This window comes from Mesorhizobium sp. GW821-FHT04C10 (assembly GCF_059420305.1).
On record NZ_JBWKTL010000001.1, the window covers coordinates 1,131,146 to 1,184,093 of the forward strand.

Genomic DNA, 52,948 nt, shown 5'->3' on the forward strand with positions numbered 1-52,948 from the left:
CATGGCGGACAAGGCGGCGAACACGAAGGCGGTGTCGGAAAGCGATGCCATGCCGCTGTTCTATTCCAGGCCCGAGGCGCTCAACCCGGCACGGCACGGCTCGCTGGGCCTGACCGCGCGCAGCGACCTTTCCTTCGCGCGCGGGGTGCATGCCATTCCGGTGGTGGCGTCGGAGATGCCGGCGGCGATGCGCTCCTATCCGATCGTCTTCATCGGTCCGGCCAAGGCACCGGTGATCATCACCGGCGTGCGCCAGGGTGAGAACCTGTTCGTCGGCACCGACGGCCGGTGGACCGCGCCGCATTACATTCCCGCCTATGTCCGCCGCTATCCCTTCATCCTGGCCGAGGACCCGACCACGGCGGGCCGGCTGACGCTGTGCGTGGACAGGGCAAGCGAGCGGGTCGTCGACAAGGGCCTGTCGCCACTGCGTGACGACAAGATAGCCCCCTTCTTCAAGGGCGCCGAGCCGACGGAAGCGACGAGGCAGGCGCTGGCCTTCTGCAATCAGTTCCAGATCGATTTCAGGGCCACCCGCTCGATGGTCGAGAGGATCGACGCGCATGGCCTGTTCGCGCCGCGCCAGAGCACGGTGACGCTGGAAGCCGGCGAAACCCTCAACCTCACCGATTTCCAGGTGATCGACGAGGACGCCTTCAACAAATTGAGCGACCAGGCGTTTCTCGACCTGAGGAAATCCGGCGCGCTCACCCTGCTCTACTGCCACCTCGCCTCGACCAACAGCTGGACCTCGCTGGTGCACCAGGCGTCGCTGCGCAAGGCGGGGTAAGGGCGGCTGGGAGCGAAAAGAGCCGGCCTGACGACAGGCCGGCACAACGCCGCCTGAAAATTGGCTTGCGGGCGCGAATTTCAAGTCGGCGCCGGAATTCCGGATGTCTCGCGCATCCATCAGACCGGCGCGGTTTACCCTATGCAACAAGCCACGTCAGTGTCGCCCTACATCACGGATTCGAAATATTCGGGATGAACGGTGGTCCCAGGAGCGTTTAATCGTTAGTTCGCCGGGTGCTCCTGAGACCCCGAGCGCCCTTGAATCAACCGCTTTTGGGAGAACAACGATGAAACATCGCCTCATTCCCATGGTGCTGGGCTTGCTTGCAACCTCCGCCGGCCCGGCCTTGGCCGCCAATGTCCACTCGGTAACGGGGACGAAGGGGCAGCCCAATCAGACAATCGGCACCCCTCAGACAGGGACTGCCACGCCTGGCAATGCCAGCACCGCCCCGGGTTCAGCCTTCAACCCGAACGGAAACGCTGGAACGCATTACGCGGGGATCCAGCCGCAGAACTCCAAGAATCCGAAGAGCGTATCTCAGTACGATGTTGCGGGCTTCCAACAGTCCCAAAAGTAACGACCGGCCCTTGGCGCCGGGGTTCAGCCCGCCCCAAAAACGAAAAAGCCGCGGCGGACCGCGGCTTTTCGATGCTTGATTTCCCTAGAGGAAATTGGAGCGGGTGAAGCGATTCGAACGCTCGACCCCAACCTTGGCAAGGTTGTGCTCTACCCCTGAGCTACACCCGCTCACACGGCGTCTTGGCCGCAAGCCGGGCCTATATGGCTTAAGAGCGCGGCGATTGCAACAGGGAAATCGCAGCCTTTTTACAACCTCTCGAGTGATGCCGGCAAACCGCCGCGATGCGCGGATTTCATTGTGCCATCGCGCGATGGTCTTGTGCCTGACGGCTCATTGGCCGTAAACGGCGAGGCAGGAAACGGACAAAGAAGAAACCAATGCCGAAGACCGAAGCCGAGCTTTTTGCCTTTCTTGCCGAACTGGGCATCGCCGTTTCGACGAAACGCCATCCGCCGCTCTATACGGTGGCCGATTCGCAGGCGCTGCGCGGCGAAATCGACGGCGGCCACACCAAGAACCTGTTCCTGAAGGACAAGAAGGACAATTTCTTCCTGGTCACCGTCGGCGAGGACGCTGTCGTCGACCTGAAGCAGATCCACCAGCTGATCGGCGCCGCCAGCCGTGTTTCGTTCGGCAAACCGGAGATGCTGATGGAGCTTCTGGGCGTTTCGCCCGGCGCGGTCACCGTCTTTGGCGTCATCAACGACACGGCTAACAAGGTGAAGCTGGTGCTCGACAAGGATTTGATGGATCATGCCGTCATCAATGCGCATCCGCTGACCAATGAGGCGACGACATCGATCGCGGCGGCCGACCTCATCAGATTCGTCGAGGCAACAGGGCATGATGCTGCTATCTTGAAAGTCTCGGCATGATCGCCACATGGATGGCGAAACCGACTTCCAGTGAAGACATTGCGCCGACCCGCGGGCCGGCGGCGCGACCGAAAGGGTGACGAGATGAGCGACAACAATCCGTTTGGCGGGTCATTCGGCAGCAATGGCGGCCAGTATGCCACATCAGTGCAGTATGGCGGAACCGCACCCGCGCCGGCAAAGGTCGCGCTTGGCGACGCGCCGGGCGCGCCTCCTGCCACGGGCGACGTCATCAAGGACACGACGACCGCCGCCTTTGCCGCCGACGTCATCCAGGAATCGCGCCGCCAGCCGGTGCTGGTCGATTTCTGGGCGCCATGGTGCGGGCCTTGCAAGCAGCTGACGCCGCAGCTCGAAAAGGCGGTCAGGGCCGCCGGCGGCAAGGTCAAGCTCGTCAAGATGAACATCGACGATCACCCCTCGATCGCCGGCCAGCTCGGCATCCAGTCCATTCCGGCGGTCATCGCCTTCAAGGACGGCCAGCCGGTCGACGGCTTCATGGGCGCGATCCCGGAGAGCCAGATCGCCGAATTCATCACCAAGGTCGGCGGCAAGGGCAATGGCGCCCCGGCCGTGGCCGAGGCGCTGGCGGCGGCGACGGAAGCCCGCGACGCCGGCGACATGCAGACCGCCGCCGACATTTTTGACGCCATCCTGGCGCAGGCGCCGGAGACGGTCGAGGCGATCGCCGGGCTGGGTGACCTGCTGTTCGAGGCCGGTGACACGGAAGGCGCCGAGGCGTTGCTGGCGACGGCGCCGGAGGCCAAGAAGGATGCGCCGGCGCTTGCCGCCCTGCGTGCCAAGATGGCGCTTGCCGCGCAAGCGGCGACGCTGGGCAATCCGGCGGAGTTCGAGCGGCGCCTGGCGGAAAATCCCGGGGATCATCAGGCCCGTTTCGATCTGGCCATGATCCAGAACGCCAAGGGCGAGCGCACGGCGGCGGCCGACAATCTGCTGGCCATCATCAAGGCCGACCGCGCCTGGAACGAGGATGGCGCCAGGACGCAATTGCTGCAATTCTTCGAGGCCTGGGGCATGACCGACGAGGCGACGCTGGCGGCGCGGCGCAAATTGTCGGCGCTGCTGTTTTCCTGAGCCGGCGGCTGTTTCGTCGCATGGGCTTGGCGTCGGCGGTGGCCGCGCCAGATTAGGAAGCTGGCGCCAGTTCGCCGATGATCCCGGCGGCGGGAAAAAGAAGAAGTCGATGGGAGGACTATGGTGCAAGCGGGAAACGCGCATTACCGGCTCGCCAAGGATCTGCCGTCGACGATCCCGATCTTTCCGCTCGAGGGCGCGCTTCTGCTGCCGGGCGGGCGCATGCCGCTCAACATCTTCGAGCCGCGCTACCTGCAAATGGTGGACGAGGCGGTCGCCGGCTCACGGCTCATCGGTGTCATCCAGCCCAGTCTTGACGGCGCCTTGCGCGACGATGGCGAGCCTCAACTCTGCAATGTCGGCTGCGCTGGCCGCATCATCGCCTTTTCCGAGACCGGCGACGGCCGCTACCTGATTTCGCTGCAGGGCGTGTGCCGGTTCCGCATCGGCCATGAACTGACGGTCAAGACGCCGTTTCGCCAGGCGAAACCGGCGCCTTTCCTCGCCGATCTCGATGACGATCCGGCGGCGAACGAGATCGACCGGCCGGCGCTGCTGAGGGCGTTTCGCGCCTATCTGCAGGCCAATGATCTCGAAGCCGACTGGGAAAGCGTCAGCCGCGCCGAAAATGCCATGCTGGTCAACGCGCTGTCGATGATGGCGCCCTATGGTCCGGCCGAGAAACAGGCGCTGCTCGAGGCCGCCGACCTGAAGACAAGGGCCGAAACGCTGATCGCCATCACCGAAATGGCGCTGGCGCGCGAGAATGAGGATTTTGGCTCGAGTCTGCAGTAAGATGTGCCGATATTCAGGTGATGCCGGCCATTTTTCGACCCGGCCTGGCCTGAATCTCAACGCATCTTCCGATGGTTGGTCAGGAGGCGACACGGTGGCGGCGGATGGGCGTGACGGAAAGAATTTCACTGTCGACCCCAAGTTGTTGGAGCTCCTGGCCTGCCCGCTGACCAAGGGGCCGCTGGCCTGGGATCCGGAGCGGGGCGAACTGATCTCGCGGGTCGCCAAGCTCGCCTATCCGGTGCGCGACGGCATCCCGATCATGCTGCCCTCCGAGGCGCGGACCATCTCGGCGGAGGATGTGCTGGCGCCGCCGCGGCTGGGTGGGCCTTCGTAGTCGCTTCGTCATCCCAGGGCGAAGCAGCCGCGCAGCGGCGTCGCGGAGACCCTGGCATCCATGCCGCGACGTATGTGACGTGCGGAAGCGGTCCAGAACCAGGTGCCTTTCTTCCCACGATATAGAGACGCAATTCTGGACCGTGACACTCTTCGTTCGAAGTCGCGGCATGGATTCTCGGGTCTGCGCGACGGAGCTTTCGCTCCTGCTCCGCCCGTGGATGACGAAGGTAAGGGCCGCACCTACTGAAAATTGCGGCCCTTGGGCATGACGCGTTCCGCCTCTTCCGACAGCATTGCAATATCCTGTCCGGCCGGCGCATTGCGTGGCGCGGGTTTGCTATCGCGCTCCGGAGCCTCTGCCTTCGCGGCCGCAGGGGAGGCGCCCGGCGCTCCGGCCCCGCTGACCTTTTCCAGGAGCACGGTCAGCCAGGGCGTCAGATCCTCGATCTTTTCCGCCACGATATGGATCACACCCGATTCCGACTGCAATTTCCCGCTGACCTTCACGAACCGCGCACCCATGACGATGGGGCGGAAGCGGGTAAAGGTCCGCTCCCAGAAGATGACATTGGCGACAGCCTTGTCGTCCTCCAGTGTCAGGAAGATCGCGTTGCCCTTGCCGGGGCGCTGGCGCACCAGCACCAGCCCGGCGACGGAAACCCGCCTGCCGTCGCGCTGGGAAGGCAGGTTGGCATTGGGCGTGACGCCGGCGCGGTCGAGCCGTTCGCGCAGGAAGGCGACGGGATGTGCCTTCAGCGACAGGCCGAGCGAGCGGTAGTCGTGGATGACGTGTTCGCCGAGCGGCATTTTCGGCAGCTTCGTCTCGGGCTCGAGTTCGCGCAGGCGCAGCGCCGGCTGGTCGAACAGCGGCAGCTTTTCGGCCGCACTCCTGGCGCCCAGCGCGCGCACTTCCCACAGTGCGGCACGGCGGTCGAGGCCGATCGAACGGAAGGCATCGGCCTGCGCCAGCCTCTCGATCTCGTCGACATCGAGGCCGGAGCGCAGCCAGACATCCCGGACGGTCTCGTAGCCTGAGCCGCGTCGCGTGACGAATTGCTCCATGCGTTCCTTGGAAAGCCCCTTGATCTGCCGGAAACCGAGCCGCAGCGCATGATTTGTCTCGATGACACCACGCATCTCGGCATGGCGAGGCAGGATGCGGGCCGGATCGAAAGCTGCCTTTTCCAGGGTGCAGTCCCAGACTGAATAATTGACGTCGACCTCGCGGATGTCGACACCATGGTCGCGCGCGTCGCGCACCAGTTGCGCCGGCTGGTAGAATCCCATCGGCTGCGAATTCAGGATCGCGGCGCAGAACACGTCGGGATAGAAGGTCTTGAACCAGCACGAGGCATAGACGAGCAGAGCGAAGGAGGCGGCGTGGCTTTCAGGAAAGCCGTATTCGCCAAAGCCTTCGATCTGCTTGAAGCAGCGCTCGGCGAAGTCCTTGGTGTAGCCCTTGCCGACCATGCCATTGATCATTCGGTCGCGGTAATTGCCGATGGTGCCGGTGCGCTTGAAAGTGGCCATGGCGCGGCGCAGTTCGTCGGCCTCGCCCGGCTTGAAGCCGCCGGCGACGATGGCGATCTTCATCGCCTGTTCCTGAAACAGCGGCACGCCAAGCGTCCTGCCTAGGATGTCTTTCAATTCCGCCTTCTGATATTCGGCCTTCTCCTTACCTTGCCGGCGGCGCAGATAGGGATGCACCATGTCGCCCTGGATAGGGCCGGGCCGAACGATCGCCACCTCGATGACAAGGTCATAAAAATCGCGCGGCCGGAGCCGTGGCAGCATCGACATCTGCGCGCGCGACTCGATCTGGAAGACGCCGAGCGTATCGGCGCGGCAGATCATGTCGTAGACACGCCTGTCTTCGGGCGGCAAGGTGGCCAGCACATAGGGTTGGCCGTAGGGATCCCGGGCTTTTGGATAGTGCTCCGTAAGCAGAGTGAAGGCGCGCTGCAGGCAGGTCAGCATGCCGAGCGCCAGAACGTCCACCTTGAGGATCTTCACCGAGTCGAGATCGTCCTTGTCCCATTCGACCATCTTGCGCTGGTCCATCGCCGTCTTGACGATGGGCACGATCTCGTCCAGGCGGTCCCGGGTGATGACGAAGCCCCCGACATGCTGGGAGAGGTGACGGGGAAAGCCCATGATCTCGTTGGCGCGTTCCATCACATGCCGTGATGTGGGGTCGCTCCGGTCAAGGCCGCCGGCGCGGGCTTCCTTCTCGCCGAGCTCCGAGGTCGACCAGCCCCAGATCGAGCCTGATAACGACGCCCTGACATCCTCCGACAGCCCCATCGCCTTGGAGACCTCACGCAGCGCCGAGCGGCCGCGATAGCTGATGACGGCGGCGGCGAGCGCGGTACGCTTGGAGCTGTATTTGGTATAGATGTACTGCATCACCTCTTCGCGTCGTTCATGCTCGAAGTCGACGTCGATGTCGGGCGGTTCATTCCTTTCTTCGGAAATGAAGCGCTCGAACAGCGTATCGATCTTGTCCGGCCCGACCTCGGTGATGCCGATACAGAAGCAGATGATGGAATTGGCGGCAGATCCACGGCCTTGGCAGAGGATATGCTGGCTGCGGGCGAATTTGATGATGTCGTAGACGGTCAGGAAATAGCGGGCGTAATTCAGCCGCTCGATCAGAGTGAGCTCTTCCTGAATGCGTTTTGTGACGCTGGTGGGGACACCGCCCGGAAAGCGCTTGGCCGCGCCTTCTCGCGCCAGCCTTTCCAGCTCTGCCTGCGGCCCGAGGCCCGATTCCGTCGGCTCGTCGGGGTAATTGTATTGGAGATCGCTGAGCGAAAAGGTCAGCTCTTCCGCAAACCGCAGCGTCTCGGCCAGCGCTTGCGGGTGCCTGCGGAACAGGCGCGCCATCTCCAGCGGCGGCTTCAGGTGACGCTCGGCGTTGGCGGTGAGTTCGAGGCCGACCTCTGCGACGGGCGTGTTGAGGCGGATCGCGGTCAGCACGTCCTGCAATGGGCGCCGTTCGGCCGTGTGGTAGAGGACATCGTTGGTCGCCATCAGCGGGATGCCGGCACTCTCGGCCATCGCCGCCGCCTGCTCGATCCGGAAACGGTCATTGCCCGCATAGTCGGGCGAGACGCCAAGCCGCAGGGCTTTGCCGAAACGATCCTTGAGCTGGCGAAGCAGGGCAAGAGTGCCTTGCGCCTCCGCCACCAGATCGGGCAGGACCGCCAGCGACATCAGGTCCCCCCATTCCAGGAGGTCGCTGCGCTGGAGAAGGGTGGCGCCTTTTTCGGTTTCGTCACGCAGATTGGCCTGGGTGAGCATGCGGCACAGATGCCCCCAGCCCGCACGGTTTCGGGGATAGGCGAGAATGTCCGGCGTGCCGTCGCCGAAAACCAGCCGGCAGCCGGGGTGATAGGAGAGTTTTTCGACCTTGGCCTGCTGCCAGGCGCGCACCACGCCGGCAACCGTGTTGCGGTCGGCAAGGCCGATCGCGGAGAAGCCCAGGAGCTTGGCGGCGACCACCAGTTCCTCCGGCTTGGAGGCGCCGCGCAGGAAGGAGAAATTCGACTGGATGCCGAACTCGGCATAGGGGATGACGGTCAGCGCGTTCATGCGAAGACCCCGTGCATGAACCAGCGCGGCGGCACCTGCGGGTTGCCATAAAGGCCTTGCCGGTAGAGCCAGAAGCGGCGGCCGTCGGCATCCTCGATGCGGAAATAATCCCGGGTGGATGTCGCCGGATCGCTTGACGCCTCACGCCACCATTCGGCGGCGATGCGTTCCGGACCCTCGACCCGGGTGACGCGGTAGAGCGCGCGCCGCCAGCGGAAGTGCAGCGGCGGCCCCTCCGGCATTTCGGTGGCAGGCACCTCGATGAGTTCGGGCGCGCGGAACAGCCGGATCGGCCGCTCCGGCGGGAAGATGGTTTTGGGCGCCTGCATCCTGTCCGGCTTCTTCGGCGGCGTAGTCCGGCGCGGCGCCTCGGTGAAGGGGATGATGGCGACGGCGCGTTCCGGCAGATGGCTTTCCACGGCGACCGGCTGCAGGACCGCGCCTTCCCCGAGCCGGGCGCGGATGCGGTCGGCGAACAGCGCGATATCGGCGCCGTCATCGGCCACGTCGCCCGTCAGGTCGGCCTGCGCCATGTCGAAAGCGGCGACGGCCAGTACGGAGAGTCGCACCAGGTCGAAGCCATAGCCGGCATCGATACTCTGCTCGAGTGCCGCCAGCCTTTCATGGAACAGCTTCTGGATCAGCCGGGAATCGCGCATCGGCCGCGAGGTGCCCAGCGCAATGCGGCTGACCGCGCCGTCGACGCGGAAGAGCAGCAGCGCCAGCGTCCGGGCGCCCTCGCCACGGCGCTCGAGATCGGTCTTCAAGGTCGTCGCCAGCAAGCCGACCAGCCGCTCGATGTCCTCGGTCAGCGTGACGGGCTCGGCGAGATGGCGCTCGACAGAAAGCGGCGCGACGGGAAGGCGCGGCGAGACTGCCTCGTCGAGACGGCCAAGCGCCTGGTCGAGGCGCAGCAGCAGGGTGGCGCCGAAGCGGCGGGCGAGCGGCGCGCGCGGTGCCGCCATGACGGCGCCCGCCGTGCGCAGGCCGACGCTCTCCAGGCTGGCTCGGGTTTCCGGCGCTATGCGCAATGCGGCGAGCGGCAAGGGCGCCAGCAGTGCTTCCTCCTCGCCGCCGGCGACGATGCGGTCGCCGCAAAAGCGTGCCGCCGCCCAGGCCGCTCCCGGCGTCGGGGCAAGGCCGGCGCGGACATCGAATCCCTGATGGAAGAAGCGTGACAGGATGTCGTCGAGCATCGCGCGTTCGCCGCCGAACAGATGGGTGCAGCCGGTGACATCGAGGAACAGGCCGTTCGTCCCATCCAGCGCCACCAGCGGGGTGTAGCGGTCGCACCAGTCGGCAAGGCCTTCGAGCAGGCGACGGTCGGCTTCCGGGTCGGCCTCGACGATGTCGATCGACGGATGCATGGCGCGCGCATCGGCAATGCCCATGTCGCGCTTCAGGTGCAGTGCCTCAGTCCGCTCGTCGAGGGCCGAAATGCGCTGCGCGTTCCCCTGGCGGTGGCTGATCACGAGCGGTGGGTGAGATGGCGTCGGGTGATCCGACGGCCGGGAACGCCAGGACCGCCCCAGACGCTGCCGCAGGATCCTTTCGGCCGCGAGGTAGGGAAACCACAGGGACAGGATTCTTTGCCCGGTCTGCCCGTCTTTCCTCGCTTCGTCTTTCTTCGCCCCATCTCTCGTCGAATACGCGTTCATCGGGGTTCCACTCCAGTGTGAATTGTCCTGGCAGGGCCGTGCGGCTCTTGCCGATGGTGATGGTGAAGGCGGGGCGGCCGATCGAACCGGCGAGCAGCCCGGTGATCGTGGCGCGCGGCACGGCCGGGGCCGGCGCGACAATGAGGCGGACGGGCGCCGCGGTCGGTTCGGGCTCGGCCGCCTGCCGCAGCAGGAACACCGGCCGGCCGGCGCTTGCCGCCCTTGCATGCAGCCGGCGCGTCGCGGTCAGGTCCAGCCGCTGCGGGTTGCCGCGAATCTCCAGGATGACGGCGGCGAGTGCCGTCATCCGGGCGGCCTCCTCGGCGACCCACAGCGCATCGACGAGCCTGGGCGCCTCGGAAAATAGCAATTGCCCGGGCTCGATGCCGAACGCGGCATGCAGCCCCCTGGCATAGGGAAAGCCGGCCTCGCCAAAGATTTCCGATGTACCGATCCACAGCACCGGCAGTCCGTGGGCCTGCTTCAGGATCAGGCTGGTGAGCGACAGAGCGAAGCCGGCAACGGCTCCGGCATCGCGGGTTTGCCCGCCATGGATTTCGCTCAAGGCGGCTTTCGGCAGGCCGCCACTCAGGGCGGCATCGAGGCGTTCGACGCCGGTGGGCAGGAAGGCATCCGGCAGGGCCGCGGCAAGGCCGCGCCGGACGATCGTGAGATCGGCATTGGACGTGACATCGGCGCCGACGCCGGCATCAAGCGGCGCGCCAGCCGGCGCCTGCAGGCGCTCGGGCAGCGTTCCCTCGATTTTCGCGATCTGGCGGCGCAGGGCAAAAACAGTCTCCCGCGCCACGGCGCTCATCGCCATGACGGTCAGCTTCCACTCACAATTGTTCCTGTTATGTTCCTATAGATTCCAGAGGGCGTTGGAAGAGTCAAGCAGAGTCACAAGGAATTTATTCCTCATCCCCGCGCACCTCAGCCCTGTTATTTGCCTCCACCGGTGCGAAAGCCTATATGCCGGGATCAAAGGACAAAGCATGGCCCGCATCTACAAAACCCGCACCTGGCATGGCGAACTTGCGCCCTCGATGGAGGAGCTGGAGTTCCTCGCGCTGGAGGCCTATGCCCATTTGCCGGAGGAGTTTCGCAAGCTGACCGGCGAGATCGTCATCCAGATCGCCGAGTTCCCGACCGACGAAATCATGGACGACCTGTCGCTGGAAACGCCGTTCGACCTGCTCGGCCTGTTCGAGGGACGCGGCATCGCCGAGCGCTGGAACCCGCAGACCGGCGAAGGCCCGAACCGCATCACGCTCTACCGCCGCGCCATGCTCGACTACTGGGCCGAAAACGAGGAAACGCTGGGCGACATCGTCACCCATGTGCTGATCCACGAGATCGGCCACCATTTCGGCCTGTCGGACGATGATATGGAGCGGATCGAGGAAGCGGCTGAATAGGCTCGAACCTTCGTCACCCTAGGGTCTGCGCCGCGTCGCATCGCTCCTTGCTTCGCCCTGGGACGACGAAGAGAGGAAGCCCCTACCAGTCGCTGAGCTTGGTGTCCGGCCCGTATTCCTGGCCGTCGACATCCTTCACCACGGCCTGGCCGCAGCGCATGGTCTTGGCTTTCTTGTCATAGGCATAGGTCGGCGAGCCGAACAGGTGCCAGCCCTTGTTCAGCGCCGCCGTCACCTTGTGGCAGAAGCTGGCGTCGTCCGGGCCGGTCAGAAAGCGGTAGAGTTTCATTTTCTCAAGTCCTGTCGTGAATGAACTTGGCCGCGATCATGCGCCGATGGCGGCGGCCTTCGCCAGCAGTTTTTCGGCCTGCGCCAGATGCAGCCGCTCGACCATTCTGCCATTCAGCGCGATCACGCCCTTGCCGCTGTTTTCGGCAAGGGCAAACGCGTCCTTCACCAGGCGCGCCTCGGTCAGCGCTGCCGGCGACGGCGCGAAGGCGCGGTTCGCCGCGTCGATCTGGGCCGGATGGATGAGGGTCTTGCCGTCGAAGCCCATGGCCGCTGCTTCCGCGCACTCGCGGGCAAAGGCGTCGAGGTCGCGAAAATCGTTGGCTACGCCGTCGAGCACGTCGAGACCGCCGGCGCGCGCGGCCAGCACCATCTGCATCAGCCACGGCACGAGAAAGCGCCGGTCCGGCGTCGCCAGCACGCCGGTGTCCTTGGCCAGGTCATTCGTTCCGGCAACGAAACAATTGAGCCGTGAGGCCGGATCGCGGCCAAGCTCGGCGATCGCGCCGATGTTGAGCATGGCCTTGGGCGTCTCGATCATCGCCCACAGCTTCACGCTGTCCGGGGCAAAACTGTCGTCGAGCACGTCGCCGACCTCAAGGATGTCGCGCGGTGTGGCGACCTTGGACAACAGGATGCCGTCGGGCTCGAATTTTGCCGCGGCCAGCAGGTCGTCGGCGCCCCATTCGCTGGCCAGCGCGTTGACGCGCACCACCATCTCGCAGCGGCGGCCAGAGGCGACCGGGCGATTGGCGAAAATGCCAGCCAGCTTTTCACGGGCGGCGACCTTGTCGGCCGGGGCGATGGCATCCTCGAGGTCGATGATGACGGCATCACAGGCAAGCTGCGCGATCTTGGCCAATGCCTTGTCGCTGGAGGCCGGGACATAAAGCACCGAGCGGCGCGGGCGGTAGGGTTCGGTCATATCCGATCTATGCCGTCACTGGACGGTGGAGGCAAGCGTGGAGGGGCAATCGCGTGATCAGGCCTTTGAGGGCCATGCCGCCGATGACGGCAAGCCGCCAAGCGCCACCGAGATCTGGTCCGCATGTTCGATGATCGAACGGGTCAAAGGCGGAACGGCGTGATCCGGCAGCAATTGTTTGAGCGTCGTGACGCTGATCGCGCCGACGGCCGCGCCGTCATGCCCGAAGATCGCCGCGGCGACGCAGACGACGCCCACATGGTCTTCCTCGTCATCGATCGCATAGTGGCGGGCGATGACCAAATCGAGGGATGAAGTAAGCGCCGGCATCGTGCTGAGCGTCTTCGGTGTGCGGGCCGGATAGCCCGTGCGCTCAAGGATGTCGATCGCTTGTTGCCGAGGCATTGCCGCGAGAAAGATCTTGCCGACCGCCGAGCAATGCGGTCGTTCGCGCCGCCCAAGCGCGGCGTCGAATCGAATGGCATCGGGCGCGTCGGCCCGGCCAACGACGACGGCCGCATCCTCGTCCCATATCGCGACGCGCGAGGTGATGCCCGTTGCCTGCGTGAGCTGGCGCAACACCGGCATGGCGACTTCGGCGACGCCTGTGCCGGCGACCGCAAGATCACCAAGTCGAACCAGCGCAAGACCAAGCCGGTAGCGCTTGCCCATACCCTCGCCGGTATCGGACACCATGCCGGCCGCTTTCAGACTGAGCAGGATCGCATAGGCGGCTGCCTTGGTCACTCCAGCCGCGACCGCCAGGTCGGTCAGGCGGGCACCGTCTTTTCCGGAACTGGCGATCTTGTCGATGATGTCGAGCGCGCGGCCGACACTTTGCACCCGATATCGATCTCCCGTCATCGAACAATCCTGCAGGGCGTCATCAAACAGACATCCATCTCATGCATTAATAATAAACACCATTTAGTATCACTAACAATAGCACGATTCATCATTTTGGACCGGTGTGACTCCGGATCTGACAAATCATCGGAACAGATATGCAATTGACTATCGCGACATGGTGCAACGGGCTCCCCGCTGCCGACCACGGCCCGTTCCATGATCGCACAGGCGGCCCGGGCTTGGGTATCGCGGACGTATGACGATGCGCCGCATCAACCATCGCTGGCTCGCCTTGATCGGCTTGACCCCGTTCGTGGCTTTCATCCTGGCTTTCGAGATATTCCCTGTCTTGACCTTGCTGCGGTCCAGCCTGAGCGGAGAAGGCGGACCGACGCTGGACAATTTCCGGCGGGCGCTTACGCCAGCGACGCTGACAGCCTTCACCAACAGCCTGAAACTGGCTGTTACGACAGCTTTTGGCGGCACGCTCTTCGGCTCCGTGGTGGCTTACGCCATCGTCACGTCGCGCAGTCCGGCGATGCGCCATGCCACTACGGCGCTCGCCAATGTCGCCGCCAATTTCGGCGGTGCCCCGCTCGCTTTTGCCTTCGTCATCACGCTTGGCTCGACCGGCTTCGTCACACTTCTGCTGGGCTATCTTGGAATTCAGCTCTATCCGGATTTCCGCATCTACTCGATCACTGGGCTGGGCATCGCCTATCTCTACTTCCAGACCCCGCTCGCCATCCTGCTGGTGATGCCATCGCTGTTGGGGTTGCGGCCGGAATGGCGGGAAGCCGCCGAGGTCCTCGGCGCGACCACAACGCAATATTGGGGGTGGATCGCCCTGCCGATCCTGGCTCCGGCGATATCAGCCAGTTTCTTCCTGCTGTTTGCCAATGCCTTCGGCGCCTACGCGACGGCGTGGACGTTGACCGGATCCGACGTCAATCTCATACCGGTACAGATCGCGGCTTTGGTGCGTGGAGAAGTCGTGCTCGATCCGGCCCTCGCGGATGCGCTTGCCATGTCTTCGCTGCTGGTGATGGCTGTCTGCCTGCTCGCCTACCAGTATTTCGCGCGCCGCATGAGGCGCTCGGCATGAGCGCCGGACCCCTCACATGGCGGACACCGGTGATTGGCGTCTTCGTGGCCTTCATGATCGTTCCGGTGGCTGCCACCGCGCTGTTTTCCGTCGCAACGCGCTGGGACCGGACTTTGTGGCCGGAAGGTCTGACGCTGAACTGGTGGATCAAGGTCGCGTCACGCTCCGCCTTCACCGACACGCTGCTGAACTCGTTCTGGATCGCCGTCATCTCGATGCTGGTTTCGCTGATGATTGTGGTGCCGGCGGCCTATCTCGCCCACACCAGGCTTCCCTACGCGAAACCGTGGCTCGAATTCCTCTCGATCGTCCCGTTTTCGCTGCCGGGGGTCGTGCTGGCGCTTGGCCTGATCCGGCTCTATTCGAAACTGCCGCTGCCGCTCATCAACACGCCCAACATCCTGGTCGCGGCCTATGTGATCGTTACGCTGCCCTTCATGTACCGCGCGGTGATGAACACGCTGGAGAGCGTGGACACGCGTCTCCTGGCCGAAGCGGCGCAAAGCCTTGGTGCAAATCCCCTCCAGGTCGTGGGCTGGGTCATCATGCCCAATATTGCTGCCGGCATCGTCAACGGCAGCCTCCTGGTGCTCTCCGCCGTTTTTTCGGAGTTCGTCCTGGCCAATCTGCTGATCGGCACGCGGCTGAAGACGTTTCCGATCTACCTCGTCGAATTCACGCGTTCCGATGCTCGGCAGGCCAGCGCTCTGGCTCTGATGAGTTTCGTGATCGCCTGGATCATCTCGCTCGCCATCTTGTGGACGGCCGGGCGGACGGCCCGACACCGACAGGCCGACAGCCCGACCCGGAGCCGCTAGCGCGGCAAGACCAGCATTCCAGACATGCCGTCGCGAGCGGGCGCGAAGGCAGACCGAGATCGACCCGCATTTGGAGAGACGAAATGAACAAGAGACTGTTAGCCGCGCTTCTTGGTGCCAGCGCCTTTGCGATCCAGGCGTTGCCGGCAATGGCCGAGGACACGCTCGCGGCAGCCAAGGCCGAGGGACAGTATGTCAGCTACGGCATGTCGGATGATTGGGTTAACCTCGGCACCATTTTCGGCGAGATTGAAAGCAAGTTCGGTCTCAAGCATGTCGACACCGATATGACCTCCGCCGAGCAGATCACCCATCTCCTGGCGGAAAAAGACGCGCCGGTGATGGACATTGCCGACATCGGTTATGATTTCACCGGGCGTTTGCTGGAGAACGGCTTGGCCGCGAGCTACAAGAATGCATCCTGGGACAGCATCGAGTCGCGATACAAGGACGCTGACGGCCGCTGGGCCTCGTCCTATTGGGGCGCCATCGCCTTCCTGGTCAACACCGACAAGGTCAAGGTCGCGCCCCAGACATGGAACGACCTGCTCAAGCCCGACTACAAGGACATGGTCTGCAGCCGGGATCCCCGCATCTCCAGCTACGCCACGGCTTCCGTCCTGGCGGCGGCCTACGCCAATGGCGGCGGCGAGGACAATGTCCAGCCCGGCCTCGACTGGTTCAAGCAATTGCGCGACAGCGGCAATCTGCGCAACGGCGTGGTGCTGAACGTAGCCTCGGTGCAGAAAGGCGAATGCCCTATCTCAATGGTCTATGACTTCGACGGCTTCGCCAAGCGCGACGCTACGGGTCTGCCGCTTCAGGTCATCATCCCGAGCGACGGCACCGTGGGCATGCTGTTTGCCCAGTACATCAGCAGCGCCGCCCCGCATCCCAATGCCGCCAAGGTCGCCATCGACTTCCTGTTTTCGGATGAAGGTCAGCACCTGCTGGCCGAGGGCTATGCGCACCCGACACATGATATCGCGTTGTCCGACGCGGTGAAGGCCAAGATGTTGCCGGCGAGCGCCTATGAGAAGGTTCGCTTCCCGACCAATCTCGCCAGCTTCTCCGGCGCGATCAAGAACATCGCCGAAGGCTGGGACAAGATCGCCAAGTAAGACTTGTTTGTTGCTATCGCCGCCCGTGCATCCTGACCGCGCGGGCGGCTGTCCAAGTGGCCGCAGTCGCGACAGCCCGGCCTCCGGCTTCGACATCGCCGCCTTCAACCCTTGCATCCCGGTGCGTCATTGGTTGAAAGGTTGGCTCAACGCCAAATCTCCTCAGCCCAGATCCGCGATCCAGCTGCCGCAGCAACAGATGTTCGGCGCGCCCTGCACGAAAACTGCACAGGCCTGCGGAAAAGCTCCTCGGATCCGCCCTGCCGTCTCCCTGCCGGCCTGCGAGACAGGCGGCATGCAAAAGCGAGCAAAACCCCGTTGGTCCCTGCCCTACCGGCTGCGCAGCGAAGGCTGGTGGCTGGTCGAACCGCCGCGCGCCAATCCCGCGGCGATCCTCATTCCCTTTGTCCGCAAGAGCTTGCCGGCCATGCGGCCGGTCGCGATCAGGAAGGTCCGCTCATGACATCGTTTTTCACAGCGGCACCGAGCTATTGCAGCCGCTTCGGCGTTGCCGTGCTGCTGGTCGCGTTGGCGGATTTTCTGTTTTATGGCCAGCCCGCCGGCATCACGGTTTTCCTGTTCGCCCTCCTGATCGCCGCGGCGATCGTGGCCGTGCATCCCGCAGCCGTCAGCGACGGCAGGGTCTGGCTCAAGCCCGCCGCCTTGCTTGTCGCGCTGCTGCCGCTCGCCGAAAACGTCAGCGCGCTGTCGGTCGCGATCGCACTGTCGGCCCTGGTCGTGTTCGCGCTTTCGCTGAGCGGCCGCTTGCGACACCGCATCGTCCGCATTGCCGGCCAGATCGCATTGTTCTGGCTGGCGGCGCCGTTCCGGTTCGCCAATGATTTCATCCGCTGGCGCAAGACCGCGCGCCGGTTCGGCGGGCGCCGCATCCGGCTGGCGGCGATCGCGGTCTGGGTGATGCCGCTGACGCTGGGCGCTGTCTTCCTGGCGCTGTTCGGCGCCGCCAATCCGGTCATCGACCACTGGCTGTCGCTGATCGACCTGATGAAGCTGCTCGATCTCATCCAACTGGCGCGTATTGCCTTCTGGCTGTTCGTGCTCGCCGGCGTCTGGGCCTTTCTGCGGCCACGCCTGCCGCGATTCCGGCAGCGCCTCCCTCGGCCGAACCATCCCCCTGCCGATGCCCAGCCGGCGGCCGTCCCGGACAGGCATGTCGTCGAGGACATAGTGTTCGGCAAGGCAGCCATCCTGCGCGCGCTTGTCGTCTTCAACATCCTGTTCGCGCTGCAGACCGGGCTCGACGCCACCTACCTGTGGGGCGGGGCAGCCCTTCCCGACGGGTTGAGCTACGCCGCCTATGCGCATCGCGGCGCCTATCCCCTGATCGTCACGGCGCTGCTTGCCGCCGGTTTCGTCCTTGCGGCGCTCAGGCCCGGAAGCGAAACCTCGGCGGATCCGCTCATCCGCCGGCTGGTCTATGCCTGGGTGGCGCAGAACATCATGCTGGTCATCTCGTCGATCCTGCGGCTCGACCTCTATGTCGGCATCTACGCGCTGACCTACTGGCGCATCGCCGCCTTCGTCTGGATGGTGCTGGTGGCGGCGGGCCTTGCGCTTATCATCGCCCGCATCGCGCTTGGAAAATCCAATGAATGGCTCCTGTCCGCCAACCTTCTGACGTTATCGGCGATGCTTTATGCCTGTTGTTTCATCAACTTCGCCGCCACGATCGCCAACTACAATGTCGACCATTCCTTCGAAATGACCGGCCAGGGCATTCCCCTCGACGCCTGGTATCTGCGCTCGCTCGGTCCGGGCGCGTTTCCGGCGCTCGATCGCTTCTTCGATCATCAAAGCAGAACGGCTGAAGCCGGCGCCACACTCGAACTGGCGAGACTGCGTGGCATCGATGAAGGCTGGTATCGAACCGTCCAGGAAAACTGGCGGGCCTGGAGCTTTCGCGACTGGCGCCTGCTTCGATATCTCGACACCAGGGGGTCGTTCGTGGTTCCTGATGCCACCAAACCGTACGGGACGGGCCGCTGATCCATGCCGCATCAAATCCTCGTCGCCGACGATGATCCGCATATCCGCGAAGTGATCTGCTTCGCGCTGGAAAAGGCCGGCATGAAGACTTCAGCCGTTTCCGATGGCGCCGCCGCCCTGCAGGCGGTCGAACGGCATCCGCCCGACCTCATCGTGCTCGATATCGGCATGCCCGAGATGGACGGGCTGGAGGTCTGCCGGCGGCTCAGGCAGCGATCCGATGTGCCGGTGCTGTTCCTGTCCGCGCGCGACGAAGAGATCGACCGCATCCTCGGTCTCGAAATGGGCGGCGACGACTATGTGACGAAGCCGTTCAGCCCGCGTGAGCTCGTCGCCCGCGTCAACGTCATCCTGCGCCGCGCGCGCCCGGCGGCGCCGGAACCGATCGACGACAGGCAGTTCGCGCACGGCAAGCTCGCTTTGGCGCCGGCGAGCCACGCCGCCAGCTTCGACGGCCAGCCGCTTGCCCTGACGGGGATCGAGTTCTCGATCCTGAGAGGGTTTCTGGCGCGGCCGACGCATGTGCTCGACCGCGACGCGGTGATGGCAAACGCCTATGCTGGCAAGGTCCATGTCGCCGACCGCACAGTCGACAGCCATATCCGCAACATCCGCGCCAAGCTGGCGGCGGTGGGTTGCCTCGACGCCATCGAGACCGTGCATGGCGTCGGCTTCCGGCTCGGCCGATGCGGCTGACGAGCAAGTGGATCGGCCGCAAATGGCGGCCACGGCTTGCCACGGTCGTCGTCGCCATCCTGATCCTGGTGATGGCGCTGCCGCTAGTCGGCCTGTTCTTCTTCCGCCTCTACGAGAACCAGCTGATCCGCCAGACCGAGGCGGAACTGATCGCGCAAGGCGCCGCCATCGCCGCCATCTATGCGCAAGAGGTGCGTGACGCCGGCATTGCGCCGGACAAGCTTGGCGCGCCGATGCCGCAGCCGGACGGAAGTGCCAGCCGAGGCGCCAGCCCCGACGGGCCCTACCGGCCGATCGAGCCGCGCCTCGATCTCGCCTCCGACACCGTGCTGCCGACCCGGCCGGCGGCGATATCAGCCACCGCCGATCCCGCCTTCGCCGCGATCGGCGCGCGCCTGTCCGGCATTCTCGACGCCACGCAGAAAACCACGCTGGCCGGCTTCCGGCTGCTTGACGCCAGGGGCGTCGTCATTGCCGGGCGCGAGGAGGTCGGGCAGTCGCTGGCCGAGGTCCAGGAGGTGCGCGATGCACTTGCCGGCCACTATGCCAGCGCGCTCCGGCTGCGCATCCCCGACCAGCCGGCGCCGCCGCTCTATTCGGTCAGCCGCGGCACCAGGGTGCGTGTCTTCGTCGCCATGCCGGTGGCCGTCGACGGCAAGGTGGCCGGCGTGGTTTACGTGTCGCGGACGCCCAACAACATCGTCAAACATCTCTATGGCGAACGCGGCAAGGTGACCTTGGCGGCGATCGCCATTCTGGGCGGCACGCTGCTCATAGGCCTCGTCTTCCTGCGCACCGTCAGCCGGCCGATTTATGCGCTGATCGACCGCACCCAGCGTATCGCCGCCGGCGAGCGCGACGCGATCCGACCGCTCGACCATCACGGCACCTACGAGATGGCAGAGCTTTCCGCCGCCTTCCTCGACATGGCCGAAAAGCTGCAGACGCGCTCGGACTCGATCCAGACTTTCGCCACCCATGTCTCGCACGAGCTCAAATCGCCGCTGACGGCGATCCAGGGCGCGGCGGAACTGCTGCGCGATTCCGGCAGCGCGATGGACGATGCCGAGCGGCGTCGCTTCTCGGACAATATCGTCACCGATGCCGGGCGGCTCAATCTGCTGGTGCGCCGGCTCCTCGATCTGGCGAAAGCCGAAAACCTCGCACCCAGCGGCGAAAGCACCTCGATCGATGCCGCGCTGTCGCTGCTGCCCGTCGACAGCAGGCTGGCGGTCCGCGTCGAGGCCGGCGGCGATCTGGCCCTGCGCATATCGGGCGAGAACGGAGCAATCGTGCTCGCCAATCTCATCGACAATTCCGCCAGGCACGGCGCGACGCAGGTTTCGATCACAGCCGCAAGTGCCGGCGGCAAGGCGACGGTGCTGGTCGGCGACGACGGCGCCGGCATTTCGCCGAGCAACCGTGCGCGCATCTTCGAGCCGTTCTTCACCACGCGGCGCGATACTGGCGGCACCGGCATGGGCCTCGGCATCGTGCTGGCCCTCCTGAAAGCGCATGATGGTATGATCAGGCTGGTTGACAGCGAGCGCGGCACGCGCTTCGAGATCATCTTGCCGGCGGCATAGACAGGCCGCCGACCGGATCGGAGAAAAAATGCGCTACGACATCGTCATCATCGGCGGAGCCATCGTCGGGTCCTCCATTGCCTATTATCTGCGCGAGGAAGGGTTTTCCGGCTCGATCGCGCTGATCGAGCGCGATCCGCAATTCGCGCATGCGGCAACGACATTGTCCATGGCCTCCATCCGCCAGCAATTTTCGATCCCCGAAAACATCCGCCTGTCGCAGTTCACGCTGAAGCTGTTCCGGCGGCTGAAGGAAGAATTCGGCACTGACGCTGATATCGGTTTCCGCGAGGGCGGCTATCTGATCCTCGCCGGAGAAGCCGGGCTGCCGATCCTCAAGGCCAATCATGATGCGCAGATCGCCGAGGGCGCCGACATTGTGCTCGAGGACGCCGAGCAGCTGACGCGGCGCTTCGCGTGGCTGTCGACCGAAGGCATCTCCGCCGGCGCGTATGGCCGGACCGGCGAAGGCTGGTTCGACGCGCATGCGATGCTGATGCTGTTCCGCAAGGCGCTGCGCGACAAGAAGATCGATTTCATAACCGCTTCGGTCACCGCCATTGCGCGCGAGGGCAACCGCATCACCGGCGTCTCCCTCGACAATGGCCAGACGCTTGCTGCCGACATCGTCGTCAACGCCGCCGGGCCGAACGCCGGCAAGGTCGCGGCGTTTGCCGGGCTTTCGCTGCCGGTCGAGCCGCGCAAGCGCAACGTCTTCGTCTTCGAGGCGCGCGAGAAATATGCCGACATGCCGCTGCTGGTCGACCCCTCGGGCATCTATGTGCGGCCGGAGGGCTCGGTCTACCTCACCGGCGGCGCCGAGCCGGAAGAGGGCGACGGTCCGGCTGATCCCGCCGATTTCGAGGTCAACTGGCCGCTGTTCGAAGAGGTGATCTGGCCGGCGCTGGCGACCCGCATCCCGGCCTTCGAGGCGATCAAGCCGACCCGCGCCTGGGCCGGGCATTATGACTACAACACGCTGGATCAGAACGCCGTGATCGGCCCGCATCCCGAGGTCGGCAATTTCCTCTTCGCCAACGGCTTTTCCGGCCACGGCCTGCAGCAGGCGCCGGCGGTGGGCAAGGCGCTGGCGGAACTGATCGTGCATGGCGGCTATCGGACGATCGACTGCTCGGCGTTCGGCTACGAACGCGTGGCCGAAGGAAGGGCATTCCGGGAACTGAATGTGATTTGAGCAAGACGGGCTACGATCTTCGGGATTGCCAAAGCGTCCCAGTTTCTTCGTCATTCCAGGGTCTTCACCGCGTCGCTTCGCTCCTTGCTCCGCCCTGGAATGACGAAGTCTTTGCAACCATCGCATCAACCTTGAGAGCATTGCCAAGCGCATGGCCTTCGGCCGTGTTGTCGAAGATGCCCCAGACCTCGGCGCCCGATGCGGCCGTTTCCCGCACCTGACGGCCGATCCGGTCGAGGCTTCTGGCATCGTAGTCCGAGTAATAGACACGCGGCACGCCATGCCAGCGAAAATAGGCAAGGCCGGACCAGCCGCCCGGCACTGCCGCGGCAGGGACCGGAGCCGGGTCGGCGGCCACACGTGCAATCTGGCGGCCGGCGAGAAGCGTTTCCGCCGCCGCTTCGAACCAACTGGGATGGCGTGGTTCACAGGCCAGCCTTGCCTTTGTCCGCTTGCTCAGCATGTCGAAGAAGCCGCCGGCGATGTCCGGCTCGAACGGCAGGCTCGGCGGCAGTTGCACCAGAAGCACGCCCAGCTTCTCGCCGAGACCTTCGACCTGCTGGAGAAACATTTCGGCAAGCGCATCGCAATCCACGAGACGATGCTCATGGGTCATGGCTTTCGGCGTCTTCACGGCGAAGCGGAAGTGCTCAGGGACGGAGTTTGCCCAGCGTTCATAGGTCTCGCGGCGATGCGGCTTGTAGAAGGACGTGTCGATCTCGACGATCGGAAAACGCTTGGCGTAACGTTCGAGATGTGATCCGGGCTGCGGGAAGTCTTCCTTGTGCCGGGTTGGGATTCCCCAGCCGGCCGTGCCTATGAAGCATTCCTGTTTTTCCATGCATGGGGATGTGGACCAGAGGCGGTGCGGGTCAAGGCGAGAGTGCGTGAAGAATCGCTGCCACTGACCTGCTTCTCAAGCCGCCGCCAGCCTCCCGGCTTGCACATACGCCTGCAGCCAGGCCAGCACCCGGCCCCAATCCTCGGCATGCTCGGTCGCCGCTTCGCCCAGCCCGGCGAAACCGCCATGGCAGATGGTCAGGCGCGTGCCCCTGGCGGTCGGCTGCAGCAGCCAGGCAAGCGTGGTTTGCCGTCGGCCAAGCGTGGGATGATCCCATGCGTAAGCTCGCGTCTGCACGATCCGGCGCGGCGCCTCGATCTCGACGAATTCACCGCTGGCCGGCAGGTCCCTGCCGTCGGCGCCACGCGCGGTGACCGTCCAGCGGCCGCCGACGCGAAGGTCAGCCGACCAATCGACCATCCGGTAGCTGTCGGCGGACCCCCACCATTGCTCGACTTCCTCGCCGACCAGTGCCCGGAAGATGCGTTCCGGCGGCGCCTCGATCTCGGCCGATGCCATGATCGTCTCGCCATTGGTCATGCTCCGCACCCAGGGATCATGCATCGTCGATACCTCCGCGCAAATTTGTTTCGTTATCGAAACGGTCCTTTCATTCCTTCGAGGGCGGGCGCTCAAAACCCTTGCCGGTCTCAAGCAGGCTCTTGAGGCTGGCCAGCACCAGCGGCCAGCCCCTGGCGACATTGCCGATCAGTTTGTGCGGCCCGTCGGCTTCATGGGTCACGGCAAGCTTCATCAGCTCGCCATTCTGCTCGATGGTGAAGGTGCAGCGCGTGTAGCCGTCTTCCCTGACCTCGGGCATCCATTCATTGCGCCATTTGATGACCAGGCGCCGCGGCGGGTCGATCTCGAGGATCTCGCCGCTGTCGGCGACACGTCCGTCAGGCAGGATCAGCTTCCAGCTGGAGCCCACTTTCCACTCGCTCTCCTGATAGGAGCAAAGGAAGAACTGCCGGTTGAACTCCGGGTCGGTCAGGGCCTCCCAGAGCTTTTCGGCCGTGGTACGGATGTAGGTCACGTAAACGAAGCTGTTGCTCATCAGTCTTTCCTTTCGAGGCGTCTCTTCAAGTCGCTGAGGGCGGTCAATTGCCCCCGCTCGAATTTGCCGATCCAGCGCTCGGCGATCTCGTTGATCGGAACCGGGTTGAGGTAATGCTCCTTCTCGCGCCCCTTGCGGATGGTGGTGACGAGGTTTGCTTCCTCCAGGATCGCCAGATGCTTGGTCACCGCCTGGCGCGTCATGTCCATCTCCGCGCACAGCGCGTTCAGCGTCTGCCCGTTCCTGGCGTGGAGGCTGTCCAGCAATTGCCGGCGTGTCGGGTCGGCCAGCGCGCGAAAGACTGCATCCATGCTCATGGCTTTAATATGCAACCATTTGGTTGCATGTCAAGCGGCAAGATCTCGCACCATGCATCCCCCTTGTGCCGGCGCGCACGAACAGTTGGCTTTTATTTGCCCGCGGCTTTGTGTAAACGGAGCTTCAGCAAATCCCCCGCAACGAAAACACGGGCCAAAGCCATGGAAAAATTCACCAAGCTCACCGGCGTCGCCGCTCCGATGCCGATCGTCAATGTCGACACCGACATGATCATCCCGAAGGATTATCTGAAGACGATCAAGCGCACCGGGCTCGGCACCGGCCTGTTCGCCGAAATGCGTTACAAGGATGACGGTTCGGAAAACCCGGATTTCGTGCTCAACAAGCCGGCCTACCGCAAGGCGCAGATCCTCGTCGCCGGCGACAATTTCGGCTGCGGTTCGAGCCGCGAGCACGCGCCGTGGGCGCTGCTCGATTTCGGCATACGCTGCGTTATCTCGACCTCGTTCGCCGACATCTTCTACAACAACTGCTTCAAGAACGGCGTGCTGCCGATCACCGTCAGCCCCGAGGATCTCGAGAAGCTGATGGATGACGCCTCGCGCGGCTCCAACGCAACTCTGTCGATCGACCTCGAAGCCAAGGAAATCCGCGGCCCCGATGGCGGCGTCGTCGCCTTCGACCTCGACGACTTCAAGCGGCACTGCATGCTCAACGGCCTCGACGACATCGGCCTGACGATGGAGAAGGCCGGCGCCATCGCCTCGTTCGAGAAGCGCAACGCCGAGCAGCGCCCCTGGGCCTGAGCGGCACCATCCGATCCCGGCCGCTTTCAGGCCGGGCTCGCATCGACTGAGGGAGGACAGTCATGGCACGTTCGCTTCTTGCCGGCGTTTGCGGGCTGGCCTTGTTGCTGCTTCCCACCATGAGCGGCTTTGCGCAGACACAGACGCCCGCCGCGCAGCAGACGCCCGCGGCAGCCCAGAAGCCGGTCGACCAGGGATCGTCGAGCACCAGTGACGCGGCGCCCGCCGACGATGACAGCCAGGCGCCGATACCGTTCGAAGGCGGCCAACTGACCATCACGCAGCCGGAGCAGGATGGCGAGAAGGTGCTCGCCTATGACGGCAAGCAGCTGGCCAGCAACTACGATGTCTTCTTCGACAAGATAGTGAAGATCGGCGATGTCAATGTGGCGCTGGTCGATGTCGGCGACGGCGGCAATCAATGCGGCCCGGCAAAGGTGATCGTGTGGAAGCCGCAAGGTGGCGAGATCCAGACCACAACGGTCGAACAGGACGAATGCGGCGCGCCACCGGCGGCAATCTCCGACAGCGCCATTTATTTCGTGCCCTATCTGCTGCCGGGCGATGAGAAGCCGGCCTTGCAATGGTCGCCGACATCGGGGCTGACGACATCGGGCAATCTGACCTACATGCCCGAACCCGGCACCGACTGGAAGGATATCGACCCGTCGAAATACGACAACATCATCGACGCATTCCACAATGAGGCCGTCTACAAGGAAGCCGAAAAGCTGCTCGGCAAGGACATGCCCGACATGGCGACCAGCCTGCTGGTCGGCGGCGGTACCGAAAAGACCGCTTCGGGCGCCTTCTACGCCAGCGGCTGCGTGCCGCATGACTGCGGAGGCAATGACGGTTTCATGGCGGTCGACCCGGCCAAGCACAAGCTCTACTTCGCCCGTCGGGGGGACGATGGCCAGCCAAAGGGCTGGCCGGCGCTGGAGACATGGCCGGCCGATGTCAAGGCAGCGCTGGACAAGGCACAGGGCGAGGCGAACTAGCGGCGTCGCCAAGGGACTGCCGTTCTGTCGCCATTTCCGGACGGAGGCTACGATGCAGAATAGGCGACAAGTAACGGCAGCCGCGCTGCTTCTTGGCGGCGGCTTGTTGGCACCGACCCTCGCCCGGGCGGCGACCGCGCCGCAATCGCTGGCGGAACGGTTCGCGGCGACATTGAGCGCGGGCGATATCGACGGCTTCTCCGACCTGTTCGCCGACACCTATGTGAATCATCAACAAAGCGCCGCCGCACCGCCGCCGGCCAATGTCAGCCCGAAACAGGCGACTGTCGCTTTCTTCAAGGCGCGGCTGGCGGCAATGCCCGATCTCAAGGTCGACATCGAAGTCGTGGTCGCCGACAAGGACCATATCGCGGCGAGTTTCGTCTACAGCGGCACGCACAAGGGTGCCTATTTTGGCGTCGCACCGACCGGCCGGGGGCTGCGCTTCACCTCCTGCGACATTTTCCGGGTGCAAGACGGTCGTATCGTCGAGCATTGGGGCATGGGCGATATCGCAGGCGTCCTGGCGCAGCTGCGAGCCTGACGATCTAAACAACCGAACATTTGCAAGGACGCCATGCGCAAACTCATCTCCACCGGTTCGCCCTTCGAAAAGACCGCCGGCTATTCGCGGGCCGTGGTGCAGGGCGACTGGTGTTTCGTCTCCGGGACGACCGGCTATGACTATGCCACCATGACGATGCCCGACAGTGTCGAGGCGCAGACCCGCAATTGCCTGGCGACCATCGGCAAGGCGCTGAAGGACGGCGGCTTCGACATGGCCGACGTGGTGCGGGCGCATTACTACATCACCGACCACGCCTTTGTGGACGCGGTCTTCCCGATCCTGGGCGACACGTTCGGCGACATCAGGCCGGCCGCGACGATGATCGTCTGCCAGCTCAACAAGCCGGAAATGAAGATCGAGATCGAAGTCACGGCGCTGCGGCGGACTGCATGAAGGTCCGGCGCATCATTGCCAACATCGCCACGTCGGATATCGCGGCGGCGAAGCGATTTTATCAGGACGTGCTCGGCCTCGATCTGCTCATGGATCATGGCTGGATCGCCACCTATGGTTCGTCCGAGACCATGGGTGTGCAGGTCAGCTTTGCCGAGCAGGGCGGCTCGGGCACGCCGGTGCCCGACCTGTCGATCGAGGTCGACGATGTCGAGGGCGCACTTGAAGGCATGAAGGGCGCCGGCTTTGCCATCGAATACGGACCGGCCGACGAGCCCTGGGGCGTGCGGCGCTTCTATGTGCGCGATCCCTTCGGCCGGCTGGTCAACATTCTCTCGCATCGGTGAATGCGCGTCTCAAGCGCAGGCTTGCGCCGCAAGCGCTTGGCGTTTAGCAAGGCCGCGGTTCAAATTCTTTTTCTGGGACGGTTTTCTCCATGGCAACGAAGCATCTTTTCCTGCTCCCCGGCGACGGCATCGGCCCCGAGGCCATGGCCGAGGTCAAGAAACTGATATCGGCCATGAACGAAAAGCTCGGCAGCGGCTTCGCCACCGATGAGGGCCTGGTCGGTGGATGCGCCTACGATGCGCATGGTGCGGCCATTTCCGATGCCGACATGGCCAAGGCGATGGCGGCGGATGCGGTGCTGTTCGGTGCCGTCGGCGGTCCGAAATGGGATGCGGTGCCTTACGAGGTGCGCCCCGAAGCCGGCCTGCTGCGGCTGCGCAAGGACATGGAGCTGTTCGCCAATCTGCGCCCCGCCATCTGCTATCCGGCGCTGGCGGCGTCCTCCTCGCTCAAGCAGGAGGTGGTCGAAGGCCTCGACATCCTGATCGTGCGCGAGCTGACCGGCGGCGTCTATTTCGGCGAGCCCAAGCAGATCATCGATCTCGGCAACGGCCAGAAGCGCGGCATCGACACCCAGGTCTACGACACGTTCGAGATCGAGCGCATTTCGGGCGTCGCCTTTGAACTCGCGCGGACCCGCAAGAACCACGTCACCTCGATGGAAAAGCGCAACGTCATGAAGTCGGGCGTGCTGTGGAACGAGGTCGTCACCCAGACGCAGAAAGCGCGTTATGCCGACGTCAAGCTCGACCACATGCTGGCCGACGCCGGCGGCATGCAGCTGGTGCGCTGGCCAAAACAGTTCGACGTCATCGTCACCGACAATCTGTTCGGCGACATGCTGTCCGACATCGCCGCCATGCTGACCGGCTCGATCGGCATGCTACCATCGGCCTCGCTCGGCGCGCCCGACGTCAAGACCAAGAAGCGCAAGGCGCTCTACGAGCCGGTGCACGGCTCGGCGCCAGACATTGCCGGCAAGGGCATCGCCAACCCGATCGCCATGATCGCGTCCTTCGCCATGTGCCTGCGCTATTCCTTCGGCATGGTCGCGGAAGCCGACAAGCTCGAAGGCGCGATCGCCGCCGTGCTCGACGATGGCCTGCGCACCAAGGACATTTTCTCCGCCGGCATGACCGAGGTCGGAACCGTCGAGATGGGTGACGCGATCATCGCCAAGTTCCTGGGCTGATCCCGTGCCGGTCGACGTCCGTTGGGCGACGGCCGCGGATGCTTCCGCACTCGCTGTCATGCTGTGCGCCATGGCGGCGCATTACCGGCAGCCACCGCTCGACCATGATCGGGCTTTGTCCGCGGCGCGCAAATGGCTTGGCGAGGAAAGCCCGGCCTATCCACATTTTGCGCTTGCCTTCGTTGAAGATGAGGTGAGCGGGTTGGCGTCGGTGGCGATCGCGCATCCGGGCGTCGATCTCGAGCGGCTGCTGTTCCTCAAGGATCTGTTTGTGCGTGACCAGGTCCGCGGTGCCGGCGTCGGCCGGGCGCTGATCGATTTTCTCGCCGGTCATTGCCTCAGCCACGGCATCGGCCGCATCGACCTGACTACCGAGGACTGGAACGAGGGCGCGCTGCGCTTCTACGCGCGGCTCGGCGCCGAACGGCACGGCCAGAAGATTTTTCTCAGGCTTTCGAGCGACGCGCTGAAGGTATTAAAACCTGGCCTCTGACGGCATGGTTTCCCAGGATTGGTTATCCAACTCTAGCGCAGCGGCCTCAGCGAATGTCGCCGGCGAGCTGCCGCAGCAGGCCGACGAGTTGCGCCTCGTTAACCGGTTCGAAAAAGGCCGCGTCGGCGGTCTCGACAGCGACGATGGCGCGCTGCGCGGCAGCCGCCCCGGCTGCAGTGACGCGGATCACCTTGGCGCGGGAATCCCTGGGGTCGGCCTCTCGCGCGATCAACCCTTTCGCTTCAAGCCGGGCGACGACGTCCGAGGTCATCTTCACTTCGGTGCCGGCCTGGGCGGCGAGCTGCACCTGGTTGGGCGGCTCGCCATTGCGGCCGAGCCACATGGCCGAGGCCAGCAGCACGAACTGGACATGCGTCAGGTCGAGCGGCGCCAGCGCCGCCGTCATGACACGCTGCCAGCGCATGGTGGTTCGCCACAGCAACAAGCCGGGGCTCTCCGAAGGTCCGCTGAAGCGCGTGTTCAAATCCTGCCCATCAGCCACCGTTCGCGAACTCCTTTGCCTGCTCGAACAATTTAGCCATCGAGACGTCGAAATCGCCGCTGATCTGCGGGCCGAGCTCGGGTCCGACCTCGGCGGCCGAGGGGCCGGAAATTTCCAGCCGGTGCGTCACCTGCGTGCCGCCTTCGACCTGTAACAGCGTATGCCGGAACAGCAATTTCGTGCCACCGAACGAGGTCTCGTCGGCATAGGTGACGTTATCGACGAGATCGACGATAACAGATTCAAACGTGTCCTGCCCGACCGGCGTCACCGAGACCCGGGTGCCCTTGGCGAACGGGCCGTGCAGCACGAAAGTGTCGGATCCTTCATAGGTCAGGCGGCCTTCGTGCAGTGCCTTGAGCGCGTTCCAGATGGCTCTCGCGGGAAGCGAGGAAATCGCGGTGTATTCATTGGTCCACATTGCCTTGGCTCCATTTAATCTGGGCGCAGACTATCTGTGCACAGATTAAATTGCAAGAGGAATTTTCAGCGCGACGACTTTGTTCTTCGAGCGGGAAAGTTTCTTGTTTCTCGGGACTGGTCTTCTAGACCCTGACGCCTGTCGGCACCGGCCCCCAAGGGTTTTCGCCCACTTGAGACGGCATAAGTCCGAAGACCAGCAAAGCCGCTTCGCCGATGACTGGGATGAAGCAGATCAAGACAAGCCAGCCACTCAGGCCGATGTCGTGAAGACGCCGCACGACAAGCGCGATCCACGACAGGCTGACTGCCAATGTGAAGATAAGAGCGGGTATAAACCCTATCGTGCTCTGGCCCGCGTTGATGCCGAAGCCATTGATGGCCAGATTGACGAGTATCCCGAAGCCAAGAAGCGCTACCTGCAGCAGGATAAAGCACAGCCAGAAGGCCCAGAATTCCTTGCGGCGAGCGCGTCCGTTGAAACTGAAATAATTCACGCTCACCGTTTGCAGGAAGTAGGCCCACAGTCCTGTAGAGCCGGCAGGCAGCTTTTCGGCAAGCCGGCTAGGCTTAGGTGGTTGACCGGTGCCTGACGAGGGCGTGGTTGAGGCAACGGCGACTATATTGTGGGCCGCGCCGTCATCCGGCTGGAACTCGACGAGAGTGCCCCTCACGAGGGCCACACCGTGGTTCAGATCATTACGGGCAAACATATAGCGCTTACCGTCGACCCCATTGATGTAACCGAAATCCTGGTCCTGGTCGTAGTGATAGACCGCGCCACGCATACCTTGCCCCCGCCATGCTGCAATGCGAATACTACCCAAGGTTGTTCATGATTGCAATATGCACGCCAGGCTATGTGCTGACGCCTGCCGGCACCGGTCCCCACTGGTTTTCGCGTCCCTGTGTCGGGATCAGGGCGAAGACCAGGATGATCAGGCTGCCGAAGGTCGGGATCAGGATCAGCAGGCAGAGCCAACCCGACAGGCCGAGGTCGTGCAGGCGGCGCACGATCATACCGAGGCTGGGGAAGAACGTGGCCAGCAGGAAAGCGCCAAACAGCCCGATCGTCACCGCCGGCATCTCGATGCTGTCGAAATTGCCTATCTGGACATCGGTGAAAACGCCGACGCCGATGACCACGAGCAGCGCGATCGTCCAGAACAGGCAATAGCCCCAATATTCCTTGCGGCGGGCGCGGCCGGCAAAATTGAAATAGTTTTCAGTCATCGCTCGCCAGAAATAGGACCAGAGGTCGGTGGGCCCGGCTGGCTCGGCCGACCGGCCGAAGGGCTGCGCCTGCGATGCGACGGCCGCCGGCGCGGGACGGGCTTGAGCCGGTGCGGCGCTGGTGGCGGCATCGGCGGCCGGGCTTGCGGCCTGGGCGGCGATAGAAAAAACGTCACGCGCCTGGCCGCCGCCCGCCTGGAACTCGACCGCCGTTCCCTTGGGCATGGCGGTTTGCCGGCGAAGGTTCTCGCGGGTGAAGGTGTAGCGGTTGCCGTCGGCTCCGGTGATGAAGCCGAAGCCCTGGTCCTCGTCATAGTGGAGCACTTCGCCGCGCATCACCCACCCCCTTGTCGCCCGTGTCCCTGCCAAGGTGTGGCACAGGGCCGAGCCCATGGGCAAGCCGTGCGACATGGCTACCATGGCAGCGGCAAATGAAGCATAAGGCTTCAAGTGCAGCCGTTTTCACCAAAGAGACGATGACCGCAGAGCACTCCGATGCCAGCGCCGCGACCGGGGATGGGCAGGTCGCAAGGCCTCCGGGGCCGACCCCGTCCAGGCTGGCCATCGACGCCACAGGCTTGATGTTCTGGCCGCCCGGCGAGGGCCTGGCGGGCATTCCGCGCGTGGAAAGCTTTCTCGTCAACGCGGCGTTGGCGGATCCCGACCCCAGCGTGGAGGTGGTGGCGTTCAGGTCCGGCCGGTTCCGGCCGCTTGCCGCCTACGAACAGGACCATGTCGCGGCAGCGGACATTTCAGTGCATCGTGTCAAAAGGTGGCCGGGGAGGCGCATGGCGTTGTCGCAAGCTTTCGAGACGGTGCGGCAGCAGCCCTGGGACAAGTGCGGGACGGACCGCCACCTGGCCAAGACGGTGACCAACGGCGCCAAGGGGATCGCCTACCAAGCGACGCAGCTCCTGATCCGCGCCTATCGCCTGTACCAGCGGGCGAGGGCGCGGTTGGGATTGCGCGGGCATGCCCCGGCCCAGCTGGCCGAAACGGAGCCCGGCCTTGTGCTTATCAGCCATCACATCCTCACCCATGAAGACCGCTCCGCCGTTTCGGGCACCGCCGGCAAGCTTGCCTTCCTCTGCCACGATATCATCCCGCAATTGCGCCCCGATCTGCTTGGCACCAGCGGCGGCGAGGGCCGCTACGGCTCTTATCTCGAACAGCTGGTGCGCAGTGGCGCACCTGCATTCTGCGCCTCCAACGAGGTCGGCGCGACGCTGACCGATCACATGCGCAAGGCTGGTATCGCCGCGCCGGTTGTGTACCGCTTTCCGATGCCCTCCATCCTGCACGCAAACGCATCGCGCGCCGGCACGACATCGCGCATCGAGGCCGGCGAACCGTTCGTGCTCTATTGCTCGACCATCGAAGTGCGCAAGAACCATATCCTGCTGGCGCGGGTCTGGCAGCAGGCGCGGGAGGAAGGCGTCAAGCTGCCAAGGCTCATCTGTGCCGGGCGCTGGGGCTGGATGATCGAGCCGTTGCGCGCTTATCTCAAGGCGCATCCCGAATTGCTCCAGTCGGTCACCTTCACGGGGCTGGTCAGCGACGAGCAACTCATCCGTTATTATCGCAGCGCCACATTCGGCGTCTTTCCCTCGCATATAGAGGGCTGGGGCTACGGCGCTTCCGAATGTCTCGATTTCGGCATTCCGGTCATCGTGTCGACCGCGCCGTCGCTGATGGAGGCGAGCGGGGGGATGATGCCGGCGATCGATTCCAATGATCAGGCCGGCTGGTATGCCGCCATCCGCCGGATGGCCGAAGACCATGACTGGCGCTCCTCGCTTGTGGAGCGCATCGCAAGGCAACACCGCCCGACGCCGCCTTCCGCAAGCTGGGCAGCCATCAAGGCCGGTCTGCAGGCGTCGGTCTCCCGGGCTTCGAACGCCTGACCGAACCGGATCACGCGGCCGACCGGTTTCGACCCGTTACCGGCCTGGAACAATGAGGAAAAACCGAGTGCAACAGGGCTGTCTGGCGGAGGCAAAATGAAGAGCAAAAGACTTGCCCTGTACACTTTCGGCATATTCCGTGCGCCGGCCAGTGATCCCGTGAACCAGGGCTTTCATGACCGCAACGATCGCAATTTTCTGATTGCCGAAACGAGCGAGGGATTCATCGCAAGGTCGGGCTATGAGGAAGAAGCTGGTCCGGAAAGCTGGGGCACGCAAGTTTTCCCGCGCTTCTACCTTGAGCAGGGAGACGGCTGGACGCCATCGACGCTGTCGTTGTGGAAAGATTTGGCATCACCAATGGCATTCACCTACGCAGGAATTCACATGGAGGCGATGCGGCACGGGCGGGAATGGTTTCTCAAACCGGCATGGCCACCCTATGTGCTTTGGTGGGTCGAGTGGGACCATGACCCCACTTGGGGGGAGGCCGTGGTCCGGCACGAATTTCTCCATGACCACAAGGCCAGCCCTTTTGCCTTCGATTTCAAAACCTGTTTCGATGAAGATGGCCGCCCGACGGCGATCGACAGCCAAATGGTCAAACAAAATATGCGTCTGAATGAAAAGCGGCAGCAGCAACCAAGCTGACCTGGCGCCAAGGCGGCAATCCGCCCTGGACCTGGCGCAACGCCCGCGCCAGCAACCGCCGCAGTTTCTTACGATGGCCGCTTCGGCTTCTTGTGCTTTGGCGGGCCGGCATTGTCGAATTTCGGCTTGCCCGGCTTCTTTGCCCAGGGCTTTGCCTCATGCGCGGTAGCCGGGCGCTGGTCGGCTGCTGCCGGTGCGCGCTTTTCGAATTTGCGCTTCGGCGCGTTCGGATCGAATGGCGCCTTGCCGCGATGCGGTTTCTTGTCCGGGCTCGGCGGCTGATAGCCGGCGCGCGACAGATCCGGCGTGCCCTCGAGCCGCTTCACCACGATGTTGCCCTGCAATTTGCGATCGGGTCCGATGGCGGCTAGAAAACGGTCGGCCCAGTCCGCCGCGATCTGCACGAAAGTCTCCTCCGGCTGCATCTTGATGGCGCCGATCTCGCGCTTGGAGATGCTGCCGGCCCGGCACAGCATCGGGATCAGCCAGCGCGGCTCGGCATTCTGCCGACGCCCGACCGACAGCGAGAACCAGACGCTGGCGCCGAAATCGTCGCGGCGGCTGGGCGCCTCGTCGCGGGGCGTGAATTTCTCGCCCGCCGTTCTTTCGCGCGAAGGCGTGAACGGGGCGACGTCCATCAGATCCTCGGGCGCCGAGCGGCTGGCGCGGCACTGGCGCACGAAGGCGGCCGCCACCTGCTCGGCGCCATGACGGCTGAGAAGCGCGTCAATGAAGGTGCGCTCGTCATCCCTCACCGGCTCATCGAAGGCCGGGTCGGCGAGGATGCGCTCGTCGTCGCGGCGGATCACGTCGTCGGCCGAGGGCGGGCTTGCCCATGTCGCCTTGAGGCCGGCGTTCTGCAGCAGCCGCTCGGTGCGCCTGCGGGCGCTGTTCGGCACGATCAGCGCGCTGACGCCCTTGCGTCCGGCGCGCCCGGTGCGGCCGCTGCGGTGCAGCAGCGTTTCCGGGTTGGTCGGCAAATCGGCATGGATCACCAGTTCGAGATTGGGCAGGTCGATGCCGCGCGCGGCGACGTCCGTTGCGATGCAGACCTTGGCGCGGCCGTCGCGCATGGCCTGCAGCGCGTGGCTGCGCTCGTTCTGGCTGAGCTCGCCCGACAGGGCCACGACCGAAAAATTGCGGTTGTTGAAGCGCGCGGTGAGATGGTTGACGGCGGCGCGCGTGTTGCAGAACACCAGCGCGTTCTTCGCCTCATAGAAACGCAGCACGTTGATGATGGCGTTCTCGCGATCGGCCTGGGCGACGTTGAGCGCCCGGTATTCGATATCGAGATGCTGCTTCTCCTCGCCGGCGGCGGAGATGCGCACGGCATCGCGCTGGTAGCCTTGAGCCAGCGTCGCGATCGAGCGCGGCACGGTGGCCGAGAACATCAGCGTGCGGCGCTCGGCCGGGGCGGCGTCGAGGATGAATTCGAGGTCTTCGCGAAAGCCGAGGTCGAGCATCTCGTCGGCCTCGTCGAGCACCACGGCCTTGAGCGCCGACATGTCGAGCGATTGCCGTGTGATGTGGTCGCGCAGCCGGCCGGGCGTGCCGACGACGATGTGGGCGCCGCGCTCCAGCGCGCGCCGCTCGGTGCGCATGTCCATGCCGCCGACGCAGGACGCCACCGTGGCGCCGGTCGGCTCGTAAAGCCATTCCAGTTCGCGGGTCACCTGCAGTGCCAACTCCCGCGTCGGCGCCACCGCCAATGCCAGCGGTGCGGTGGCCGCGCCAAAGCGTTCCGCGCCGTCGAGCAGCGTCGGGGCCATGGCAAGCCCGAAGGCCACGGTCTTGCCCGAACCGGTCTGCGCTGACACCAGCGCGTCGGCCTGCCCGAGCTCCAGCACGGCCTTCTGCACCGGCGTCAGCTCGGCATAGCCGCGTTTTTCCAGCGCCTTTGCCAGCGCGGGAACAATACCTTCGAAGTTGGACATCTCGCTCTTTCGGAATTCAGGGTTCTGCGCTCACCATGGAGCACGAGCCGGGGCCGGCGTCGCGCCGGCCAAACAATCTTGGCCGTTCGTACTTCTTGGCGTCGCTCTTGTACAGGGCGAGCAGCACTGCCTTCCCTTCTCCCCTTGTGGGAGAAGGTGTCGCCGAAGGCGACGGATGAGGGGTGTTCCAGGGAACGCCGACGCCTCACTCCGCTGGAACACCCCTCATCCGTCTCGGCGCTAACGCGCCGATCCACCTTCTCCCACAAGGGGAGAAGGAAAGCCGCGCCTCGTCCCAATTGACTCCTGCCGCAAACCGCGTAAAAGCCCGCTTCGAACGGGATCGTTTTTCGATGCGCGGCCTTTTGATGGCTCTTCTTGCATTCGATGCCCCCAGCCTCAATGCGAACCATTGGGCCGGGCGCGTCGGCGCGTCCCCTCGTTCCAGCAAAACCACGGCCAAAAAAACCACCACCAAAACGGTGTGATTCCCTTGGCCTAACCACCCTCTCCCGGGTCCGGCCCGGGGGACGGAACCCGCATCGGCCGGCGGGTTTTCTCCAAAAACCAAGCGGAGAGGGACAGGAGATATCAGATGAGTTTCAAGGTTGCAGTCGTCGGCGCCACGGGCAATGTGGGCCGGGAAATGCTCAACATACTGGAAGAGCGCGGCTTTCCGGTAAGCGAAGTGGTGGCGCTGGCCTCGCGGCGCAGCCAGGGCACGGAAGTGTCGTTCGGCGACCGCACGCTGAAGGTCAGGGCGCTCGACCAATATGATTTTTCCGACACCGACATCTGCGTCATGTCGGCCGGCGGCAACGTCTCCAAGGAATGGTCGCCGAAGATCGGCAAGCAGGGCTGCGTCGTCATCGATAATTCGTCGGCCTTCCGCTACGACCAGGACGTGCCGCTGATCGTGCCGGAAGTGAACCCGGACGCGATCTCGCTGTTCACGCGCAAGAACATCATCGCCAATCCGAACTGCTCGACGGCGCAGCTCGTCGTGGCGCTGAAGCCGCTGCACGATTTCGCCACCATCAAGCGCGTCGTCGTCGCCACCTACCAGTCGGTGTCGGGCGCCGGCAAGGAAGGCATGGACGAGCTCTTTACCCAGACCCGCGCGGTGTTTGTCGCCGACCAGGTCGACGTCAAGAAGTTCACCAAGCGCATCGCCTTCAACGTCATCCCGCATATCGACGTCTTCCTCGATGACGGCTTCACCAAGGAAGAGTGGAAGATGGTCGCCGAGACCAAGAAGATGCTCGACCCTAAGATCAAGCTGACGGCGACCTGCGTGCGCGTGCCGGTGTTCATCGGCCATTCGGAAGCGGTCAATATCGAGTTCGAGAAGCCGATCACCGCCGACGAGGCGCGCGATATCCTGCGTGACGCTCCCGGTTGCCAGGTCTTGGACAAGCGCGAGGACGGTGGCTACATCACGCCGCTGGAATCGGCCGGCGAGGACGCCACCTTCATCTCGCGTATCCGCGAGGATTCGACCGTCGACAACGGCCTGTCGATGTGGGTGGTGTCGGACAATCTGCGCAAGGGCGCGGCCCTCAATGCGGTGCAGATCGCCGAGCTGCTGGTTGAGCGCGGCCTGATCCAGCCGAAGAAGAAGGCGGCCTGACGGCGGTTTGTTTAGCGCTCACGGGCTGTTCCGCCGCTGCCGCGGCGGGCCCTCCGCGAGGGCGCCGGACGACCGGCGGCCCGCGGTCGCGGGCTCGGCCTTCGGCCGGGGCGCTTTTCCTTCTCCCCTTGTGGGAGAAGGTGGATCGGCGCGTAGCGCCGAGACGGATGAGGGGTGTTCCAGCGGAGTGAGACGTTGGTGTTCCATTCATGACGAGCACTCAGCCCATAGATATCACCCTACGTCCGGCCATCGGTTCGGATGCCGCCGTCATCGCCAAGACGATGCGCGCGTCGCTCGATGCTTTCGAGTGGATGCCGCGCCTGCACACCCCGGAGGAAGACCTATCCTTCATCCGCGACATCGTCCTGCCACGGCAGCAGGTGACGGTGGCTGAAGCCGATAGCGAGATTGTCGGCTTCATCGCCGTCAGCGGCGATTGGGTGGAACAACTCTATCTCGACCCGGCCTGGACGGGGCGAGGTATAGGCAGCCGGTTGCTAATCGACTCGACCGCTACCTTGCCGATCGTGAAACTCCATTGCTTCCAGGCCAACACCGGCGCCCGACGTTTCTATGAGCGCCATGGGTTCCGTGCGGAAGCGTTCGGCGACGGCACCACCAACGAGGAGGGCCTGCCGGATATTCGGTACGTCCGCAGACGTTGACCGCTTACTGAACCCGTCCGTTCTCTGCCGCCAGTCCACGCAACAAGACCATTGCCTCCTCCGCCCGCTCCGCCGGTACGAACAGATGATCGTGATAGAAGGCCGAGACCGGATTGACGCCCATGCCGGCGGCGGCGAGCCGCGTGGTGATGGCGGCGAGGAAGCCGACCGCTTCCAGCGACGAGTGGATGTTCAACGTTATCATCCGGCAACGGAATGAGGCGCTCAGCCCGGCTGCCTTTGCTGTATCCTCCGTCACGATCAGCGTCGTGCCCTCGCGCTCGAGGAAGAGCATCACGGGGTCGAGGTTCTTCGGCTGGGAAACTCCAGGCGCCAGCGTGACAAAGACATAGGTCCCGTCGAGCAATTCCGGCGTCATCGACGCCAACAATGTCTTCAGATCGGTTTCGCCGGTCATTCGTCTCGCCTCTTGGGCGGGCCATGGCCCACAGGCTTCTCAATATCCGCAACCTGTCCATGCCGATAGTCCGCACACCGGGCGCACGACATTGCGATGTCGCTGACGGCTGGGCTTGCGGATCTGCCGCATCGCACAATACAGGAGCTGAGGGCCGATGCCGGTCCGTGAGAGGCCCGCCCATGATCGTTCGCCCGCGCCCCAACTTCCTGCAGCTGTTCTTCATCATGCGCGGCTCCGTGGTGCCGCGCATCCTGCCGCAGATCTTTGGGTTCGCCATCTATTCGGCGGTCATCCTTGCCCTGGCGCGGTGGTTCAAGCTTGATCTGGGCGTCTTCAACATAGCGCCGTTCGGATTGGTGGGCGTGACGCTGTCCATCTATCTGTCGTTCCGCAACAACGCCGCCTATGACCGCTGGTGGGAAGCGCGCAAGCTGTGGGGCACGCTGGTCTTCGAAATCCGCAATCTGGCGCGCGCCACGACCAGCCTGATCGCCGATCCGGCCGAACAGCGTGCCTTGCTGATGGAGGCGCTGGCCTTCTGTCATTTCCTGCGCGGCCAGTTGCGCAAGACCGACAGCGTGAAAGATGCCCGCGCCTTCATCGACACGGAAGCGGAGACGGCGGCGAATTTCGCCAATCCGGCGGATGAGATGGTCAGGCGCATGGGCCGGCGCGCCAATGCACAACGCCGTGCCGGCGAAGTCGATCCGATCGGCTTCCGCATCCTGGACGAGAGGCTGGCATCGATCACCGCCATCCAGGCTGGCTGCGAGCGGATCGCCGGCACGCCCTTGCCCTTCGCTTATACGCTGCTTGTGCATCGCACGGCCTACATCGTCTGCCTGCTGCTGCCGATCGGGCTGATCTCGACCACGGGCTGGGCGACGCCGCTGTTCACCGCGCTGATCGCCTACACCTTCTTCGGCCTCGACGCGCTTTCGGAAGAGCTCGAGGATCCTTTCGGCACCGAGGCCAACGACCTCGCCCTCGACGGGCTGTGCCGCGTCTGCGAAATCTCGGTGTTCGAGGCACTGGGCGAAACACCGCCGAAAATGCTCCCGGCCGAAAAGTTCTATTTCTCGTAGAATCCGGGCCGGCCTGCCTGCCGGTCAAAGGACGGACGGAAAAAACCAGCCCCCTGTAGGATTGCCGCCTCATGCCGCGTCCTTGGTTCGACCCCTGCGAAAGGGGCCAGAACCAACCGGAGGGAACGTCGATGAGCATTTCCGAAACCGCGCCTGTCTCGTCCGGCGCCTTGTGGACCGGCCGTGCGCTCAGCGGCCTCATCATCCTGTTCATGATCTTCGACGGTGCCATCAAGCTGCCGCCGCTCGATGTCGTCACCCAGACGATGGTGCCGCTCGGCTGGCCGGCCGAGCCCAATGTCGCGCGCATGCTCGGCGTCATCGGCCTGATCGCGACGGCGCTCTACGCCTGGCCGCGCAGCTCGGTGCTCGGTGCCATCCTGCTCACCGCCTATATGGGCGGCGCCATCGCCACCAAGCTGCGCATCGACAGCCCGCTGTTCTCGCACACGCTGTTCGGCGTCTATCTCGGTGTCATCCTGTGGGCGGGACTGTTCCTGCGCGACCCCAGGCTGCGCGCATTGCTCCCGTTCAGCCGATAGTCTCACTGTTTTGACGCAATCCCTGGAGAAAGCGCTATGCGCTTTCCCGGGAAAACCGCTTCACACTTTTCTACTTTAGGGAGAGAAAAATGTTCAGCACCATCCTCATCATTCTGCTCGTCATCATCGCCGCCGTCCTCATCTATGCCGCGACGCGGCCCAATGATTTCGTTACCACCCGCACCGCCACCATCAAGGCCCCGCCGGAAGCGATCTTCCCGCTGATCAATGATTTCAGCCGCTGGCCGGCATGGTCGCCTTACGAAAAGCTCGACCCCGACATGAAGCGAACGCTCTCCGGCGCGCAAAGCGGTAGGGGTGCCGTTTATGCCTGGGAAGGCAATGGCAAGGCCGGCAAGGGGCGCATGGAGATCGTCAACTCAGTGCCGTCCTCGCTGGTGTCGCTCAAGCTCGATTTCGAGAAGCCGTTCCGGGCCAGCAACAGCGTCGACTTCACCTTGACGCCTTCGGGCGATAACACCGCCGTCAGCTGGGCCATGCGCGGCAGCCGCCCCTTTATCGCCAAGCTGATGGGCCTGTTCATGAATTTCGACACGCTGATCGGCAGGGATTTCGAGGCCGGGCTCGCCAATTTGAAGGGCCTCAGCGAGGCATGATCGGCGTGGGACGATACTGCGGGGGCGAGATCGTCATTCTCCTCGGGATCAAATCCGCCGTCTGAGAGTTAAGGACTTGGCGGCGAGACGGCGATCCGCGTGAGAGAGGAACGAAAATGAAGAAAATCCTGACCATTCTGGTGTTGGCGACGGCGCTCGGTGCGTGCTCGCAGACGGAACAAGGCGCCGCGGTAGGCGGCCTTGGTGGCGCAGCGATCGGCGCAGCCGTGGCCGGCGATCCGGTCCAGGGCGCAGTCGTCGGAGGCGCGGTTGGCGCCGTTGCCGGCGCCCTGATCGGCCATGCCAGCGAACGCGGCCAATGCCGCTATCGCGACCGTCACGGCCGTGTCTATGTAGACCGCTGCCCGCGCGGCTATTGACCGGCGCTGGACTGTAGCCGGCAAAACGGCGGGCAACAGGCCCGCCGTTTCTACAGCAGTTCCTGGATGGCTTGCCACGCGTCACGGCCGAGATGCGCATCGGCAAGATCATTGCCGCCATGTGCGTGCGAGCCCGACCGTGGCGTGGTTTCACCCGGCAGCAGGATGCGGTGGCCCGCGCCGGGGGCGCAAACGAGGCGCGTGGCCTTTCCGGCATCCTTTCGGCGCCGGACAATCGACCGGGCAAAATCCAGCGATGGCCACAGCGCGTCATCGCCGCCCGCGACCAGCACAATCTCCGCCGAAATGGCCTCGACGGGAATGGCGGCCCTGTCTGCCTCCTGCCTGAAGCTTGTCAGGCATTGCTCGAAAAGCCCCCTGTAGGACACAAGGCCATCGACACGGCTCGAGTTCCAATGCGGGTCGGTTGGAACGAACGGGAGTGGAATCCCCTTGAGCGTCCATGAAGAGCGCTCGGGCCAGTCCATGCCGTCGCGGCCCGGCCCGATGTTTCCCCAAACCACCGATGTCGGGCTGATCGCAGCCACGGCATCGATGCGCGGGTCATGAGCCGCCGCAAGCAACGATGCTTCGGCGCCTTTCGAGGTGCCGACATAGACGATGCGGCGGCAGCCCAACCCGACAAGGCAGTCTGTTGCCGCGAAAAACGTCTCGAGAGGGATTTCACAGATGCCGGGAACCTGGCCTTCGCCGCCGAACCACTGGAGCGCGAGCGCGGATGCCCCCTCCCTGGCAAACAGTCCGGCGCGAGCGGCATCGATACGGCCGCTCGATCCGCTCAACACAACGACACCCGTCGTGGCATCAGCGCATCGGAACAGCGTTCCGGCAACGCCACCGGACAGGATTTCTTCCGTGACTGCCTGTTCGCCCATCCGCTCCATCAGCCTGAATGCCATGGCATTGCCGGACAATAGCAAAACGGCGGGCACAGCCCGCCGTTTCGTCGATGCGATGACGCAATATTTATTCGGCCGTGGCGGCTTCCGCCTCGGCCGGAGCTGCTGCAGCGGCGGCAACCGCGGCGGCGGCGTCTTCCTGCGCCTTCTTCAGAAGGGCCGCGCGCTCCTGGGCCTTCTTGCCCGGCTCCGCCTTCTTCGGGTTGGAGCGGGCGTCGCGCTTGGCAAGGCCGGCCTCGTCGAGGAAGCGCAGCACGCGGTCAGTCGGCTGGGCGCCGTGCGACAGCCAATGCTTGACGCGGTCGGCGTCAACCTTGACGCGCTCGCCATCCTTCGGCAGCAGCGGATTCCACGAGCCGAGCGACTCGATGAACCGGCCGTCACGCGGCGAACGGGCGTCGGCAACGACGACGTGGTAGTAAGGACGCTTCTTCGAGCCCGCACGGGCCAGTCTGATCTTCAGTGCCATTTCTTTTCTCCTAAAAGCTCTGATTTCGTTTGATTGGATTTAGCTGAGATTTCTCAGCCGGTTTTCGTCACGCCGTTGGCTGCGGCGATCTGTTCGTGGTGGCGGATCACTTCGCGGACGACGAAGTTGAGGAACTTCTCCGCGAAATCGGGGTCGAGATGCGCGTCCTTCGCCAGCTGGCGAAGACGGGCGATCTGCTGCTGTTCGCGCGCCGGGTCGGCCGGCGGCAGGCCATGCTCGGCCTTGAGCACGCCGACCGCCTTGGTGCAGCGGAAGCGCTCGGCCAGCATGTGGATGAGGGCGGCATCGATGTTGTCGATCGAGGCGCGATAGCCGGCCAGGATGGTGCGGGCGTCGGCCATGTCCTTTTCTTCATTCATCCGTATTCTCACTTCTTCTTGCCAAGGCCCGGCAGTCCGCCTCCGCCGAGGCCGGGAAGCCCCGGAAGTTTCATGCCGCCGGGAAGGCCCGGCAGGCCGCCGCCGGGAAGACCCCCAGGCAGGCCTTTCATGCCGCCGAGGCCTGCGGCCTGCGCCTGCTTCTGCAAGGCTTCCAGCTGCTTGGGATCCATCTTCGACAGATCGGGCATGCCGCCGCCCATCATACCCCCTGGGCCGCCGGGCATCATGCCGCCAAGGCCCATCTTGGAGGCGAGGCCGCCCATCATGCCGCGCATCAGGCCGCCGCCTTTGCCCTTGCCGCCCATCGCCTTCATCATGTCGGCCATGCCGCGATGCATCTTCAGGAGCTTGTTGATCTCGGCCGCGTCAGTGCCGGAGCCGGCGGCGATGCGCTTCTTGCGCGAGTGTTTGAGCATATCCGGATTGGCGCGCTCGGCCTTGGTCATCGAGGAGATGATGGCGAGCTGGCGGCCGAACATCTTGTCGTCGAGGCCGGCGGCGGCCATCTGGTCCTTCATCTTGCCCATGCCGGGCATCATGCCCATGATGCCGCCCATGCCGCCCATCTTCGACATCTGCTGAAGCTGCTGGGCGAGGTCGTTCAGGTCGAACTTGCCCGACTGCATCTTCTTGGCCATCGCCGCCGCCTGCTCGGCGTCGATGTTCTCGGCGGCCTTTTCGACGAGCGAGACGATGTCGCCCATGCCGAGGATGCGGTCGGCGATGCGCTTGGGGTGGAATTCCTCCAGCCCGTCCATCTTTTCACCGGTGCCGATCAGCTTGATCGGCTTGCCGGTGACGGCACGCATGGAAAGCGCCGCACCGCCACGGCCGTCGCCGTCCATGCGGGTCAGCACAAGGCCGGTGATGCCGACACGGTCGTCGAAGCTCTTCGCCAGATTGACGGCGTCCTGGCCGGTCAGCGAATCCGCCACCAGCAGGATCTCGTGCGGGCTCGACACCTTCTTGATGTCGGCCATCTCGACCATCAGCGGCTCGTCGATATGGGTGCGGCCGGCGGTGTCGAGGATGACGACGTCGTGGCCGCCGAGCTTGGCCGCCTGCACGGCGCGCTTGGCGATATCGACCGGGTTCTGGCCGGCAATGATCGGCAGCGTCGCGACCTTGACCTGCTCGCCGAGCTGGCGCAGCTGCTCCTGCGCGGCGGGACGCCGCGTGTCGAGCGAGGCCATCAGAACCTTCTTGTTCTGCCGCTCGGTCAGCCGCTTGGCGATCTTGGCCGAGGTGGTCGTCTTGCCGGAGCCCTGCAGGCCGACCATCATGATGACGACGGGCGCCGGCGCATTGAGGTCGATGGCGACGCCTTCGGCGCCCAGCATGTCGACCAGCTCGTCATGGACGATCTTGACGACCATCTGGCCGGGCTTGATCGACTTGAGCACCGCGGCGCCGACGGCCTTCTCGCGTACCTTGTCGGTGAAGGAGCGCACCACTTCCAGTGCCACGTCGGCCTCGAGCAACGCACGGCGCACCTCGCGCAGTGCCGCCGAGACATCCGCCTCCGACAGCGCGCCGCGGCCGGTCAGGCCGTTGAGGATGGAGCCAAGACGCTCTTGTAGGGACTCAAACATTGGTCAACCCGCCGCTCGAGAGCGCCTTGGAGTCATAGTAATCCCTGTCGGGCCGGTGGCCCTCCACGCCTCTTGTGCGCTCCTGCAGCGATTCAAACATTCGTTTTCCTTTTCCCTGGCACCCGGATGGTGCCCGAGAGGTAATGCGTTCGCGCCAACTGTCCAATCAAAAGCAAAGCCCAAAACCAAAAAGCACCCGGGGGCGCATTGCGCTGCCGGGTGTTGGCCTCCAGGATCTGTTTACAGCACTTGGCCTCAAAGAGGCTTCGGCGTCCTGGTCGGCTTGCTCGGAGGGATACTCGTCGCGGAATTCGAGGCGTGTAGACAGGAAATCGGCCGCAGAGTCAAGACAAGCGCCAGATCGCGCCGTTCCTCGCGCCCCGATCAGCCTGCCTTCGCACCGCTCGGGAGCTCGGCCGTGACCTTCAGCGGCGAGCGGCGGTGCAGCAGCAGCACGATCGTCAGCAGGCTGCAGGCAATGCCGATAAGGGCGATGAGAACGGCATCCGACGTCATCCAGCCGGGGCCTTCGAGCGGCCTTGCGGTGAACAGGGCGAAGGAGTTGTAGCTCTCCTGGTGCGAGATCAGCAGGAAGCCGGCCAGATTGTTGCCGAGATGGGCGCCCAGCGCCGCACCGAGGTTGCCCGTGACATAGACCACGAGCGTCAGAAGCAGTGCGAAGGCCGCGATCGAGACCAGCACGCAAGCATTGATGGCGAGCGACGAAGCGCTGCTCCAGTGTAGCGAGGTGAACAGCAGGCCCGGCAGTAGCGCCCAGATGAGCGGGCTCCTGAACCGGTTGGCCAGGCCACGCAGCAGGTAGCCGCGAAACAGCACCTCCTCCGACGAGGTCTGCAGCAGGGTGAGCGCGACGATCGGAATCAGAAACAGCAGCCAGGAAGACAGGCTGATCGTGCCGCGCGCGATCTCCGGCTGCAGCAAATAGAGCAGGATTTCGGACAGAGCCGAGGTGATCAGCACCGCGACCAGCCCCTTGAGGAAGTCCGGCCAGGAGACGCGCCGGCTGACGCCAAGCAGCGCCGACAGCGGTTCGCCATGCACCCATCGCATGGCGATCCACAGGCCGATCCAGATGCCGGCGAAGGAGGCGAGGGCGCTGAGGATGCCGATCGGCGAGGCGAGGAAATCCTGCATGCCGGACGGCGAAGCAGCCGCCTGCCAGACGAAGTAAGCATAGGTGCCGCCGAACAGCACGGCCGCGGTGGTGACGGCCCAGAGCAGGACGACGATCAGCGTTCCGAGGAAGAGACGCAGCAAGGTCGTCCTGGCGTTCGGCGAGTGCCGGTAGCGTTCGAAGGCAGTGTCGTCGATCTTCACGCTGAGCCCCTCGCCCGAATCCATCGCCTCTGATCTAGCCGATGGCCTCGGAAATCGGAATTGCTATTCGTCAGGGTTCAATGCGCGAACAAACACCGCGCGGCACCCAGGCGCCGCGCGGGTAGGAAGGGCTATTCCGTTTGTTGCCAGCAGCCGCGATCGCGACAGCCGGCTTCCATCAACGAACCACGTACATGATGCGCCGCGTCTGCGGATCGATCAGCGCCGGCTGGCCGTTCACATAGACATAGCGGTAGTTGTAGTCGGGAATTTCGCGCAACTCGACTGTGTCGGGCAAGGTGGCGCCGGTCACCACCTCGCCGTCGAGATAGACGGGGTCGAGGCGATGCGTATCGACATAGGTGCGCACTTCGGCCGGGGGCGGGGGAAAGGCGTCCTCGACCGGCTCGCCGGCGACGATCGCCCCGGTATAGTCGGTCGAATAGTCACCGATGTCTTTCGGCGGCGAGACGACAGCGACGCTGGAGCCGTGCGGACGCTGCGTCAGCACCACCCGGCTGCCGCTGAAATCGGCCGTCACATAGTCGGAATAGACCCAGCCCTGGCCGCCGGCTTCGGCAATGGTGCACCATTTGCTGTTTTCGATGCAGCCATTGAGCGTCGCAGACTGGCCGGCGGCGAGCACGCCGATGACAGGATATTGCGGGCCAGGGCCGGCGCGCACGTTGAGATCGGTGACGGCCGAGACGGCGGTGTCGGCAAAGGCGGCACCCGACATCACGGTCATCATCCCGGCGATTGCGGGAAACAATAGGGATTTCATGGTTTCTCTCCGTTTTCATGGTCCCTCGGCGGTGAAAACGGGGCAGTCGCGCATGCGTTCCGGCTAAAACGCCCGCGCCGCCTCACGATTTGTTCCCGCACCTTTCGGCAGGCCGGTCAAAAGGTCGTGAACGAAGGCCAGTTTTCGCGCCGTCACGTCCGAAATGACGAAGGGATAGAGGTCGGGCAGACCCATGCAGCGGTTGATCGAGTTGGAGGCTTCCGACAGCACCAGCCAGCGCGCAAGGATCTTGTCGAAGGGCTCGGGCGCATTGGCGGGTTCCGAAGGGGCCGCCTGCAGTTCGCCGCCCGTGTCGCCTCGCGGCAAATCGTTGGCTTCCACCGTCTCAAGCCGGCCGAGCGGGAAGTTCAGCGCATGGACCATCTCCAGCGTGTCGGTGATGTGCAGGTGGTGAGCCCAGGTTTCGGCCCAGTCCTCCCAGGGATGCGAAGTGGCGTAGGCCGAGATGTGGTCTTGCTGCCAGTCGGGCGCAGCACCGTTGGCGTAGTAAGTCTTCAACGCCTGTTCGTAATCGGTGCGCTCGTCACCGAACAAGGCGCGGAAAGCATCCAGACTGCGTGGATCGTCGCGGATCAGGCGATCCCAGTAGTAGTGGCCGAGTTCATGGCGGAAATGGCCGAGCAGCGTTCGATAGTTCTCACCCATCTCGACGCGACGCTTCTCGCGCTCGGCGGAGTCGGCCTCGGCGACATTGAGCGTGATCAGGCCATTGTCATGGCCGGTCAGGATGCGTTCGCCGCCGGGCCCGCCGCCGATGGGGTCGGCGAGGAAGTCGAAGGCGAGGCCGGCCTCGTCCGCGGGCGCCTGCTTGGGCACCACCGGCAGGCCGAAGGCGAGCAGCGAATAGATGGCGCGCTTCTTCGCCGCTTCGACCCGGATCCAGCGGCGGCGGTTGCCGTCGACCGAGAGATCGGGGATCAGCTGATTCAGCCCGCAGGCACGGCAAAAGACCTGCCCCGGCTCGGCCATCCAGTTGCAGGCGCATTCATCGGCATTGGTACACTGAAAAGTGCCGTCCGCGCCCGACAGGGCAAAGCGGGCATGCTCGGGATCGTAGAGCACGAGGCTTCCGCAGTTCAGGCACTGCGCGTTCTCGAAATAGAGACGGTGGCCGCAATGCGGGCAGTCGAAGAGTTTCATGTCTGTCTCGATTCACCAGAGGAGGCACGGTGTGCATGGCGGCCCGTGCCCAAACGCGAACCGCGGGCCGGCGTTCCGCATTCCATCGAGACTATTTCGCTGCAAGCTGGGCGACGACCTGCCTGGCCACCGCCTCGCCCGACAGCCGCGCGCCGCCGCAAGTCTGTATCAGCGGGCCGGCGACATGCTCGCCGGCAAAGAAGATCTTTTCCGCGACCGGCTGCATCAGCGCCGCCCGCGCTTGCGAGCGGCCAGGGCGGGCAGCCGCATAGGCGCCGCGCACGAAGCGTTCGCCGCCCCAATTGGTCATCATGGCGCGCCCGACATGTTTGCGCGTATCGCCGCCGAAAATCCCGCACAGCCGGTCGACGACGAAGTCGATGCCGGCGGCTTCACCCGCGGCCGACATCTCCCAGGCGAAATCGCCGCCGACGAAGCCGACCATCAGGTCGAGGTCGAATGGGAAACACAGGAAATAGATGTCGTGCCTGGCCATTCGTTCGATCAAAAGGTCGTCGAAGGGCTGCAGGCCGAGCCTCGTGCCCGTGATTTCGACCGGCAGCTTGGTCAGCATGCCCATGGGCAGGTCGAAGAAGGCGCCGAAATGGGTGTCGGGCAGGGCAGGTGAAAACGCGATCTCCTCGAAGGCAAGCACCGCCGGCGAGGCGGTAACGATCACCGCCTTGGCGCGGATGGTGCCGCGGTCGGTGACGCAGGCGACGCCTGGTACGTCCCAGAGGATCTGGCGTGCCGGCGTCGACAGTTCGACCGGCAAGCCGGCGCCGAAACGCGCGACCAGCGCGCCAAACCCCTCCTTGCTGAAATAGTTGGGGTCGAGATCGGCGGCGGCCTGAAAGTCGCGGATCGAAATCTCGTCCTCATCGGCGCCGAAATCCATCGGCCCGGCGAAGGTGGCGGCCGCGCGTGGCGCATGGCCTTTTTCCAGCAATGCGGAAAGGCGGTCGTCGTCGCCTACCCCGACCTCATGTTTCGCCAGCAATTCGAACAGCTTCGCATCGGCTGCCTTCATCTCGGCTTCCTCGGCCTCGCTCGCCTTGCGCTTGCGGTAGTAGAGGTGGTCGACGTTCATATCGTGGTGGTGCAGGGTCCAGCCGGCACTCTTGGCTTCGGGAAAATACGGATTGCGGTCGGCGGCATGCAGCCAGGCGCAGCCGATGTCGAAAGGCACGCCAAAATGCCGGTCGCTGGTCCAGGCGCGGCCGCCTATGCGGTCCATGGCCTCGAGCAGTTTGAAGGAGAGGCCCGCGGCCTGCACGGTCCTGGCCGCGGACAGCCCCGCCGAGCCGGCGCCGATGATCACGACATCAACGTCTTCCATGGCTATTTCGACCCCGCCACAATAATCACTTGATCGTAAGCAAATTCCCCGGCATTCGCCAGCATCGCGCCACAGGACGGTGACAAAGGCGCGTTTCGCTGGCAAATTCCCGCCGGGACGTGAATCAGGCAACCAGGAGAAAGACATGGCATTACTTGCCAAGGGTAGGATTTTAGCGGCCGCACTGGTGGCGGTGCTTGGGCTGGCGACGGGCGCGCAGGCGGCCGGGAGTTGCGGCAAGACCGGTGCCGGCTTCGATGCCTGGAAGCAGGATTTTGCCGCGGACGCCAAGGCCGAAGGTGTCGGCGCGAAGGGCCTGGCCGCTCTGGCCGGCGCGACCTACGCAACAAGGACGATCTCGGCCGACCGCGCCATCCACAAGGCGTTCAGCGGCTCGGTGGACGATTTCATGAAGCGCCGTGGCGGAGCCGCGATCATTTCCAAGGGCCGCTCGCTGAAGAAGTCGAACGCGGCGCTGTTCAGCCAGATCGAACGGAATTATGGCGTGTCGCCGGGCGTGCTGCTCGCCATCTGGGGCATGGAGACCGGCTTCGGCGCTTCCATGGGCAACCAGAATACGGTGTCCGCCATTTTGACGCTTGCTTATGATTGCCGCCGCCCGGACTACTTCCATCCGCATGCCATCGCGGCCCTGAAGCTGGTCGATCGCGGCGCGTTGACCTCCTCGTCGGTCGGCGCCATGCATGGCGAGGTCGGCCACACGCAGTTCCTGCCCGGAAATGTCCTGAAATATGCGGTCGGCAACGGAAACCTGCGCGACAAGGCCACAGCGCTCGCTTCCACCGCCAACTACCTCAAGGGTCATGGCTGGCGGGCCGGCGCGAGCGCGAGCGCCAATATGGGCGCGATTGCCGGCTGGAATTCGGCAAACGTCTATCAGCAGGCCATCGCGCGCATCGCCGACGCGATCGATGCCAACTGATTGAAGCCTCTGTTCGAGCAAGAGCCCGGCCATGCGCCGGGCTTTTTGTTGCGCGGGAGCGTCGCGGATGTTCGGAGTTGGCCGAGACCTCTAACTTCGTCATCCACGGGCGGAGCAGCCGCATAGCGGCGTCGCGGAGACCCGAGGATCCATTCCGTGACCTCGGCCGTGGAGTGCAGCGGAGCAGGATCCTGCACCGTGGCGAAGCGTTGGAGTCCCGGCATGGATCCCTTGGGCTGCGGAGCAGCTCCAGGGGTCTGCGCCGCGTCGCTACGCTCCTTGCTCCGCCCGTGGATGACGAAGCGGTGGTGTTCCCCCAAGGTATGCGGGTTCACCAATGCGTCGGTCAAATTCCTTAGCCGGGGCGTATTTCACCTGACTCAATCGAACTCGGTGCAATGCCGGATTTCTATTTCACATCAATAACATAGGAGCAGCCGGCCAGCACTTTTCCGGGATGGCTATCGACGGTCGAGACATTGAGCGTGATGCGCGTGGAAAGACTGACGCCGTCTGTGTCCTCGGTGCTTTCGGCCACGATTTTCTCGCCGAGGAATTTGTCTGATGTCGAGACCGTCGCCGGGACGTCGAGCTGCCGGGCGAGGTCGGGCGCGCCAATGCCGTCAAACACGGCCATCGGCCCTGTCGCGGTGAAGACGATTGTCGCGGTCTCACGCCCGAAGACATGGACCGGAGCGGGCAATTGATACTGGCTGAGGAATGGATTGCCTGATGCAACCTCTTTCCAGCTGAGCTTCTCCACCGCCCCGGGCTCGCTTGCGAGCCAAAGGGCAAAGCCGTTATAGGCCGGCACGTCGGCCCTGCATTCGATGAGCGCTGCAAGGTCGAGCGAGGCGGGGTCGAAATCCCCGGCTTTGGCCGGTGCCGCCAGAAGGACCAGCGGCACCAGGCTGAGACGGCGCATGCCTATTTGTTGCGGTTGCGCGCGGCCAGCGTGCGCAGCCTCAGTGCATTGAGGCGGATGAAGCCGGCGGCGTCCTTCTGGTCGTAGGCGCCGCGGTCGTCCTCGAAAGTGACCAGCGCGTCGGAATAGAGCGTCTTTTTCGACTTGCGGCCGGTGACCATGACATTGCCCTTGTAGAGCTTGAGGCGCACCGTGCCCTCGACGTCTTCCTGGCTCTTGTCGATCATCGCCTGCAGCATCAGCCGCTCGGGCGAGAACCAGAAGCCGTTGTAGATGAGTTCGGCGTAGCGCGGCATGAACTCGTCCTTGAGGTGCGCCGCACCCCGGTCGAGCGTGATCGATTCTATGGCGCGGTGGGCCACGATCAGGATGGCGCCGCCCGGGGTCTCGTAGACGCCGCGCGATTTCATGCCGACGAAGCGGTTCTCGACCAGGTCGAGCCGGCCGATGCCATTGTCGCGGCCAAGATCGTTGAGCGCCGCCAGCATTGTCGCCGGCGACAGCTTCTTGCCGTTGAGCGCGATCGGGTCGCCCTTCAGGAATTCGATCTCGATCTCGGTGACCTCGTCGGGCGCGTCCATCGGCGAAACGGTGCGCTGGTGGACGAATTCCGGCGGCTCGCTCCACGGATCTTCGAGAACCTTGCCCTCGGAAGACGAATGCAGAAGGTTGGCGTCGACCGAGAACGGCGCCTCGCCCCTCTTGTCCTTGGCCACCGGGATCTGGTGCTGCTCGGCGAAATTGATCAGGTCGGTGCGCGACTTGAACGACCAGTCGCGCCACGGTGCGATGACCTTGATGTCGGGGTTCAGCGCATAGGCAGACAGCTCGAAACGCACCTGGTCGTTGCCCTTGCCGGTGGCGCCATGCGCGATCGCATCGGCGCCGGTCTCCTTGGCGATCTCGACGAGATGCTTGGAGATCAGCGGCCGCGCGATCGACGTGCCGAGCAGATAGGTGCCTTCATAGACGGTGTTGGCGCGAAACATCGGGAAGACGAAGTCGGAGACGAATTCCTCGCGCACATCGACGATGCGGATGTCCTTGATGCCCATCATCTCGGCCTTCTGGCGCGCCGGCTCCAGCTCGCCGCCCTGGCCGAGATCGGCGGTGAAGGTGACGACCTCGGCACCGAGTTCGGTCTGCAGCCATTTCAGGATGATGGATGTGTCGAGGCCGCCGGAATAGGCGAGCACGACTTTCTTGACGTCTTTGGTCTTGGACATTTCGGCTCCGTCGATGGCGGACGCTTGAAGCAAGGGCGTCACGCATTGTCGGAGCGCCTTTTAGCAGGAACGGCAAAGCGAGCAAGCACGCGCGGCGCCAGACTGCTGATCCAGCGCTGCTGACGTTCTCCAGGTCGAAGGCCGCGACCTCTGCCGGAGGGTGCGCCAGTCTCGCATCTGGCGCCGGCGCGACGTATCTTGTATAGGCCTGCGCATTCCCAGGGGCCTTCCATGTCCTTCATTCCCGACACCACCACGCTGATCCAGTTCGCCGTCGCCACCGTGATCCTGGCGATCACCCCCGGTCCCGACATGACCCTGTTCGTCTCGCGCACGCTGAGCCAGGGGCGCGTCACCGGCTTTGCCTCGATGGCCGGTGCGCTGTGCGGCACGCTGATCCACACCACGCTGGTGGTGGTCGGTGTCTCGGCGCTGATCGTCGCCTCGCCGATGGCCTTCTTCGTGCTGAAGATTTTTGGCGCCGGTTATCTCGTCTTCCTGGCCTGGCAGTCGATCGCCAAGGGCTCGGCCTTTTCGCCGGAAAAGAAGACAGGCCCGCAGATCTCGCTTTTGCGCAGCTGGGCGGCAGGGCTCGGCGTCAATCTGCTCAACCCGAAGATCATCCTGTTCTTCATGACCTTCCTGCCGCAATTCGTTTCCGCGCATGATCCCAACGCGCCGGGAAAGCTGTTCTTCCTCGGCGCCATGTTCATCGTGCTGTCGATCCCGGTGACAGTGCCGATGGTGCTGGCGGCGGAAAAGTTTTCGGCGGCGATGAAGGCCAGCCCGCGCGTCACGCGGGTCGTCGACTATCTCTTCTCCGGCGTGTTCTCGGCCTTCGCGCTCAGGATCCTGACCGCCCAGGCGAAGTAGGGGCGTCCTTCCACCAGCTTCCGGCCCAGCGCCCGGCGCTGAGCCAGTAGAAGATGCCGCCGACCATGCCGCCACCGATGACGGCCATGATGCCGCTGGTGTCGGTCACGGCGAAGATGGACTCCTGGGCGTGATCGACCAAGCCAAGGAAGGCGGCCGCCACCACCGCACCGGCCAGCGCATAATACAACCAGTCGCGCCGGCCAAGGATTTCGGCAACCAGGATGACGATCGCCGCCGGCATGAAGGCGAAATAGGCGACGAACAGGGCG

Annotated in this window: 61 protein-coding genes and 1 tRNA gene (2 of these 62 cut by a window edge); 33 read left to right on the top strand and 29 right to left on the bottom strand. The window is 64.3% G+C overall.

Features of this window, described 5'->3' with window-relative positions; genetic code table 11:
• On the bottom strand, window positions 1–51 hold the 5' end (the start) of the coding sequence (locus tag AC07UC_RS05360) for a hypothetical protein (RefSeq protein ID WP_494904507.1). It extends 264 nt beyond the left edge of the window; only the first 51 of its 315 coding nucleotides appear in the window; its start codon is at window positions 49–51; its stop codon lies off the left edge, out of view.
• On the opposite strand from AC07UC_RS05360, the gene AC07UC_RS05365 reads away from it, so the two are divergent.
• Window positions 50–790 carry a SapC family protein gene (locus tag AC07UC_RS05365; RefSeq protein ID WP_494904509.1) on the top strand — a complete coding sequence of 247 codons (741 nt, stop codon included), beginning with the start codon at window positions 50–52 and terminating at the stop codon, window positions 788–790. The two genes, AC07UC_RS05360 and AC07UC_RS05365, sit on opposite strands and share 2 nt — an antisense overlap.
• 289 nt (window positions 791–1,079) lie before the next feature.
• Window positions 1,080–1,373, top strand: coding sequence for an adenylate cyclase (locus AC07UC_RS05370; RefSeq protein WP_202325288.1), 294 nt, complete (start codon window positions 1,080–1,082; stop codon window positions 1,371–1,373).
• Between the two features lie 95 nt (window positions 1,374–1,468).
• Here AC07UC_RS05370 and AC07UC_RS05375 read toward each other — a convergent pair.
• Window positions 1,469–1,543, bottom strand: a tRNA-Gly gene (locus AC07UC_RS05375).
• A gap of 210 nt (window positions 1,544–1,753) precedes the next feature.
• Between AC07UC_RS05375 and AC07UC_RS05380 the strand changes: the two genes are divergently transcribed.
• From AC07UC_RS05380 to AC07UC_RS05395, 4 genes are all read left to right on the top strand, one after another.
• Window positions 1,754–2,251 carry a prolyl-tRNA synthetase associated domain-containing protein gene (locus AC07UC_RS05380; protein ID WP_056574368.1) on the top strand — a complete coding sequence of 166 codons (498 nt, stop codon included), beginning with the start codon at window positions 1,754–1,756 and terminating at the stop codon, window positions 2,249–2,251.
• 84 nt (window positions 2,252–2,335) lie between these two features.
• Window positions 2,336–3,346, top strand: coding sequence for a thioredoxin (gene trxA / locus AC07UC_RS05385; protein WP_494904510.1), 1,011 nt, complete (start codon window positions 2,336–2,338; stop codon window positions 3,344–3,346).
• A 123-nt stretch (window positions 3,347–3,469) separates the two neighbouring features.
• Window positions 3,470–4,141: an LON peptidase substrate-binding domain-containing protein gene (locus AC07UC_RS05390; RefSeq protein ID WP_140776232.1), complete on the top strand. Its 672-nt coding sequence runs from the start codon at window positions 3,470–3,472 to the stop codon at window positions 4,139–4,141.
• Between the two features lie 94 nt (window positions 4,142–4,235).
• Window positions 4,236–4,478 (top strand): Trm112 family protein, encoded by a 243-nt coding sequence (locus AC07UC_RS05395; RefSeq protein ID WP_494904511.1) that lies wholly within the window; start codon window positions 4,236–4,238, stop codon window positions 4,476–4,478.
• A 242-nt stretch (window positions 4,479–4,720) separates the two neighbouring features.
• On the opposite strand, the gene AC07UC_RS05400 is transcribed toward AC07UC_RS05395, so the two are convergent.
• From AC07UC_RS05400 to AC07UC_RS05410, 3 genes are read right to left on the bottom strand one after another with little or no spacing between them, the layout of a single operon-like run.
• Complete coding sequence (locus tag AC07UC_RS05400) at window positions 4,721–8,074, bottom strand: error-prone DNA polymerase (protein WP_494904512.1); 3,354 nt, start codon at window positions 8,072–8,074, stop codon at window positions 4,721–4,723.
• Window positions 8,071–9,546, bottom strand: coding sequence for a DUF6504 family protein (locus AC07UC_RS05405; protein ID WP_494904513.1), 1,476 nt, complete (start codon window positions 9,544–9,546; stop codon window positions 8,071–8,073). Before AC07UC_RS05405 ends, AC07UC_RS05400 begins: the two co-directional genes overlap by 4 nt.
• Complete coding sequence (locus AC07UC_RS05410; protein ID WP_494904515.1) at window positions 9,488–10,555, bottom strand: ImuA family protein; 1,068 nt, start codon at window positions 10,553–10,555, stop codon at window positions 9,488–9,490. The genes AC07UC_RS05405 and AC07UC_RS05410 overlap by 59 nt, the downstream gene beginning before the upstream one ends.
• Window positions 10,556–10,727: 172 nt before the next feature.
• Between AC07UC_RS05410 and AC07UC_RS05415 the strand changes: the two genes are divergently transcribed.
• Entirely contained in the window at window positions 10,728–11,150 is a 423-nt protein-coding gene (locus tag AC07UC_RS05415; RefSeq protein ID WP_056574387.1) for a metallopeptidase family protein, read from the top strand.
• Between the two features lie 82 nt (window positions 11,151–11,232).
• On the opposite strand, the gene AC07UC_RS05420 is transcribed toward AC07UC_RS05415, so the two are convergent.
• From AC07UC_RS05420 to AC07UC_RS05430, 3 genes are read right to left on the bottom strand one after another with little or no spacing between them, the layout of a single operon-like run.
• Entirely contained in the window at window positions 11,233–11,439 is a 207-nt protein-coding gene (locus tag AC07UC_RS05420; protein WP_027047555.1) for a DUF1737 domain-containing protein, read from the bottom strand.
• 36 nt (window positions 11,440–11,475) lie between these two features.
• Window positions 11,476–12,363 carry an HpcH/HpaI aldolase/citrate lyase family protein gene (locus AC07UC_RS05425; protein ID WP_494904516.1) on the bottom strand — a complete coding sequence of 296 codons (888 nt, stop codon included), beginning with the start codon at window positions 12,361–12,363 and terminating at the stop codon, window positions 11,476–11,478.
• A 57-nt stretch (window positions 12,364–12,420) separates the two neighbouring features.
• Window positions 12,421–13,227: an IclR family transcriptional regulator gene (locus AC07UC_RS05430; RefSeq protein ID WP_494904518.1), complete on the bottom strand. Its 807-nt coding sequence runs from the start codon at window positions 13,225–13,227 to the stop codon at window positions 12,421–12,423.
• 247 nt (window positions 13,228–13,474) lie between these two features.
• Between AC07UC_RS05430 and AC07UC_RS05435 the strand changes: the two genes are divergently transcribed.
• From AC07UC_RS05435 to AC07UC_RS05470, 8 genes are all read left to right on the top strand, one after another.
• Window positions 13,475–14,317, top strand: coding sequence for an ABC transporter permease (locus AC07UC_RS05435; protein WP_494904520.1), 843 nt, complete (start codon window positions 13,475–13,477; stop codon window positions 14,315–14,317).
• Window positions 14,314–15,135, top strand: a complete 822-nt coding sequence (locus tag AC07UC_RS05440) for an ABC transporter permease (protein ID WP_494904522.1) — start codon at window positions 14,314–14,316, stop codon at window positions 15,133–15,135. The genes AC07UC_RS05435 and AC07UC_RS05440 overlap by 4 nt, the downstream gene beginning before the upstream one ends.
• Before the next feature lie 83 nt (window positions 15,136–15,218).
• Complete coding sequence (locus tag AC07UC_RS05445; RefSeq protein ID WP_494904524.1) at window positions 15,219–16,256, top strand: extracellular solute-binding protein; 1,038 nt, start codon at window positions 15,219–15,221, stop codon at window positions 16,254–16,256.
• Window positions 16,257–16,551: 295 nt separating this feature from the next.
• Complete coding sequence (locus AC07UC_RS05450) at window positions 16,552–16,719, top strand: hypothetical protein (RefSeq protein ID WP_494904526.1); 168 nt, start codon at window positions 16,552–16,554, stop codon at window positions 16,717–16,719.
• Window positions 16,716–18,263, top strand: a complete 1,548-nt coding sequence (locus AC07UC_RS05455) for a DUF4153 domain-containing protein (RefSeq protein ID WP_494904528.1) — start codon at window positions 16,716–16,718, stop codon at window positions 18,261–18,263. Before AC07UC_RS05450 ends, AC07UC_RS05455 begins: the two co-directional genes overlap by 4 nt.
• A gap of 3 nt (window positions 18,264–18,266) precedes the next feature.
• Window positions 18,267–18,959: a response regulator gene (locus AC07UC_RS05460; protein ID WP_494904529.1), complete on the top strand. Its 693-nt coding sequence runs from the start codon at window positions 18,267–18,269 to the stop codon at window positions 18,957–18,959.
• A complete protein-coding gene (locus AC07UC_RS05465; protein WP_494904530.1) occupies window positions 18,950–20,545 on the top strand; it encodes an ATP-binding protein in 1,596 nt (531 codons plus the stop codon). Before AC07UC_RS05460 ends, AC07UC_RS05465 begins: the two co-directional genes overlap by 10 nt.
• A 28-nt stretch (window positions 20,546–20,573) precedes the next feature.
• Window positions 20,574–21,740 carry an NAD(P)/FAD-dependent oxidoreductase gene (locus AC07UC_RS05470; protein ID WP_494904531.1) on the top strand — a complete coding sequence of 389 codons (1,167 nt, stop codon included), beginning with the start codon at window positions 20,574–20,576 and terminating at the stop codon, window positions 21,738–21,740.
• Window positions 21,741–21,804: 64 nt separating this feature from the next.
• Here the strand turns inward: AC07UC_RS05470 and AC07UC_RS05475 are convergent, their stop codons facing one another.
• The 4 genes from AC07UC_RS05475 to AC07UC_RS05490 form a co-directional block, all read right to left on the bottom strand.
• Window positions 21,805–22,581 (bottom strand): DUF72 domain-containing protein, encoded by a 777-nt coding sequence (locus tag AC07UC_RS05475; protein ID WP_494904533.1) that lies wholly within the window; start codon window positions 22,579–22,581, stop codon window positions 21,805–21,807.
• A gap of 75 nt (window positions 22,582–22,656) precedes the next feature.
• Entirely contained in the window at window positions 22,657–23,145 is a 489-nt protein-coding gene (locus AC07UC_RS05480) for an SRPBCC family protein (protein WP_140776212.1), read from the bottom strand.
• Window positions 23,146–23,191: 46 nt separating this feature from the next.
• Window positions 23,192–23,638: an SRPBCC family protein gene (locus AC07UC_RS05485; protein WP_494904534.1), complete on the bottom strand. Its 447-nt coding sequence runs from the start codon at window positions 23,636–23,638 to the stop codon at window positions 23,192–23,194.
• Window positions 23,638–23,949, bottom strand: a complete 312-nt coding sequence (locus AC07UC_RS05490) for an ArsR/SmtB family transcription factor (RefSeq protein WP_056576380.1) — start codon at window positions 23,947–23,949, stop codon at window positions 23,638–23,640. Before AC07UC_RS05490 ends, AC07UC_RS05485 begins: the two co-directional genes overlap by 1 nt.
• Window positions 23,950–24,117: 168 nt before the next feature.
• On the opposite strand from AC07UC_RS05490, the gene leuD reads away from it, so the two are divergent.
• The 7 genes from leuD to AC07UC_RS05525 all read left to right on the top strand — a co-directional run bounded on the left by leuD (window position 24,118) and on the right by AC07UC_RS05525 (window position 28,718).
• Window positions 24,118–24,723 carry a 3-isopropylmalate dehydratase small subunit gene (gene leuD / locus AC07UC_RS05495; protein ID WP_140776208.1) on the top strand — a complete coding sequence of 202 codons (606 nt, stop codon included), beginning with the start codon at window positions 24,118–24,120 and terminating at the stop codon, window positions 24,721–24,723.
• A 62-nt stretch (window positions 24,724–24,785) separates the two neighbouring features.
• Window positions 24,786–25,724 carry an Ivy family c-type lysozyme inhibitor gene (locus AC07UC_RS05500; protein WP_494904535.1) on the top strand — a complete coding sequence of 313 codons (939 nt, stop codon included), beginning with the start codon at window positions 24,786–24,788 and terminating at the stop codon, window positions 25,722–25,724.
• Between the two features lie 52 nt (window positions 25,725–25,776).
• Window positions 25,777–26,268, top strand: coding sequence for an ester cyclase (locus AC07UC_RS05505; protein WP_494904537.1), 492 nt, complete (start codon window positions 25,777–25,779; stop codon window positions 26,266–26,268).
• 33 nt (window positions 26,269–26,301) lie between these two features.
• Window positions 26,302–26,685 carry a RidA family protein gene (locus AC07UC_RS05510; RefSeq protein ID WP_202325308.1) on the top strand — a complete coding sequence of 128 codons (384 nt, stop codon included), beginning with the start codon at window positions 26,302–26,304 and terminating at the stop codon, window positions 26,683–26,685.
• Complete coding sequence (locus tag AC07UC_RS05515; protein ID WP_140776200.1) at window positions 26,682–27,032, top strand: VOC family protein; 351 nt, start codon at window positions 26,682–26,684, stop codon at window positions 27,030–27,032. The genes AC07UC_RS05510 and AC07UC_RS05515 overlap by 4 nt, the downstream gene beginning before the upstream one ends.
• An 89-nt stretch (window positions 27,033–27,121) precedes the next feature.
• Window positions 27,122–28,225 carry a 3-isopropylmalate dehydrogenase gene (gene leuB / locus AC07UC_RS05520; RefSeq protein ID WP_494904540.1) on the top strand — a complete coding sequence of 368 codons (1,104 nt, stop codon included), beginning with the start codon at window positions 27,122–27,124 and terminating at the stop codon, window positions 28,223–28,225.
• Between the two features lie 4 nt (window positions 28,226–28,229).
• On the top strand, window positions 28,230–28,718 hold the full coding sequence (locus AC07UC_RS05525; RefSeq protein ID WP_494904542.1) for a GNAT family N-acetyltransferase: 489 nt from the start codon (window positions 28,230–28,232) through the stop codon (window positions 28,716–28,718).
• A gap of 46 nt (window positions 28,719–28,764) precedes the next feature.
• On the opposite strand, the gene AC07UC_RS05530 is transcribed toward AC07UC_RS05525, so the two are convergent.
• From AC07UC_RS05530 to AC07UC_RS05545, 4 genes are all read right to left on the bottom strand, one after another.
• On the bottom strand, window positions 28,765–29,220 hold the full coding sequence (locus AC07UC_RS05530) for a MarR family winged helix-turn-helix transcriptional regulator (RefSeq protein WP_494904544.1): 456 nt from the start codon (window positions 29,218–29,220) through the stop codon (window positions 28,765–28,767).
• Complete coding sequence (locus AC07UC_RS05535; RefSeq protein ID WP_494904546.1) at window positions 29,213–29,641, bottom strand: SRPBCC family protein; 429 nt, start codon at window positions 29,639–29,641, stop codon at window positions 29,213–29,215. Before AC07UC_RS05535 ends, AC07UC_RS05530 begins: the two co-directional genes overlap by 8 nt.
• A 124-nt stretch (window positions 29,642–29,765) precedes the next feature.
• Window positions 29,766–30,428 carry a DUF805 domain-containing protein gene (locus AC07UC_RS05540; RefSeq protein WP_494904548.1) on the bottom strand — a complete coding sequence of 221 codons (663 nt, stop codon included), beginning with the start codon at window positions 30,426–30,428 and terminating at the stop codon, window positions 29,766–29,768.
• Between the two features lie 70 nt (window positions 30,429–30,498).
• Entirely contained in the window at window positions 30,499–31,209 is a 711-nt protein-coding gene (locus tag AC07UC_RS05545) for a DUF805 domain-containing protein (RefSeq protein ID WP_494904550.1), read from the bottom strand.
• Window positions 31,210–31,349: 140 nt separating this feature from the next.
• Between AC07UC_RS05545 and AC07UC_RS05550 the strand changes: the two genes are divergently transcribed.
• Together AC07UC_RS05550 and AC07UC_RS05555 are read left to right on the top strand one after the other, a co-directional pair.
• On the top strand, window positions 31,350–32,777 hold the full coding sequence (locus tag AC07UC_RS05550; protein WP_494904551.1) for a glycosyltransferase: 1,428 nt from the start codon (window positions 31,350–31,352) through the stop codon (window positions 32,775–32,777).
• A 96-nt stretch (window positions 32,778–32,873) separates the two neighbouring features.
• The gene (locus tag AC07UC_RS05555; RefSeq protein ID WP_494904553.1) at window positions 32,874–33,428 is read left to right on the top strand and encodes a DUF3291 domain-containing protein; all 555 of its coding nucleotides are present in this window, start codon (window positions 32,874–32,876) and stop codon (window positions 33,426–33,428) included.
• Between the two features lie 68 nt (window positions 33,429–33,496).
• On the opposite strand, the gene AC07UC_RS05560 is transcribed toward AC07UC_RS05555, so the two are convergent.
• Window positions 33,497–35,362, bottom strand: coding sequence for a DEAD/DEAH box helicase (locus AC07UC_RS05560; protein WP_202325315.1), 1,866 nt, complete (start codon window positions 35,360–35,362; stop codon window positions 33,497–33,499).
• A 182-nt stretch (window positions 35,363–35,544) separates the two neighbouring features.
• Between AC07UC_RS05560 and AC07UC_RS05565 the strand changes: the two genes are divergently transcribed.
• The 3 genes from AC07UC_RS05565 (at window position 35,545) to AC07UC_RS05575 (ending at window position 37,660) form a co-directional block, all read left to right on the top strand.
• On the top strand, window positions 35,545–35,850 hold the full coding sequence (locus AC07UC_RS05565) for a hypothetical protein (RefSeq protein ID WP_494904556.1): 306 nt from the start codon (window positions 35,545–35,547) through the stop codon (window positions 35,848–35,850).
• A gap of 107 nt (window positions 35,851–35,957) precedes the next feature.
• Window positions 35,958–36,992: an aspartate-semialdehyde dehydrogenase gene (locus AC07UC_RS05570; protein WP_140776178.1), complete on the top strand. Its 1,035-nt coding sequence runs from the start codon at window positions 35,958–35,960 to the stop codon at window positions 36,990–36,992.
• A gap of 209 nt (window positions 36,993–37,201) precedes the next feature.
• Window positions 37,202–37,660 (top strand): GNAT family N-acetyltransferase, encoded by a 459-nt coding sequence (locus AC07UC_RS05575; protein ID WP_494904558.1) that lies wholly within the window; start codon window positions 37,202–37,204, stop codon window positions 37,658–37,660.
• A 4-nt stretch (window positions 37,661–37,664) separates the two neighbouring features.
• Here AC07UC_RS05575 and AC07UC_RS05580 read toward each other — a convergent pair whose 3' ends face one another.
• Window positions 37,665–38,078, bottom strand: coding sequence for an ACT domain-containing protein (locus tag AC07UC_RS05580; protein WP_494904560.1), 414 nt, complete (start codon window positions 38,076–38,078; stop codon window positions 37,665–37,667).
• Window positions 38,079–38,260: 182 nt separating this feature from the next.
• On the opposite strand from AC07UC_RS05580, the gene AC07UC_RS05585 reads away from it, so the two are divergent.
• The 4 genes from AC07UC_RS05585 (at window position 38,261) to AC07UC_RS05600 (ending at window position 40,705) form a co-directional block, all read left to right on the top strand.
• A complete protein-coding gene (locus AC07UC_RS05585; RefSeq protein WP_494904562.1) occupies window positions 38,261–39,166 on the top strand; it encodes a bestrophin family protein in 906 nt (301 codons plus the stop codon).
• Window positions 39,167–39,297: 131 nt separating this feature from the next.
• Window positions 39,298–39,708 (top strand): DoxX family protein, encoded by a 411-nt coding sequence (locus AC07UC_RS05590; RefSeq protein ID WP_494904564.1) that lies wholly within the window; start codon window positions 39,298–39,300, stop codon window positions 39,706–39,708.
• 89 nt (window positions 39,709–39,797) lie between these two features.
• On the top strand, window positions 39,798–40,325 hold the full coding sequence (locus AC07UC_RS05595) for an SRPBCC family protein (RefSeq protein WP_494904566.1): 528 nt from the start codon (window positions 39,798–39,800) through the stop codon (window positions 40,323–40,325).
• A 116-nt stretch (window positions 40,326–40,441) separates the two neighbouring features.
• The gene (locus AC07UC_RS05600; protein WP_140776159.1) at window positions 40,442–40,705 is read left to right on the top strand and encodes a YMGG-like glycine zipper-containing protein; all 264 of its coding nucleotides are present in this window, start codon (window positions 40,442–40,444) and stop codon (window positions 40,703–40,705) included.
• Between the two features lie 50 nt (window positions 40,706–40,755).
• Here the strand turns inward: AC07UC_RS05600 and AC07UC_RS05605 are convergent, their stop codons facing one another.
• From AC07UC_RS05605 to AC07UC_RS05640, 8 genes are all read right to left on the bottom strand, one after another.
• Window positions 40,756–41,601, bottom strand: a complete 846-nt coding sequence (locus tag AC07UC_RS05605) for an acyl-CoA thioester hydrolase/BAAT C-terminal domain-containing protein (RefSeq protein ID WP_494908896.1) — start codon at window positions 41,599–41,601, stop codon at window positions 40,756–40,758.
• Window positions 41,602–41,692: 91 nt separating this feature from the next.
• Window positions 41,693–42,094: a 30S ribosomal protein S16 gene (gene rpsP / locus AC07UC_RS05610; RefSeq protein WP_010912392.1), complete on the bottom strand. Its 402-nt coding sequence runs from the start codon at window positions 42,092–42,094 to the stop codon at window positions 41,693–41,695.
• A 53-nt stretch (window positions 42,095–42,147) separates the two neighbouring features.
• Window positions 42,148–42,474 carry a chorismate mutase gene (locus AC07UC_RS05615; protein WP_019862096.1) on the bottom strand — a complete coding sequence of 109 codons (327 nt, stop codon included), beginning with the start codon at window positions 42,472–42,474 and terminating at the stop codon, window positions 42,148–42,150.
• A gap of 8 nt (window positions 42,475–42,482) precedes the next feature.
• A complete protein-coding gene (gene ffh / locus AC07UC_RS05620; RefSeq protein ID WP_140776157.1) occupies window positions 42,483–44,087 on the bottom strand; it encodes a signal recognition particle protein in 1,605 nt (534 codons plus the stop codon).
• A gap of 384 nt (window positions 44,088–44,471) precedes the next feature.
• Window positions 44,472–45,425: a CPBP family intramembrane glutamic endopeptidase gene (locus AC07UC_RS05625; RefSeq protein ID WP_494904570.1), complete on the bottom strand. Its 954-nt coding sequence runs from the start codon at window positions 45,423–45,425 to the stop codon at window positions 44,472–44,474.
• A gap of 178 nt (window positions 45,426–45,603) precedes the next feature.
• On the bottom strand, window positions 45,604–46,209 hold the full coding sequence (locus tag AC07UC_RS05630; RefSeq protein WP_202325324.1) for a DUF1236 domain-containing protein: 606 nt from the start codon (window positions 46,207–46,209) through the stop codon (window positions 45,604–45,606).
• Between the two features lie 63 nt (window positions 46,210–46,272).
• Window positions 46,273–47,370, bottom strand: coding sequence for a zinc-binding metallopeptidase family protein (locus tag AC07UC_RS05635; RefSeq protein ID WP_494904572.1), 1,098 nt, complete (start codon window positions 47,368–47,370; stop codon window positions 46,273–46,275).
• Between the two features lie 91 nt (window positions 47,371–47,461).
• Window positions 47,462–48,709 (bottom strand): flavin monoamine oxidase family protein, encoded by a 1,248-nt coding sequence (locus AC07UC_RS05640; protein ID WP_494904574.1) that lies wholly within the window; start codon window positions 48,707–48,709, stop codon window positions 47,462–47,464.
• 145 nt (window positions 48,710–48,854) lie between these two features.
• On the opposite strand from AC07UC_RS05640, the gene AC07UC_RS05645 reads away from it, so the two are divergent.
• The gene (locus AC07UC_RS05645; RefSeq protein ID WP_140776147.1) at window positions 48,855–49,652 is read left to right on the top strand and encodes a lytic murein transglycosylase; all 798 of its coding nucleotides are present in this window, start codon (window positions 48,855–48,857) and stop codon (window positions 49,650–49,652) included.
• 409 nt (window positions 49,653–50,061) lie between these two features.
• Here the strand turns inward: AC07UC_RS05645 and AC07UC_RS05650 are convergent, their stop codons facing one another.
• Together AC07UC_RS05650 and AC07UC_RS05655 are read right to left on the bottom strand one after the other, a co-directional pair.
• Entirely contained in the window at window positions 50,062–50,577 is a 516-nt protein-coding gene (locus AC07UC_RS05650; RefSeq protein WP_494904576.1) for a hypothetical protein, read from the bottom strand.
• A 2-nt stretch (window positions 50,578–50,579) separates the two neighbouring features.
• On the bottom strand, window positions 50,580–51,803 hold the full coding sequence (locus tag AC07UC_RS05655) for an argininosuccinate synthase (protein ID WP_140776143.1): 1,224 nt from the start codon (window positions 51,801–51,803) through the stop codon (window positions 50,580–50,582).
• Window positions 51,804–52,034: 231 nt separating this feature from the next.
• Between AC07UC_RS05655 and AC07UC_RS05660 the strand changes: the two genes are divergently transcribed.
• Window positions 52,035–52,676 carry a LysE family translocator gene (locus AC07UC_RS05660; protein WP_202325331.1) on the top strand — a complete coding sequence of 214 codons (642 nt, stop codon included), beginning with the start codon at window positions 52,035–52,037 and terminating at the stop codon, window positions 52,674–52,676.
• On the opposite strand, the gene AC07UC_RS05665 is transcribed toward AC07UC_RS05660, so the two are convergent.
• Window positions 52,648–52,948, bottom strand: the 3' portion of a protein-coding gene (locus AC07UC_RS05665; RefSeq protein WP_202325332.1) for a hypothetical protein. It continues 176 nt past the right edge of the window; the window shows 301 of its 477 coding nt (coding positions 177–477); its start codon lies off the right edge, out of view; its stop codon occupies window positions 52,648–52,650. The genes AC07UC_RS05660 and AC07UC_RS05665 overlap by 29 nt on opposite strands.

Bases quoted from the DNA above. Each gene is read 5' to 3' on its own strand.
- AC07UC_RS05445 (WP_494904524.1), top strand. From the start codon at position 15,219: ATGAACAAGAGACTGTTAGCCGCGCTTCTTGGTGCCAGCGCCTTTGCG.
- AC07UC_RS05455 (WP_494904528.1), top strand. From the start codon at position 16,716: ATGACATCGTTTTTCACAGCGGCACCGAGCTATTGCAGCCGCTTCGGC.
- AC07UC_RS05475 (WP_494904533.1), bottom strand. From the start codon at position 22,581: ATGGAAAAACAGGAATGCTTCATAGGCACGGCCGGCTGGGGAATCCCA.
- AC07UC_RS05570 (WP_140776178.1), top strand. From the start codon at position 35,958: ATGAGTTTCAAGGTTGCAGTCGTCGGCGCCACGGGCAATGTGGGCCGG.
- AC07UC_RS05545 (WP_494904550.1), bottom strand. From the start codon at position 31,209: ATGCGCGGCGAAGTGCTCCACTATGACGAGGACCAGGGCTTCGGCTTC.
- AC07UC_RS05430 (WP_494904518.1), bottom strand. From the start codon at position 13,227: ATGACGGGAGATCGATATCGGGTGCAAAGTGTCGGCCGCGCGCTCGAC.
- AC07UC_RS05605 (WP_494908896.1), bottom strand. From the start codon at position 41,601: ATGGGCGAACAGGCAGTCACGGAAGAAATCCTGTCCGGTGGCGTTGCC.
- ffh (WP_140776157.1), bottom strand. From the start codon at position 44,087: ATGTTTGAGTCCCTACAAGAGCGTCTTGGCTCCATCCTCAACGGCCTG.
- AC07UC_RS05535 (WP_494904546.1), bottom strand. From the start codon at position 29,641: ATGTGGACCAATGAATACACCGCGATTTCCTCGCTTCCCGCGAGAGCC.
- AC07UC_RS05615 (WP_019862096.1), bottom strand. From the start codon at position 42,474: ATGAATGAAGAAAAGGACATGGCCGACGCCCGCACCATCCTGGCCGGC.
- AC07UC_RS05460 (WP_494904529.1), top strand. From the start codon at position 18,267: ATGCCGCATCAAATCCTCGTCGCCGACGATGATCCGCATATCCGCGAA.
- AC07UC_RS05410 (WP_494904515.1), bottom strand. From the start codon at position 10,555: ATGGCGATGAGCGCCGTGGCGCGGGAGACTGTTTTTGCCCTGCGCCGC.
- AC07UC_RS05555 (WP_494904553.1), top strand. From the start codon at position 32,874: ATGAAGAGCAAAAGACTTGCCCTGTACACTTTCGGCATATTCCGTGCG.
- AC07UC_RS05380 (WP_056574368.1), top strand. From the start codon at position 1,754: ATGCCGAAGACCGAAGCCGAGCTTTTTGCCTTTCTTGCCGAACTGGGC.
- AC07UC_RS05550 (WP_494904551.1), top strand. From the start codon at position 31,350: ATGACCGCAGAGCACTCCGATGCCAGCGCCGCGACCGGGGATGGGCAG.
- AC07UC_RS05560 (WP_202325315.1), bottom strand. From the start codon at position 35,362: ATGTCCAACTTCGAAGGTATTGTTCCCGCGCTGGCAAAGGCGCTGGAA.
- AC07UC_RS05440 (WP_494904522.1), top strand. From the start codon at position 14,314: ATGAGCGCCGGACCCCTCACATGGCGGACACCGGTGATTGGCGTCTTC.
- AC07UC_RS05635 (WP_494904572.1), bottom strand. From the start codon at position 47,370: ATGAAACTCTTCGACTGCCCGCATTGCGGCCACCGTCTCTATTTCGAG.
- AC07UC_RS05630 (WP_202325324.1), bottom strand. From the start codon at position 46,209: ATGAAATCCCTATTGTTTCCCGCAATCGCCGGGATGATGACCGTGATG.
- AC07UC_RS05425 (WP_494904516.1), bottom strand. From the start codon at position 12,363: ATGACCGAACCCTACCGCCCGCGCCGCTCGGTGCTTTATGTCCCGGCC.
- AC07UC_RS05645 (WP_140776147.1), top strand. From the start codon at position 48,855: ATGGCATTACTTGCCAAGGGTAGGATTTTAGCGGCCGCACTGGTGGCG.
- AC07UC_RS05640 (WP_494904574.1), bottom strand. From the start codon at position 48,709: ATGGAAGACGTTGATGTCGTGATCATCGGCGCCGGCTCGGCGGGGCTG.
- AC07UC_RS05450 (WP_494904526.1), top strand. From the start codon at position 16,552: ATGCAAAAGCGAGCAAAACCCCGTTGGTCCCTGCCCTACCGGCTGCGC.
- leuB (WP_494904540.1), top strand. From the start codon at position 27,122: ATGGCAACGAAGCATCTTTTCCTGCTCCCCGGCGACGGCATCGGCCCC.
- AC07UC_RS05590 (WP_494904564.1), top strand. From the start codon at position 39,298: ATGAGCATTTCCGAAACCGCGCCTGTCTCGTCCGGCGCCTTGTGGACC.
- AC07UC_RS05595 (WP_494904566.1), top strand. From the start codon at position 39,798: ATGTTCAGCACCATCCTCATCATTCTGCTCGTCATCATCGCCGCCGTC.
- AC07UC_RS05415 (WP_056574387.1), top strand. From the start codon at position 10,728: ATGGCCCGCATCTACAAAACCCGCACCTGGCATGGCGAACTTGCGCCC.
- AC07UC_RS05435 (WP_494904520.1), top strand. From the start codon at position 13,475: ATGCGCCGCATCAACCATCGCTGGCTCGCCTTGATCGGCTTGACCCCG.
- rpsP (WP_010912392.1), bottom strand. From the start codon at position 42,094: ATGGCACTGAAGATCAGACTGGCCCGTGCGGGCTCGAAGAAGCGTCCT.
- AC07UC_RS05575 (WP_494904558.1), top strand. From the start codon at position 37,202: ATGACGAGCACTCAGCCCATAGATATCACCCTACGTCCGGCCATCGGT.
- trxA (WP_494904510.1), top strand. From the start codon at position 2,336: ATGAGCGACAACAATCCGTTTGGCGGGTCATTCGGCAGCAATGGCGGC.
- AC07UC_RS05400 (WP_494904512.1), bottom strand. From the start codon at position 8,074: ATGAACGCGCTGACCGTCATCCCCTATGCCGAGTTCGGCATCCAGTCG.
- AC07UC_RS05585 (WP_494904562.1), top strand. From the start codon at position 38,261: ATGATCGTTCGCCCGCGCCCCAACTTCCTGCAGCTGTTCTTCATCATG.
- AC07UC_RS05480 (WP_140776212.1), bottom strand. From the start codon at position 23,145: ATGCATGATCCCTGGGTGCGGAGCATGACCAATGGCGAGACGATCATG.
- AC07UC_RS05655 (WP_140776143.1), bottom strand. From the start codon at position 51,803: ATGTCCAAGACCAAAGACGTCAAGAAAGTCGTGCTCGCCTATTCCGGC.
- AC07UC_RS05540 (WP_494904548.1), bottom strand. From the start codon at position 30,428: ATGCGTGGCGCGGTCTATCACTACGACCAGGACCAGGATTTCGGTTAC.
- AC07UC_RS05370 (WP_202325288.1), top strand. From the start codon at position 1,080: ATGAAACATCGCCTCATTCCCATGGTGCTGGGCTTGCTTGCAACCTCC.
- AC07UC_RS05510 (WP_202325308.1), top strand. From the start codon at position 26,302: ATGCGCAAACTCATCTCCACCGGTTCGCCCTTCGAAAAGACCGCCGGC.
- AC07UC_RS05600 (WP_140776159.1), top strand. From the start codon at position 40,442: ATGAAGAAAATCCTGACCATTCTGGTGTTGGCGACGGCGCTCGGTGCG.
- AC07UC_RS05580 (WP_494904560.1), bottom strand. From the start codon at position 38,078: ATGACCGGCGAAACCGATCTGAAGACATTGTTGGCGTCGATGACGCCG.
- AC07UC_RS05485 (WP_494904534.1), bottom strand. From the start codon at position 23,638: ATGAGCAACAGCTTCGTTTACGTGACCTACATCCGTACCACGGCCGAA.
- AC07UC_RS05465 (WP_494904530.1), top strand. From the start codon at position 18,950: ATGCGGCTGACGAGCAAGTGGATCGGCCGCAAATGGCGGCCACGGCTT.
- AC07UC_RS05365 (WP_494904509.1), top strand. From the start codon at position 50: ATGCCGCTGTTCTATTCCAGGCCCGAGGCGCTCAACCCGGCACGGCAC.
- AC07UC_RS05500 (WP_494904535.1), top strand. From the start codon at position 24,786: ATGGCACGTTCGCTTCTTGCCGGCGTTTGCGGGCTGGCCTTGTTGCTG.
- AC07UC_RS05490 (WP_056576380.1), bottom strand. From the start codon at position 23,949: ATGGATGCAGTCTTTCGCGCGCTGGCCGACCCGACACGCCGGCAATTG.
- AC07UC_RS05505 (WP_494904537.1), top strand. From the start codon at position 25,777: ATGCAGAATAGGCGACAAGTAACGGCAGCCGCGCTGCTTCTTGGCGGC.
- AC07UC_RS05420 (WP_027047555.1), bottom strand. From the start codon at position 11,439: ATGAAACTCTACCGCTTTCTGACCGGCCCGGACGACGCCAGCTTCTGC.
- AC07UC_RS05660 (WP_202325331.1), top strand. From the start codon at position 52,035: ATGTCCTTCATTCCCGACACCACCACGCTGATCCAGTTCGCCGTCGCC.
- AC07UC_RS05470 (WP_494904531.1), top strand. From the start codon at position 20,574: ATGCGCTACGACATCGTCATCATCGGCGGAGCCATCGTCGGGTCCTCC.
- AC07UC_RS05650 (WP_494904576.1), bottom strand. From the start codon at position 50,577: ATGCGCCGTCTCAGCCTGGTGCCGCTGGTCCTTCTGGCGGCACCGGCC.
- AC07UC_RS05515 (WP_140776200.1), top strand. From the start codon at position 26,682: ATGAAGGTCCGGCGCATCATTGCCAACATCGCCACGTCGGATATCGCG.
- leuD (WP_140776208.1), top strand. From the start codon at position 24,118: ATGGAAAAATTCACCAAGCTCACCGGCGTCGCCGCTCCGATGCCGATC.